The organism is Methylobacterium hispanicum (assembly GCF_022179285.1).
Taxonomy (GTDB): domain Bacteria; phylum Pseudomonadota; class Alphaproteobacteria; order Rhizobiales; family Beijerinckiaceae; genus Methylobacterium; species Methylobacterium hispanicum.
Window position 1 is genome coordinate 276,620 of sequence record NZ_BPQO01000003.1, and the last position, 44,523, is coordinate 321,142.

At 71.5% G+C, this 44,523-nt stretch carries 57 protein-coding genes (1 of these 57 running past the window's edge); 18 read left to right on the forward strand and 39 right to left on the reverse strand.

The features are described from left to right. Together MFF56_RS05330 and MFF56_RS05335 are read left to right on the forward strand one after the other, a co-directional pair. Nucleotides 1–996, forward strand: the 3' portion of a protein-coding gene (locus tag MFF56_RS05330; protein WP_238229612.1) for a DNA translocase FtsK. 2,778 nt of this gene lie to the left of the window's left edge; the window shows 996 of its 3,774 coding nt (coding positions 2,779–3,774); the start codon falls outside the window, past its left edge; the stop codon is at nucleotides 994–996. Nucleotides 997–1,134: 138 nt separating this feature from the next. Then, complete coding sequence (locus MFF56_RS05335; protein ID WP_238229613.1) at nucleotides 1,135–2,094, forward strand: outer-membrane lipoprotein carrier protein LolA; 960 nt, start codon at nucleotides 1,135–1,137, stop codon at nucleotides 2,092–2,094. Between the two features lie 216 nt (nucleotides 2,095–2,310). On the opposite strand, the gene MFF56_RS05340 is transcribed toward MFF56_RS05335, so the two are convergent. Continuing rightward, on the reverse strand, nucleotides 2,311–3,027 hold the full coding sequence (locus MFF56_RS05340; protein ID WP_066920790.1) for a lysophospholipid acyltransferase family protein: 717 nt from the start codon (nucleotides 3,025–3,027) through the stop codon (nucleotides 2,311–2,313). A 178-nt stretch (nucleotides 3,028–3,205) separates the two neighbouring features. On the opposite strand from MFF56_RS05340, the gene xth reads away from it, so the two are divergent. Then, the gene (gene xth, locus MFF56_RS05345) at nucleotides 3,206–4,015 is read left to right on the forward strand and encodes an exodeoxyribonuclease III (protein WP_066920793.1); all 810 of its coding nucleotides are present in this window, start codon (nucleotides 3,206–3,208) and stop codon (nucleotides 4,013–4,015) included. A 348-nt stretch (nucleotides 4,016–4,363) separates the two neighbouring features. On the opposite strand, the gene MFF56_RS05350 is transcribed toward xth, so the two are convergent. Further along, nucleotides 4,364–5,647 carry an MFS transporter gene (locus MFF56_RS05350; protein WP_066918998.1) on the reverse strand — a complete coding sequence of 428 codons (1,284 nt, stop codon included), beginning with the start codon at nucleotides 5,645–5,647 and terminating at the stop codon, nucleotides 4,364–4,366. Nucleotides 5,648–6,143: 496 nt separating this feature from the next. Here MFF56_RS05350 and MFF56_RS05355 point away from each other — a divergent pair, with 496 nt between their 5' ends. From MFF56_RS05355 to MFF56_RS05365, 3 genes are read left to right on the forward strand one after another with little or no spacing between them, the layout of a single operon-like run. Further along, nucleotides 6,144–7,433, forward strand: coding sequence for a CmpA/NrtA family ABC transporter substrate-binding protein (locus MFF56_RS05355; RefSeq protein ID WP_066918996.1), 1,290 nt, complete (start codon nucleotides 6,144–6,146; stop codon nucleotides 7,431–7,433). Beyond that, nucleotides 7,433–8,302, forward strand: coding sequence for a nitrate ABC transporter permease (gene ntrB, locus MFF56_RS05360; RefSeq protein ID WP_066918994.1), 870 nt, complete (start codon nucleotides 7,433–7,435; stop codon nucleotides 8,300–8,302). Before MFF56_RS05355 ends, ntrB begins: the two co-directional genes overlap by 1 nt. 14 nt (nucleotides 8,303–8,316) lie before the next feature. Continuing rightward, nucleotides 8,317–9,117, forward strand: coding sequence for an ABC transporter ATP-binding protein (locus MFF56_RS05365; RefSeq protein WP_066918992.1), 801 nt, complete (start codon nucleotides 8,317–8,319; stop codon nucleotides 9,115–9,117). Between the two features lie 45 nt (nucleotides 9,118–9,162). Here the strand turns inward: MFF56_RS05365 and MFF56_RS05370 are convergent, their stop codons facing one another. Then, complete coding sequence (locus MFF56_RS05370) at nucleotides 9,163–9,585, reverse strand: DUF3597 domain-containing protein (protein WP_066918990.1); 423 nt, start codon at nucleotides 9,583–9,585, stop codon at nucleotides 9,163–9,165. Between the two features lie 131 nt (nucleotides 9,586–9,716). After that, nucleotides 9,717–9,878 (reverse strand): hypothetical protein, encoded by a 162-nt coding sequence (locus MFF56_RS05375; RefSeq protein ID WP_197430438.1) that lies wholly within the window; start codon nucleotides 9,876–9,878, stop codon nucleotides 9,717–9,719. A gap of 210 nt (nucleotides 9,879–10,088) precedes the next feature. On the opposite strand from MFF56_RS05375, the gene MFF56_RS05380 reads away from it, so the two are divergent. The 3 genes from MFF56_RS05380 to MFF56_RS05390 are packed head-to-tail and all read left to right on the forward strand — an operon-like array spanning nucleotide 10,089 to nucleotide 12,614. Next, the gene (locus tag MFF56_RS05380) at nucleotides 10,089–11,105 is read left to right on the forward strand and encodes an ABC transporter substrate-binding protein (RefSeq protein ID WP_066918988.1); all 1,017 of its coding nucleotides are present in this window, start codon (nucleotides 10,089–10,091) and stop codon (nucleotides 11,103–11,105) included. Continuing rightward, nucleotides 11,102–11,854 carry an ABC transporter permease gene (locus MFF56_RS05385; RefSeq protein ID WP_066918986.1) on the forward strand — a complete coding sequence of 251 codons (753 nt, stop codon included), beginning with the start codon at nucleotides 11,102–11,104 and terminating at the stop codon, nucleotides 11,852–11,854. Before MFF56_RS05380 ends, MFF56_RS05385 begins: the two co-directional genes overlap by 4 nt. A 1-nt stretch (nucleotide 11,855) precedes the next feature. Next, nucleotides 11,856–12,614, forward strand: a complete 759-nt coding sequence (locus MFF56_RS05390) for an ABC transporter ATP-binding protein (protein WP_066918984.1) — start codon at nucleotides 11,856–11,858, stop codon at nucleotides 12,612–12,614. Between the two features lie 27 nt (nucleotides 12,615–12,641). Here the strand turns inward: MFF56_RS05390 and MFF56_RS05395 are convergent, their stop codons facing one another. The 4 genes from MFF56_RS05395 to MFF56_RS05410 all read right to left on the reverse strand — a co-directional run bounded on the left by MFF56_RS05395 (nucleotide 12,642) and on the right by MFF56_RS05410 (nucleotide 14,216). Next, nucleotides 12,642–12,941, reverse strand: a complete 300-nt coding sequence (locus tag MFF56_RS05395; RefSeq protein ID WP_066918982.1) for a hypothetical protein — start codon at nucleotides 12,939–12,941, stop codon at nucleotides 12,642–12,644. Nucleotides 12,942–12,943: 2 nt separating this feature from the next. Next, nucleotides 12,944–13,129: a hypothetical protein gene (locus MFF56_RS05400; protein WP_066918980.1), complete on the reverse strand. Its 186-nt coding sequence runs from the start codon at nucleotides 13,127–13,129 to the stop codon at nucleotides 12,944–12,946. A gap of 370 nt (nucleotides 13,130–13,499) precedes the next feature. Then, nucleotides 13,500–13,775, reverse strand: coding sequence for a hypothetical protein (locus tag MFF56_RS05405; RefSeq protein ID WP_066918978.1), 276 nt, complete (start codon nucleotides 13,773–13,775; stop codon nucleotides 13,500–13,502). Nucleotides 13,776–13,964: 189 nt separating this feature from the next. Further along, the gene (locus MFF56_RS05410) at nucleotides 13,965–14,216 is read right to left on the reverse strand and encodes a hypothetical protein (protein ID WP_066918977.1); all 252 of its coding nucleotides are present in this window, start codon (nucleotides 14,214–14,216) and stop codon (nucleotides 13,965–13,967) included. Nucleotides 14,217–14,401: 185 nt separating this feature from the next. Between MFF56_RS05410 and MFF56_RS05415 the strand changes: the two genes are divergently transcribed. From MFF56_RS05415 to MFF56_RS05450, 8 genes are read left to right on the forward strand one after another with little or no spacing between them, the layout of a single operon-like run. After that, entirely contained in the window at nucleotides 14,402–14,905 is a 504-nt protein-coding gene (locus MFF56_RS05415; protein WP_066918975.1) for a chemotaxis protein CheW, read from the forward strand. A 14-nt stretch (nucleotides 14,906–14,919) separates the two neighbouring features. After that, entirely contained in the window at nucleotides 14,920–16,443 is a 1,524-nt protein-coding gene (locus MFF56_RS05420) for a CheR family methyltransferase (protein ID WP_238229614.1), read from the forward strand. A gap of 50 nt (nucleotides 16,444–16,493) precedes the next feature. Beyond that, nucleotides 16,494–17,051, forward strand: a complete 558-nt coding sequence (locus MFF56_RS05425; RefSeq protein ID WP_238229615.1) for a chemotaxis protein CheW — start codon at nucleotides 16,494–16,496, stop codon at nucleotides 17,049–17,051. A gap of 43 nt (nucleotides 17,052–17,094) precedes the next feature. Beyond that, the gene (locus MFF56_RS05430) at nucleotides 17,095–18,765 is read left to right on the forward strand and encodes a methyl-accepting chemotaxis protein (protein ID WP_082772788.1); all 1,671 of its coding nucleotides are present in this window, start codon (nucleotides 17,095–17,097) and stop codon (nucleotides 18,763–18,765) included. Between the two features lie 15 nt (nucleotides 18,766–18,780). Then, entirely contained in the window at nucleotides 18,781–21,096 is a 2,316-nt protein-coding gene (locus MFF56_RS05435) for a hybrid sensor histidine kinase/response regulator (protein ID WP_066917981.1), read from the forward strand. Between the two features lie 41 nt (nucleotides 21,097–21,137). Further along, nucleotides 21,138–22,184, forward strand: coding sequence for a chemotaxis-specific protein-glutamate methyltransferase CheB (gene cheB, locus MFF56_RS05440; RefSeq protein ID WP_066917999.1), 1,047 nt, complete (start codon nucleotides 21,138–21,140; stop codon nucleotides 22,182–22,184). Further along, a complete protein-coding gene (locus MFF56_RS05445; RefSeq protein WP_238229616.1) occupies nucleotides 22,181–23,962 on the forward strand; it encodes a response regulator in 1,782 nt (593 codons plus the stop codon). The genes cheB and MFF56_RS05445 overlap by 4 nt, the downstream gene beginning before the upstream one ends. Next, nucleotides 23,959–25,857, forward strand: a complete 1,899-nt coding sequence (locus MFF56_RS05450; protein ID WP_066917984.1) for a response regulator — start codon at nucleotides 23,959–23,961, stop codon at nucleotides 25,855–25,857. Before MFF56_RS05445 ends, MFF56_RS05450 begins: the two co-directional genes overlap by 4 nt. A gap of 18 nt (nucleotides 25,858–25,875) precedes the next feature. Here the strand turns inward: MFF56_RS05450 and MFF56_RS05455 are convergent, their stop codons facing one another. The 19 genes from MFF56_RS05455 to rplN form a co-directional block, all read right to left on the reverse strand. Next, nucleotides 25,876–26,550: a nucleotidyl transferase AbiEii/AbiGii toxin family protein gene (locus MFF56_RS05455; RefSeq protein ID WP_066917985.1), complete on the reverse strand. Its 675-nt coding sequence runs from the start codon at nucleotides 26,548–26,550 to the stop codon at nucleotides 25,876–25,878. Continuing rightward, nucleotides 26,537–26,827, reverse strand: coding sequence for a hypothetical protein (locus MFF56_RS05460; protein ID WP_066917986.1), 291 nt, complete (start codon nucleotides 26,825–26,827; stop codon nucleotides 26,537–26,539). Before MFF56_RS05460 ends, MFF56_RS05455 begins: the two co-directional genes overlap by 14 nt. 112 nt (nucleotides 26,828–26,939) lie before the next feature. Next, a complete protein-coding gene (rplQ, locus tag MFF56_RS05465) occupies nucleotides 26,940–27,353 on the reverse strand; it encodes a 50S ribosomal protein L17 (protein ID WP_066917987.1) in 414 nt (137 codons plus the stop codon). 182 nt (nucleotides 27,354–27,535) lie between these two features. After that, nucleotides 27,536–28,555: a DNA-directed RNA polymerase subunit alpha gene (locus MFF56_RS05470; protein WP_066917989.1), complete on the reverse strand. Its 1,020-nt coding sequence runs from the start codon at nucleotides 28,553–28,555 to the stop codon at nucleotides 27,536–27,538. 102 nt (nucleotides 28,556–28,657) lie between these two features. Further along, nucleotides 28,658–29,533, reverse strand: a complete 876-nt coding sequence (locus tag MFF56_RS05475) for an MBL fold metallo-hydrolase (RefSeq protein ID WP_066918002.1) — start codon at nucleotides 29,531–29,533, stop codon at nucleotides 28,658–28,660. A gap of 96 nt (nucleotides 29,534–29,629) precedes the next feature. Further along, the gene (gene rpsK / locus MFF56_RS05480) at nucleotides 29,630–30,019 is read right to left on the reverse strand and encodes a 30S ribosomal protein S11 (RefSeq protein ID WP_066917992.1); all 390 of its coding nucleotides are present in this window, start codon (nucleotides 30,017–30,019) and stop codon (nucleotides 29,630–29,632) included. 171 nt (nucleotides 30,020–30,190) lie between these two features. After that, nucleotides 30,191–30,559: a 30S ribosomal protein S13 gene (gene rpsM / locus MFF56_RS05485; RefSeq protein ID WP_066917993.1), complete on the reverse strand. Its 369-nt coding sequence runs from the start codon at nucleotides 30,557–30,559 to the stop codon at nucleotides 30,191–30,193. Nucleotides 30,560–30,765: 206 nt separating this feature from the next. Beyond that, on the reverse strand, nucleotides 30,766–31,368 hold the full coding sequence (locus tag MFF56_RS05490; RefSeq protein ID WP_066917994.1) for an adenylate kinase: 603 nt from the start codon (nucleotides 31,366–31,368) through the stop codon (nucleotides 30,766–30,768). Between the two features lie 163 nt (nucleotides 31,369–31,531). Further along, nucleotides 31,532–32,881 (reverse strand): preprotein translocase subunit SecY, encoded by a 1,350-nt coding sequence (gene secY / locus MFF56_RS05495; protein ID WP_238229617.1) that lies wholly within the window; start codon nucleotides 32,879–32,881, stop codon nucleotides 31,532–31,534. A 155-nt stretch (nucleotides 32,882–33,036) separates the two neighbouring features. Beyond that, nucleotides 33,037–33,537: a 50S ribosomal protein L15 gene (gene rplO / locus MFF56_RS05500; protein WP_066927416.1), complete on the reverse strand. Its 501-nt coding sequence runs from the start codon at nucleotides 33,535–33,537 to the stop codon at nucleotides 33,037–33,039. A 13-nt stretch (nucleotides 33,538–33,550) separates the two neighbouring features. Further along, the gene (gene rpmD / locus MFF56_RS05505; RefSeq protein WP_066927414.1) at nucleotides 33,551–33,742 is read right to left on the reverse strand and encodes a 50S ribosomal protein L30; all 192 of its coding nucleotides are present in this window, start codon (nucleotides 33,740–33,742) and stop codon (nucleotides 33,551–33,553) included. 12 nt (nucleotides 33,743–33,754) lie between these two features. After that, nucleotides 33,755–34,342, reverse strand: coding sequence for a 30S ribosomal protein S5 (rpsE, locus tag MFF56_RS05510; RefSeq protein ID WP_066927412.1), 588 nt, complete (start codon nucleotides 34,340–34,342; stop codon nucleotides 33,755–33,757). A gap of 186 nt (nucleotides 34,343–34,528) precedes the next feature. Continuing rightward, the gene (rplR, locus tag MFF56_RS05515; protein ID WP_066927410.1) at nucleotides 34,529–34,891 is read right to left on the reverse strand and encodes a 50S ribosomal protein L18; all 363 of its coding nucleotides are present in this window, start codon (nucleotides 34,889–34,891) and stop codon (nucleotides 34,529–34,531) included. A 12-nt stretch (nucleotides 34,892–34,903) separates the two neighbouring features. After that, complete coding sequence (rplF, locus tag MFF56_RS05520; protein WP_066927408.1) at nucleotides 34,904–35,437, reverse strand: 50S ribosomal protein L6; 534 nt, start codon at nucleotides 35,435–35,437, stop codon at nucleotides 34,904–34,906. A gap of 22 nt (nucleotides 35,438–35,459) precedes the next feature. Then, nucleotides 35,460–35,855 carry a 30S ribosomal protein S8 gene (gene rpsH / locus MFF56_RS05525; protein WP_066927406.1) on the reverse strand — a complete coding sequence of 132 codons (396 nt, stop codon included), beginning with the start codon at nucleotides 35,853–35,855 and terminating at the stop codon, nucleotides 35,460–35,462. Nucleotides 35,856–35,867: 12 nt separating this feature from the next. Further along, nucleotides 35,868–36,173: a 30S ribosomal protein S14 gene (gene rpsN / locus MFF56_RS05530; protein ID WP_066927404.1), complete on the reverse strand. Its 306-nt coding sequence runs from the start codon at nucleotides 36,171–36,173 to the stop codon at nucleotides 35,868–35,870. A gap of 39 nt (nucleotides 36,174–36,212) precedes the next feature. Then, nucleotides 36,213–36,779: a 50S ribosomal protein L5 gene (gene rplE / locus MFF56_RS05535; protein WP_066927402.1), complete on the reverse strand. Its 567-nt coding sequence runs from the start codon at nucleotides 36,777–36,779 to the stop codon at nucleotides 36,213–36,215. Then, a complete protein-coding gene (gene rplX, locus MFF56_RS05540) occupies nucleotides 36,772–37,086 on the reverse strand; it encodes a 50S ribosomal protein L24 (RefSeq protein WP_066927400.1) in 315 nt (104 codons plus the stop codon). The genes rplE and rplX overlap by 8 nt, the downstream gene beginning before the upstream one ends. Next, the gene (gene rplN / locus MFF56_RS05545; RefSeq protein WP_010686182.1) at nucleotides 37,086–37,454 is read right to left on the reverse strand and encodes a 50S ribosomal protein L14; all 369 of its coding nucleotides are present in this window, start codon (nucleotides 37,452–37,454) and stop codon (nucleotides 37,086–37,088) included. Before rplN ends, rplX begins: the two co-directional genes overlap by 1 nt. Before the next feature lie 400 nt (nucleotides 37,455–37,854). Here rplN and MFF56_RS05550 point away from each other — a divergent pair, with 400 nt between their 5' ends. After that, on the forward strand, nucleotides 37,855–38,949 hold the full coding sequence (locus tag MFF56_RS05550; protein ID WP_066927398.1) for a patatin-like phospholipase family protein: 1,095 nt from the start codon (nucleotides 37,855–37,857) through the stop codon (nucleotides 38,947–38,949). A gap of 80 nt (nucleotides 38,950–39,029) precedes the next feature. On the opposite strand, the gene rpsQ is transcribed toward MFF56_RS05550, so the two are convergent. From rpsQ to MFF56_RS05610, 12 genes are all read right to left on the reverse strand, one after another. Further along, the gene (gene rpsQ / locus MFF56_RS05555; RefSeq protein WP_066927395.1) at nucleotides 39,030–39,290 is read right to left on the reverse strand and encodes a 30S ribosomal protein S17; all 261 of its coding nucleotides are present in this window, start codon (nucleotides 39,288–39,290) and stop codon (nucleotides 39,030–39,032) included. 10 nt (nucleotides 39,291–39,300) lie between these two features. Beyond that, the gene (gene rpmC / locus MFF56_RS05560) at nucleotides 39,301–39,516 is read right to left on the reverse strand and encodes a 50S ribosomal protein L29 (RefSeq protein WP_066927393.1); all 216 of its coding nucleotides are present in this window, start codon (nucleotides 39,514–39,516) and stop codon (nucleotides 39,301–39,303) included. Nucleotides 39,517–39,527: 11 nt separating this feature from the next. Then, the gene (gene rplP / locus MFF56_RS05565) at nucleotides 39,528–39,941 is read right to left on the reverse strand and encodes a 50S ribosomal protein L16 (protein WP_066927391.1); all 414 of its coding nucleotides are present in this window, start codon (nucleotides 39,939–39,941) and stop codon (nucleotides 39,528–39,530) included. A 27-nt stretch (nucleotides 39,942–39,968) separates the two neighbouring features. After that, on the reverse strand, nucleotides 39,969–40,733 hold the full coding sequence (gene rpsC, locus MFF56_RS05570; protein ID WP_066927389.1) for a 30S ribosomal protein S3: 765 nt from the start codon (nucleotides 40,731–40,733) through the stop codon (nucleotides 39,969–39,971). Between the two features lie 10 nt (nucleotides 40,734–40,743). Beyond that, on the reverse strand, nucleotides 40,744–41,127 hold the full coding sequence (gene rplV, locus MFF56_RS05575; RefSeq protein ID WP_066927388.1) for a 50S ribosomal protein L22: 384 nt from the start codon (nucleotides 41,125–41,127) through the stop codon (nucleotides 40,744–40,746). Between the two features lies 1 nt (nucleotide 41,128). After that, nucleotides 41,129–41,407 carry a 30S ribosomal protein S19 gene (gene rpsS / locus MFF56_RS05580; protein WP_066927386.1) on the reverse strand — a complete coding sequence of 93 codons (279 nt, stop codon included), beginning with the start codon at nucleotides 41,405–41,407 and terminating at the stop codon, nucleotides 41,129–41,131. Between the two features lie 5 nt (nucleotides 41,408–41,412). Beyond that, a complete protein-coding gene (gene rplB / locus MFF56_RS05585; protein ID WP_066927384.1) occupies nucleotides 41,413–42,249 on the reverse strand; it encodes a 50S ribosomal protein L2 in 837 nt (278 codons plus the stop codon). Nucleotides 42,250–42,271: 22 nt separating this feature from the next. Beyond that, nucleotides 42,272–42,568, reverse strand: a complete 297-nt coding sequence (locus MFF56_RS05590; protein WP_066927382.1) for a 50S ribosomal protein L23 — start codon at nucleotides 42,566–42,568, stop codon at nucleotides 42,272–42,274. After that, the gene (gene rplD / locus MFF56_RS05595; protein WP_066927380.1) at nucleotides 42,565–43,185 is read right to left on the reverse strand and encodes a 50S ribosomal protein L4; all 621 of its coding nucleotides are present in this window, start codon (nucleotides 43,183–43,185) and stop codon (nucleotides 42,565–42,567) included. The genes MFF56_RS05590 and rplD overlap by 4 nt, the downstream gene beginning before the upstream one ends. Continuing rightward, complete coding sequence (gene rplC / locus MFF56_RS05600; RefSeq protein ID WP_066927378.1) at nucleotides 43,185–43,910, reverse strand: 50S ribosomal protein L3; 726 nt, start codon at nucleotides 43,908–43,910, stop codon at nucleotides 43,185–43,187. The genes rplD and rplC overlap by 1 nt, the downstream gene beginning before the upstream one ends. A gap of 46 nt (nucleotides 43,911–43,956) precedes the next feature. Continuing rightward, nucleotides 43,957–44,265 carry a 30S ribosomal protein S10 gene (gene rpsJ, locus MFF56_RS05605; RefSeq protein WP_066927377.1) on the reverse strand — a complete coding sequence of 103 codons (309 nt, stop codon included), beginning with the start codon at nucleotides 44,263–44,265 and terminating at the stop codon, nucleotides 43,957–43,959. Between the two features lie 83 nt (nucleotides 44,266–44,348). Next, nucleotides 44,349–44,523, reverse strand: a 175-nt coding sequence (locus MFF56_RS05610; RefSeq protein ID WP_505744315.1) for an EF-Tu C-terminal domain-related protein, incomplete at its 5' end; no start/stop codon positions are given.

A 44,523-nucleotide genomic window follows, 5' to 3' on the forward strand; every position in this document is an offset into this window, starting at 1 on the left:
AAATGGGCCGTGCGCGAGATGGAGGAGCGCTACAAGAAGATGTCCAAGATCGCGGTCCGCAACATCGACGGCTACAACGCCCGGATGAAGGAGGCCCGCGAGCGCGGCGAGACCATCACCCGCACGGTGCAGACGGGCTTCGACCGCCACACCGGCGAGGCGGTGTTCGAGGAGGAGGCGATGGACCTCAGCCCCCTCCCCTACATCGTGATCGTGGTGGACGAGATGGCCGACCTGATGATGGTGGCCGGCAAGGACATCGAGGGGGCGATCCAGCGGCTGGCGCAGATGGCGCGGGCGGCGGGCATCCACCTGATCATGGCGACGCAGCGCCCGTCGGTGGACGTGATCACCGGCACCATCAAGGCGAACTTCCCGACCCGGATCTCCTTCCAGGTCACGAGCAAGATCGACTCGCGCACCATTCTCGGCGAGATGGGCGCCGAGCAGCTTCTGGGCCAGGGCGACATGCTGTTCATGGCCGGCGGCGGGCGCACCACGCGCGTGCACGGGCCGTTCTGCTCGGACGCCGAGGTCGAGAGCGTGGTCGCCCACCTCAAGCGCCAGGGCCGGCCGGCCTACCTCGACGCCGTCACGGCCGACGACGCGCCGGAAGAAGCGCCCGCCAAGGGCTCCCGCGCCTCGAAGGCGGCGGCCCAGCCCGCCGAGGAGCGCGAGGAGGAGGCCCCGGTCTTCGACGTCGGCGCCTTCACGGCGGCGGTCGGGGCTGAGTCGGGCGACCTCTACGAGCAGGCAATCCAGGTGGTGCTGCGGGACCAGAAGGCCTCGACCAGCTACATCCAGCGCCGCCTGCAGATCGGCTACAACCGCGCCGCCTCGCTGATGGAGCGGATGGAGATCGAGGGCATCGTCGGCCCGGCCAACCACGCGGGAAAACGCGAGATCCTGGTCGATGCCGGCCACTTCGCGGGCACGGGCCTCGGCAACGCGATGGCGCATCCGCTCGGCGCCGCCGCGATGGACGACGAGGACTGACCCGCCTCCTCCGCCCGGCCTCGGCCGCCGGGCGGATCCGCGATGCGCGTCGCATCTTCGCCACAGGGGCGGGCTCTAAGCGGGCCCGCCCGCCAAGCCCCGGATCCGGCGCCCGCGCCGCGAGGAGACAGCCCCACGATGATCGGCCGCCGCACCAGTCCTGCCGCCGTGTCGCTTCTCGTCCTCGCGGCCTGGCTCGGCGCCGCCGCGCCGGCCGAGGCGCAGGTCGGCAACTTCCTCGACAGCCTGTTCGGCCGCAAGGAGCAGCCGGCGCCCGCCCCGGAGCCGCAGCCCGAGGCCGCCCCGGCCGCGCCCGCCCCCGCCCCGAAGAAGGCGGCGCCCAAGCCCCAGGCCGGCAAGGAGAAGGACGGGGCGAAGGAGGCCAAGGCCGCCTCCGAGAAGCCCGCCAACGAGAAGACCGGCAGCATCAAGGGCAGGCCCGCCGAGGCCAAGGCGGCGGCTCAATCCGAGAAGGTCGCGGCGGTGGGAGCCCCCACGGCGATCCCGTCCGCCCTCGAGCAGGCGGATCCCGCCACCGTGCTCGCCCAGGCCAACGCCTATTTCAACGGGCTCAACACGCTCACCGGCAGCTTCATGCAGATCTCGGCGGACGGGCGCCGGATCGGCGGCAAGCTCAGCCTCGTGAAGCCCGGGCGGCTGCGCTTCGACTACGACCAGCCCTCGCCGCTGGAGGTGGTGGCCGACGGCCAGTCGGTGGCCGTGCGCGACCGCAAGCTCGGCACGCAGGACCTCTACTTCATCGCCCAGACGCCGCTGAAATTCCTGCTGCGCGAGAAGATCGACCTCGCCCGCGACCTCACGGTGACCGAGGTGGTCAACGAGCCCGGCGGCATCCGCATCGCCCTGGAGGATCGGGCCACGCTCGGCGGCACCTCGAAGATCCAGCTCTACTTCGACGCCGAGATGAAGACGCTGTCGCAGTGGCGGATCACCGACCCGCAGGGCTACCTCACCACGGTGCAGCTCTCGAACCTGCAGCGGGGCAAGGCGGTCGACGGGTCGCTGTTCTTCATCAATTACGGCCGCGCCGAGGACAAGGCGATGGCCGAGCGCATCAAGCAGTCGCAGAACCCCTGAGGGGGCGGGCAGCGGGACTTCGGATCGCGCCGCCCTTTTCCCGGACGCCCGGAGCGTCAGCGGAGGGTGATCCGGGATCCAGCACACGAAGGTCGCGAAGCGTCCGGATCTGCATCGGTCCATGAAGATCGAGCCGCTTCGCGGCACTTCTTTCGCTGGATCCCGGATCACCTACCACTTCGTTCCAGGCGTCCGGGAAAGGGGCAGCGTCGCGCCTCAGGCCGCCGCCGGGCGCCAGCGATCGAGCTCCCGGTCGATCGCCCGCTCCGTCCCCTCCATGAAGGCGGCCGCCGACAGGCCGGCGGCGAGCGGGGCGAGGTAGCTCACCACCACCGTGCCGGGCCGGCTGAGCGAGCCGCTCGGCCAGTACAGGCCGGAATTGACCGCCACCGGCAGCACCGGCAGGCCGAGCTTGCCGTAGAGCAGCTCCGCCCCGCGCTTGAACTGCACCGGCGCCCCGAAGGCGCTGCGCGTCCCCTCCGGGAAGATCAGCACCGAGCGGCCGGCGGCAACCGCCGCGCGGCTCTCCTCGATCATGGTGCGCAGCGCCTGGGTGCCGTTGGCGCGGTCGATGATGATCATCGGCGAGCGGCGCAGGAACCAGCCGACCACGGGAATCGCGACGAGTTCCCGCTTGGCGATGATCGCCACGTCCGGCACCAGGATCAGGAAGGCCAGGGTCTCCCAGGCCGACTGATGGTTGGCCACGATCAGGCAGGGCCCGTCCGGGATGCGCTCGCGCCCCTCCTCGACGTAGCCCAGCCCGACGATGCCCCGCAGCCCGAACAGGATGCCGCGCGCCCAGAGCCGGGTCGCCGCGCGGATCGGCCGGGCGGGCGCGCCGCTCACGGCGAAGGCCAGGAGGGGCACGAGGAACAGGGCGGTCCAGGCGGCCCAGTAGGCGTTGAAGCAGGCGGAGCGAAGCGAGGGCAAGGGCGTGTCGGGCTCGGGGACGGGCGGCCGTCCGGGGACGGCGGCGGAGCGCGCCCATACCGCCTTCCCCGGCCCGGTGCACGGCAATTCGCGCGGCTGCGACCCGGATGCACTGTCGGCCCGCGCCGGATCGGCTATCTGGGGCGGCCCCGTCCGACCGGCTCGGAAAGCCTCGCCCGTGCGCCTCACCGTCACCACCTGGAACATCAACTCGGTGCGCCTGCGCATCGATTCCGTGCTGCGCTTCCTGAAGGAGAACCGGCCCGACGTGCTCTGCCTGCAGGAGACGAAGTGCCCGAACGAGCTGTTCCCGCTGAAGGCCTTCGCGGGCAGCGGCTACGAGCACGTCGTGTTCTCGGGCCAGAAGGGCTACAACGGCGTCGCGATCCTCTCGCGCTTCCCCCTGCTCTCCCCCGAGATGATGGGTTTCTGCGAGCGCCCGGACGCGCGCCACATCTCGGCGGTGCTGGGGCGGGAGGCCGGGCCCGCCGCCGGGATCGTGCTGCACGATTTCTACGTGCCGGCGGGCGGCGACGTGCCGGACCGGGACGTGAACCCGAAATTCGCCCACAAGCTCGACTTCCTGGCGGAGCTGCGCGCCTGGGGCGGGCGGCGCGTCGCCGGCCCGGCGATCCTCGTCGGCGACCTCAACGTGGCACCGCTCGAGCACGACGTCTGGTCGCACAAGCAGCTCCTCGACGTGGTGAGCCACACCCCCGCCGAGACCGAGGCGCTGGAGACCCTGCGGGGCGAGGCCGGCTGGATCGACGCGGCCCGCCACCTCACCCCGGAGCCCGAGAAGATCTACACGTGGTGGAGCTACCGCTCGCCGAACTGGGAGCTCGCCAACAAGGGCCGGCGCCTCGACCACGCCTGGGTCTCGCCGGATCTGGCCGGCACGGTGCGGGCCGTCACCGTCTCGCGCGAGACCCGCGGCTGGGAGCGCCCCTCCGACCACGTGCCGGTGACGCTGGCACTCGAGCTCTGAGGGGAACAGAGGCGCCGCCTCGCGCATTGGCCGGCATCACGAACCCTTGATGAGGCCCTCATGCGCAAGCTCCTGCTCGCCTTCCTGCTCCCCCGCGTCGTCTCCTGGCTGCGCCGCCGCTACGGCACGCCGAACCACCGCACCCGTCCGTACTAAGTTCCTCGTGATCTCCCTCCCCCCTCTGCGGGGGAGGGTGGCCCGGCCGTCAGGCCGGGGCGGGTGAGGGGAGCGACGTCGCCGGACAGCGCTCGGCATCGACGCTGCGCCTGGACCTGAAGCGTTGTCCCCTCTCCCGCCTCACTCTGTTCGGCACCCTCCCCCGCAGAGGGGGGAGGGAGAATTTCCGCGCTACACCGCCTGCCGCGCGGTCTCGGGCATCAGCAGCACCGCGACGAAGCTCATCGCGGCCGCGAGCGCGAGATAGGCCCCCACCCAGGCGATGCCGCCCATCGCCACGAGGCTCTGCGCCAGGTAGGGCGCCGCCGAGGCGCCGATGATGCCCGCGAGGTTGTAGGTCACGGAGGCGCCCGTGTAGCGCACCCGGGTCGGGAACAGCTCCGGCAGCAGCGCGCCCATCGGCCCGAAGATCCAGCCCATCGCGAAGAGGCCGAGGCAGAGGAAGCCGAGCACCAGCGGCCACGACCCCGAGCCCAGCATCGGCCCGAGCAGCAGGCCGAGGAACATCGTGAAGAGCGTGCCCGACATCACCACGGGGCGCCGCCCGAACCGGTCCGCCGCGAGCCCCGAGAGCGGGATCCCGAGCGCCATGAAGCAGACGGCGATGCACTCGAAGAGCAGGAAGGTCGGCCGCGTGTAGCCGAGCGTGGCCGTGCCGTAGCCGAGCGCGAACACGGTCGAGAGGTAGAACACCGCGTAGCAGGCCACCATCGCGAAGGTGCCGAGCAGGGTCGCCCGCGTGTGCTGCGTGACGACGGTGGCGAGCGGCACCTTCTCGGGCTCGGCGCGCGCCAGCGCGGCCTTGAAGGCGGGCGTCTCGGTGAGCGCGAGGCGCACGTAGAGGCCGACGCCGACCAGCACCGCCGAGGCCAGGAACGGCAGGCGCCAGCCCCAGCTCTGGAAGGCCTCGGGGCTCAGCCCGAAGCTCAGCGCCAGGAAGCAGGTGTTGGCCAGGATGAAGCCGACCGGCGCGCCGAGCTGGGGGAAGATGCCGTACCACGCGCGACGCCCCGGCGGCGCGTTCTCGACGGCGAGCAGCGCCGCCCCGCCCCACTCGCCGCCGAAGCCGAGCCCCTGGCCGAAGCGCAGGATGCAGAGCGCGGCCGGCGCCAGCCAGCCCGCGCTGGCGTAGGTCGGCAGGCAGCCGATCAGCACCGTCGAGACGCCCATGATCATCAGCGAGGCCACCAGCGTCGCCTTGCGGCCGATGCGGTCGCCGAAATGCCCGAACAGCGCCGCCCCGATCGGCCGGGCCAGGAAGGCGATGGCGAAGGTGGCGAAGGCCGCCAGCAGCTGCACGCCGGGCTCGCCGGGCGGGAAGAAGACCGGCCCGATCACCAGCGCGGCGGCGGTGGCGTAGATGTAGAAATCGTAGAACTCGATCGCCGTGCCGACGAAGCTCGCCGTGAGGATGCGGCGCGCGGAGGGCTGCGCGGTGGGGCTGGTCTGGAGCATGGGCGCGTATCTTGAGCGGCTTCGCTTGGGTCTCGGCTGTGAGCCCGCCCTAGTCCAGCGGGCGGCGTTTGCCCAGCGCTCGGGCCCTCTTTCGCCGGCCGGGACCGCGCGGCACGTCGGGTGCGGCGGAGCGTAGCAGGGTGGGACCGGACCCGGCCGGGACCGGCGCGCGCCTGCCGGATCTGCCCAAGCGGGTGGCGCGTCGTGCCCGGAGCGGCGCGGGCGACGGCCGGGAATGCCGCTTTTTCGAGCGTGCCCAATCGGACCGCAGGTGCCCCGGAGAGCCGTCCGTGCGCGCGCGCGCGAGCCGAGGCTCAATCCAGGGTTGGCACGGAACCTGCTCACGCTCCCGTGTCCGTCAACGGCGACGGCACCGCCCTCCGCCAGCAACGCCGCTGTCGCGATCCCTCCCGTCCCGCGCCTCAGGGTTGCGGCCGGCGGTGTGCATCGCTGCGCGGGTCGGCGGCCGGCACTCTCTTCCATCGGGGCAGGTTTCATGAAGATCGGCGAGTCGAAGACCCGGCGCAGCGTCCTCAAGGGCGCGGCCGCAGCCCTGTCGCTCACTGCCGCCGCGCGGCTGGCGCTGCCCGGCGGCGCCCACGCGCAAGCGGCGGGGCCGGAGGTGAAGGGAGCCAAGCTCGGCTTCATCGCGCTCACCGACGCGGCGCCGCTCTTCGTCGCCAAGGAGAAGGGCCTCTTCGCCAAGTACGGCGTGCCCGAGACTGAGGTGCTGAAGCAGGCGTCCTGGGGCACCACCCGCGACAACCTCGTGCTCGGCTCTGAGGGCAACGGCATCGACGGCGCCCACATCCTCACGCCGATGCCCTACCTGATCTCGGCCGGCCGCGTGACGCAGAACAACGTGCCGGTGCCGATGTACATCATGGCCCGGCTCAACCTGAACGGGCAGTGCATCTCGGTCGCCAAGGAGCACCTCGACGTCAAGGTCGGGCTCGACACCAAGCCGTTCAAGGCGGCGCTGGAGAAGAAGAAGGCCTCGGGCAAGTCGGTGAAGGCCGCCATGACCTTCCCGGGCGGCACGCACGACCTCTGGATCCGCTACTGGCTCGCCGCCGGCGGCATCGACCCCGACAAGGACATCGAGACCATCGTGGTTCCGCCGCCCCAGATGGTGGCGAACATGAAGGTCGGCACGATGGACTGCTTCTGCGTCTGCGAGCCGTGGAACGAGCAGCTCATTCACCAGGGCATCGGCTACACGGCGATCACCACGGGCGAGCTCTGGAAGGACCATCCCGAGAAGGCCTTCGCGCTGCGCGCCAGCTTCGTGGACAAGTACCCGAACGCCGCCAAGGCCCTGCTGATGGCGGTGATGGAAGCCCAGCAATGGTGCGAGAAGCCGGAGAACCGCGACGAACTCGCGGCGATCGTGGCCAAGCGCCAGTGGATCAACGTACCGGTGGCCGACGTCGTCGATCGCATGAAGGGCAAGTTCGACTACGGCACCGGCCGCGTCGTCGAGAACAGCCCCTTCACCATGAAGTTCTGGGAGGACCACGCCTCCTACCCGTACAAGTCGCACGACCTCTGGTTCCTCACCGAGGACATCCGCTGGGGCAAGTTCGATCCGTCGACCGACACGAAGGCGCTGATCGACAAGGTGAACCGCGAGGACCTCTGGCGCGAGGCCGCCAAGGCGCTCGGCGTCGCCTCCATCCCCACCTCCACCTCCCGCGGCACCGAGACGCTGTTCGACGGCAAGGTCTTCGACCCGGCCGACCCCGCCGCCTACCTCGCCAGCCTCGGCATCAAGAGGATCGCCTGATGGCCGCCACCTCCGCCACCCTGGGCACGGCCGCGCGCGACGCCGCGTCCGTGAAGTCCCGCCGCCTGCCCCGCGTCACGGGCCGGGATCTCCGGGCGCTCGGCGCCCGGGTGATCCCGCCGCTCGTGGTGCTGGCAGCCTTCCTGCTCTTCTGGGAGGTCGCCTGCTCGCGCCCGACCGCCGGCCTGCCCCCGCCCTCGCGGGTGCTCTCGGAGGCCTGGCCGATCATCTCGGACCCGTTCTTCGACAACGGCGGCACCGACAAGGGCCTGTTCTGGCACATCCTCGCCAGCCTCCAGCGCGTCGCGCTCGGCTTCGCCCTCGCGGTCGTGGCCGGCGTGATGCTGGGCACGCTGGTGGGCCAGTCCGAGTGGGCGATGCGCGGGCTCGATCCCGTGTTCCAGGTGCTGCGCACGATCCCGCCGCTCGCCTGGCTGCCGCTCTCGCTCGCCGCCTTCCGGGACGGCCAGCCGTCCGCGATCTTCGTGATCTTCATCACCTCGATCTGGCCGATCATCATCAACACCGCGGTTGGCATCCGCAACATCCCGCAGGACTACCGCAACGTCGCGGCCGTCATCCGGCTGAACCCGCTGGAGTTCTTCTGGAAGATCATGCTGCCCTCGGCCGCGCCCTACATCTTCACGGGCCTGCGCATCGGCGTCGGCCTGTCCTGGCTCGCGATCGTGGCGGCCGAGATGCTGATCGGCGGCGTCGGCATCGGCTTCTTCATCTGGGACGCCTGGAACTCGTCGCACATCTCCGAGATCATCGTCGCGCTCGTCTATGTCGGCGTGATCGGCTTCATCCTCGACCGATTGGTGGCGGCGGCGGGCAGCCTCGTCACCCGCGGCACCAGCGCGGCCTGAGGGAGGCCCGACACATGGCACAAGCCCATCTCGACCTCTCGCAGGTCGGCATCAGCTTCACCCGCGGCGGCAAGACCACGGAGGTCCTGCGCGACGTGAACCTCAAGCTCGACCGGGGCGAGTTCGTCTCGATCATCGGCCATTCGGGCTGCGGCAAGTCCACGGTGCTCAACATCGTGGCGGGCCTGCTCAAGGCCTCGACCGGCTGCGTGCTGCTCGACGGCAAGGAGGTCTCGGCGCCCGGCCCCGAGCGGGCGGTGGTGTTCCAGAACCACTCGCTCCTGCCCTGGCTGACGGTGCGCGAGAACGTGGCGCTCGCCGTCGACAAGGTGCTGGCCGGGAAGAAGTCGCGGGCCGAGCGCGCGGCCTGGGTCGAGCACAACCTCGCGCTGGTCAACATGGTGCACGCGGCCGAGAAGCGCCCGAACGAGATCTCGGGCGGCATGAAGCAGCGCGTCGGCATCGCCCGCGCGCTCGCCATGGAGCCGACCGTGCTGCTGATGGACGAGCCCTTCGGGGCGCTCGACGCCCTGACCCGAGCGCATCTCCAGGATCAGCTCATGGAGATCCAGCTGCGCCTCAGGAACACCGTGATCATGATCACCCACGACGTGGACGAGGCGGTGCTGCTCTCGGACCGCATCGTGATGATGACGAACGGGCCCTCCGCCACGATCGGCGAGATCCTGCCCGTGCCGCTCGCCCGGCCCCGTCGCCGGCTCGAGCTCGTCGAGGACCAGACCTACGTGCATTGCCGGGCGGAGGTGCTGGAATTCCTCTACGCCCGCCACGCGCGGCCGGCGCTGGCGGCGTGACCGCCCAAACCCTCCCCCCCGCAGAGGGGGGAGGGAGAATTACGCTCAATCCTTGAGGTCGGCCGGCACCTTGCCGCCGTTCTCCTCGAGCTTCTTGATGACCTGCTTGTGCAGCCAGACGTTCATCGTGGCCGAGTCGTCCTTGTCGCCGGTGTAGTGCAGCTCATCGGCGAGCTGCTTGCGGGCGGTGAGGCTCGAATCGAGGTCGAGCAGCTTCATCAGATCGACGATCGAGGTGCGCCAGTTCAGCTGCTGAGGGTTCTTGGCGGCCATGCCGTTGAGCACCTGCTCGACATCGACCGTCCCGCCGGCCGGGGCGCCGCCCGCCGGGGCCGAGGCGCCGCCGGAGCCGGTGCTGCCCGTGGTCGCCGTTGAGGTCGGGTTGCTCGACTCCGAGGGGGCGGCCTCCGCGCTGCCGCCGCCGAACGGGTGCAGGATCTTGCTGACGATCTTTCCGAGAAGGCTCATGGCGGAAACTCCTGTCGCGTCGGGATCGGATCTGTCGCGGGACGCCTCGTCCCGCAGCCGCCTGACAACGGGTCGCACCCCCGCGCGTTCCCACACGGCGGCGCCGTTCCGGCGCCGATTCCGTCGTAGGTTCAGCGCCCGCCCTGCAGCGCGAAGCCGAGCAGGCCGAGGCCGGCCAGCAGGCAGATGCCGCTCCAGCGCTCCAAGCTGGCCGCATGGTCTGGGCGGCGCAGGGACAGCGTGGCGAGACCGACGCCGCCGACGAGGCAGGCGAGACTGATCATGGTGAGCATACCGGGAAGACAATTCTGAATTGGCCTGACCGCGTAGAAGAAAGCCCTTCGCATCGATAGTGATGCCCGGGGGCGGAGACGAATTTTGTTGTGAAATCTCGATTTGTTGATCGTGCCGGTTGATCGCGGCCGCGTTTTCGGGCCTCAGCGGTTTGCAGCCGTCCCCGCCTGTGGCATGGGGCGCGCACCCGTCACGATCGGACCTCGCCCATGCGCTCGGCGCTCACCGCCCTGGCCACGCTCGCCGCGGCCGCCCTCTTCTCCGCTCAGGCCCTCGCGCAGAGTGCCGTCCCGGTGCGCATCGGCGTGATCCCGGTGATCGGGGCCGCGCCGGTCTTCGTGGCAGACCGCGAGGGCGGGCTGAAGCAGGCCGGGCTCACCCCCGCCTTCACCACCTTCGAGTCCGGGCCGAACATGATCCAGGCGCTGGCGTCGGGCACCATCGACGTCTACGTCGCGGGCATCGCGCCGCTGGCGGTCGCCCGCTCGAAGGGCATCGATGTGCGGGTGGTGGCCGCCACGGCCGTCGAGGAGATGGTGTTCGTGGCCGGTCCCAAGCTCGCGCCCTTCTTCGCCGCCGACAAGGCCGAGGCTCTGCGCCAGTTCAAGGCCAAGGAGGGGCGCCCCGCCCGCCTCGCCACGCAGCCGCCGGGCTCGGTGCCCAACACCACGCTCCAGCACTGGCTCTGGCAGGTCGCCAAGGCCGACAAGGCCGACGTGCAGGTCGTCGCCATGGGCATCGACGCGACCCAGCAGGCGCTGCTCGCCGGCGCGGTCGACGGCGCCTCGATCCGCGAGCCGGCGCTGACCATCGTCCAGGCCCGCAACCCGGCGATCAAGCTGATCGCCACGGGCGCCGAGATGTTCCCCGACCAGCCGGGCACCGTGGTGGCCGTCTCGGGCGCCTTCGCCGACAAGAACCCGGCCGCGGTGCAGGGGCTGGTGGACGCGCTCGTGAAGGCGACCGCGACCCTCAAGACCGATCCCGACCGCGCGGCGCCCGCCGTCGAGCAGGCGCTCGGCAAGGGCATCACGGACGTCGCCACCATCCGCCGGGCCATCACCTCCCCGGCCGCCAAGTTCACCGCCGACCCGCGCGTGATCGTGGAGGCCACCAAGGCGATGCAGGACTATCAGGTCAGCATCGGCACCCTCGACAAGGCCGTGCCGATCGACGGGCTGTTCGTGCCCTCCTACTACGAGAAGGCGGCGCAGCCGGCCCGATGAACCGCTTCCGCGCGACGCTGCTCGCCGCGGCGGGGCTGGCGGTCTTCCTCGGCATCTGGGAGGCCGCGCCCCGGCTCGGCCTGATCAACGCGGCCTTCCTGCCGCCGCCGAGCACCATTCCGGCCGCCTTCGGCCGGGAGATCGCGCTCGGGGTCTGGACGGAGGCCGTGCTGTCGAGCCTCAGCCACTACGTGGCGGGGCTGGTCTGCGGCGCGGGCGCCGGGATCGGCCTCGGGCTGGTGGCCGGCATGTCGCGCGGCTTCGAGGCGGCGACCGCCTGGGTGGTGCGTCTGCTGCGCCCGATCCCCGGCCTCGCCTGGGTGCCCTTCGCCATCATCTGGTTCGGCGTCGAGCCCTCGGCCGCGGTGTTCATCATCGCGGTCGGCGTGTTCTGGATCGTGTTCTTCGCCACCCAAGGCGCGGTGCGGGGCGTGGACCGTGACCTCGTCGAGGTGGCCCAGGCCTTCGGCTTCCGCGGGCCGTTCCAGCGCCTCGTCAAGATCCTGCTGCCGGCCGCCACCCCCGGCATCCTCGTCGGCCTGCGCACGGCGCTGGGCCAGGCCTGGATGGCGGTGGTGGCCGCCGAGATCTTCGGCGTGCCGGGCGTGGGCCAGCGCATGATGCAGGCCTCCTCGCTCCTCTCCACCGACATCGTCGTGGTCTACATGCTGACCATGGCGGCGCTCTACGGGCTGTTCGACACGGCCTTCGTCGCCCTCCAGGGCTGGCTCCTGCGCTGGCGGGCCTGAGATGCTGGACACCATCATCGACATCCGGGGCCTCAGCCTCGTCTACGGCACGGGCGAGCGCCGCAACGTCGTCCTCGACGCCCTCGACCTCGACGTGGTGCGCGGCGAGGTTCTGGTCATCGTGGGCGAGTCCGGCGTCGGCAAGTCGACCCTCCTGCGGGTGCTGATGGATCTGAGCCGCCCGAGCGGCGGCACGGTGGAGATCCACGCCCGGCCCGATTGCCGCACGCCGATGGCGATGGTGTTCCAGGACGCGCGCCTGCTGCCCTGGCGCCGGGTGATCGACAACGTCGCCTTCGGCCTCGAAGGCTCGGGCCTGTCGCGGGCGCAGCGCCGGGCGCGGGCGCACGCGATGCTGGGGCTGGTCGGCCTCGCCGATTTCGGGGATCGCTGGCCGCACCAGCTCTCCGGCGGCCAGCGCCAGCGCGTCGCGATCGCGCGGGCGCTCGCGGTCGAGCCCGACGTGCTGCTGATGGACGAGCCCTTCTCGGCGCTCGACAGCTTCACCCGCGAGGGGCTGCAGGACGAGTTGCAGCGCATCACCCAGGAGACGGGCAAGACGGTGCTGTTCGTCACCCACGACATCGACGAGGCCGTGACCATCGCCGACCGGGTCGTGGTGATCGCCGGTCCCCCGGGCCGCATCGCCGCGGAGGTCCGGATCGACCTCCCCCGCCCCCGCATCCGCCGCGACGCCGCGCTCCAGGAGATCGCCCGGCAATTGCGGGCGGAGCTGTCCCGGCGCTCGGCCGATCTGTAGGGGAAGGATCTGGAGAGCGGCGCGGCCTCAGAACGTGAAGCCCCGCATCCCCCATGTCACCACCCCGCCCACCAGCACGGCAGCTCCCAGGAAGCGCCGCCACGGGTTGACCCCGCGCACCACCTCGTCGAGCGCCCACCACGCGAGGCTGAGCGCGGCGCCCACCCGGACCAATCGGCCGGGCGTGCCCGCCGGATCGAGGGCGAACCCGACGGCGGTCAGGCCGATGAACAGCCAGAGCGGCAGGTTCGGCCATTGCCCGACCGTGATCCGGCCGTCGGTCCGGCTGCGGAAGGTCCAGTCCAGCGCCTGCCGGAGCGCGCCCATGCTCAGAGGCGCGCCCCGCCGTCGGCCCGACGGATCGGCGCGCAGAGCTCGGGGCTGATCTTGTCGAGGTGCTGGCAGGCGTTGTCGCGGTACCACGTCCGCAAGGCGGGCTGGTTCGGGGCGACGTACATGCCGACGAGCACGAAGCCCGCGCCGACGAGGATGACGAGAAGCAGCAGGTTGCGCATCGGGCGGTCTCCTGGGAAGCCGCGGGCGGGCGGCGCTCACCCAACGCGGCCGGCCCCGAACGGCTCCCGGAGGCCGCCGGGCCGTGCGGCCGCGCACGGTTAATGTTGCGTCCGACGGATCATAACGCATTCACGTTTCGTTAACGGCGAACTGTGGAAACCGTGCCGCAGATCTTAACAGGTCGTGAAACGACTCGCGCAAATGCACGGCCATGCGCGATCGTTAAGCATCGCCGAGAGAGCGCGGCCCAATTCGAGACACCAGAGCCAGTCATGAGCAGATTCGAAGACCTGACATTCCTCGTGACGATGACCCTCGTCGTGCTCTGCGGCAGCGGCCTCGACGCGCTGCTGCGCTGACGCGGGCCGGTCAGGCGCCGCGCAGGAAGGCGCGCGCCAGGGCGTGGGCCGCCGCGCTGGTTCCCGTCCGCGTGTCCCCGCGGCCCGTCAGGTGCGGGACCATCCGGGTCCGGTCCCGCCGGGGGCGTGCGCTCGGCACGAGGCGCGGGTCGGAGCCCGTGCGCAGCACCTTCCTCAGGGCGCGGACGCGGGCCGCCTCCTCGACGCGCAGGCGCCAGAGACCCAGCGCGAGGCCGGCAAGGCCCAGCCCCTCGAGACAGAGCGCGATCTCGTAACCCGGTGCCATCAGCGCGGTGCCATGCCCGTACCCGTTCCGGGGCCGGGTGTGTCGCCGCCATGGTTAGCGGGTCCTTAACGGCGCGTGCACTGCGGCGGGCGCCGGCGGTTCGCGGCTTACAGCCTCTCACGAAACGCCCTCTGCGCCGTCGTGCGCAGAGGGCGGGCTCCCGGTGACCGGGCGTTTCGTGAGGTGCTCTTACCGGGCGCGGTGGCTGCGGCGCTTCTTCATCGTGCGCTTGCGGGGCGCGGGCGCCGGGGCCATCGCCGGATCGGCGGCGCCCGGGGCCATGGCGGGTGCGCCGCCGGGGGCGCCCGAGCGGCGTTCCATGCCGCCGAGCGGGCCGCCGGCCTGCGAGCCGGAGGAATTGTAGGGCGAGCCGCCCTGCGCCAGGGCGGAGCCCGCCAGCAGGGTCAGCGAGGCGGCGAGCAGCAGCGTCGTCTTGGTCATCGGCTCAGACTCCGGGTACGGGACGTGCAGGATCGGGGAACGGGCTTCGCGCCCGGTCCCCCGGAGGAACCCTGTCCTCTCCGGCAAGTTCCGTTCGCGGCCCGCGCGGGCGAAATTGCGCCGCCCGGCGCCGCGGCCTATCTCGACCTGACCCCTCTGCCGACCTCTCGCGCGCCGGAGCCCCGTTGTCCCTCCCCTCGCCCGCCGCCGACGGCACCTACCTCCTCCTGGACGTGGCGGGCACGCCCTGCGCGCTGCCCCGCGCGGCCGCGGGCGAGATCCTGCCCCTGCCCGACCTGTTCCGGCCGCCGGCCTGCGGGGCGTGGCTCGCGGGCTTCCTCAATCTCGGCGGCGAGGCGGTGCCGGTGGTGGATCTCGCCCAGCTCCTCGGCCTGCGCGGCGAGACCCCGGAGCCCGCCCTGCACGCGCACGTCGTGCTCGGGTGCGGGCGGGACGTCGCCTACCTCGTCGACCGCGTCACCGACCTCGTCGCCGTGGCGGCGGACGCGTTCCGGCCGGTCGATCCGGCCCGGAGCCTGAACGGCTGCGTCGCCGCCGCGATCGCGCGGGGCGAGCGCCTCGTCCACGTCCTCGACCCGGCCCGGCTGCTCAGCGCCGAGGAGCGTATGCGGGTCGCGGCCGCCGCCCGCGCGGCGGCCGCGCGCCTCGCCGCCCTACCGGCGGCCTGAGGCCGCGGGACGGCATGCGGCGGCCCGCCGCCATCGATCCCCGGATCAGCCTCGCGGCCGATCCCGCCTATGCCGGCCTCAAGGCGCGCATCATCGCGCGCACGGGCCACCACTACTACGCCGACAAGGACGATCTGCTCTCCGACCGCCTGCGCCGCCGCTTCCGGGCGCTGGGCGTCGCCGATGCCGCCGCCTACGCGGCCCTCTTGGAGCGGTCGCCGGAGGAGTGGACGGCGCTGGAAGCCGAGATCACCATCGGAGAGACCTTCTTCTTCCGCTACGCCGAGCAGTTCGCCGCGCTCCGCGAGACAATCCTGCCGGACCTCCTCGCCGCCCGCGCGGCCGAGCGCTCCCTGCGGATCTGGAGCGCGGGCTGCTCGACCGGGGCCGAGCCCTACTCGCTGGCGATCCTGGTGCACGAGCTGCTGGGGCGGGCGCTGCCCGACTGGCAGGTCACGATCCTCGGCACCGACATCAGCGCGGCCGCACTCGCCACCGCGCGCGCCGCCGCGTACGGGCGCTGGGCCCTGCGCACCTCGCCGCCCGAGGAGCGGATGCGCTACTTCCGCGCCGTGCCGCCCCAGCCCGGCGCGGCGCGCGAGGGCGGCTACGCCCTGCGCGAGACCTACCGCCGGATGGTGCGCTTCGAGCGGCGCAACCTGCTCGAACTCGTCGGGGGCGGGGCACCCCCGCATCTCGACGGCTTCGACCTGATCCTCTGCCGCAACGTGCTGATCTACTTCGAGGCCGAGACCGTGGCGGCGCTGATGCGCGCCTTCGGGGCGCGCCTGCGCGACCGCGGCTGGCTGCTGATCGGCCATGCCGAGCCGAACCCCGCCTTCGCGGGCTGGCTCGACGCGGTGAGCCTGCCCGGCACCGTCGCCTATCGCCGGCCGGGCGAGGCGCCGCCCGCGGAGGCGCGGCCGCCCCGGGCAGCCCCTCCCGGACCCTGGCAGCCCCCGACCCTGCCGGAGCTGCCGCCGGCGCGGCGGGAGCCGATCCCCGAGCCGGTCTCCGGGCCGATCTCCGAACTGGGTTCCGAGCCGACCGCCCCGCCGGACGAGCCCGCCCCGCCGCCTGGACCCGCCGAGGCGCTCCCGCCCGAGGGCAAGGAGTCCGGGCCGGATCCCGCTCCGGACCCCGAGGCGGCGCTGGCCGAGATCCGGGCGCGCGCCGACGCGGGCGAGAGCGGCGCGGCCTGGCGCGCGCTGCGGGCGGCGCTCGCCGCGCGCCCGACCGACCCGACCTTGCGCTTCTACGAGGGGCTGATCGCGGCGAGCCTCGGCCGCGAGGCCGAGGCCGAGCGCGCCTTCCGGGCGGCGCTCTATCTCGATCCGGGCTTCGTCATGGCCCACCACCATCTCGGCCTGCTGCTCGCGGGCCTGGGGCGGACCGAGGCGGCGCGCCGGGCCCTCGACAACGCGCTGCGGCTGAGCCAAGCCCTGCCGCCGGAGACGGTGCTCCGCGAGGGTGACGGCGCGACCGCCGCCGAGATCGCGGCCGGCGCGCGCGCGGCGCGGGACGGCATCGGGCGATGAACGAGGGGGACCCGCGTGGCCCCGGGGCGGTGAGGGAGAGCGCCGGCACGATGCCGATCAGAACGGCGAACGAGACCGCGGAGCGGGCCCGTGCCCTGCGCGCCGCCCGCACCGAGGCCCTGGCCCGGCGGGGGCTCGGCCGGGCCGAGGCCGGCGCCCGCCGCGCCTACCTCGTCTGCGCCTGCGGCGCGGAGCGCTACGGCCTGCCGCTCGCGGAGGCGGCCGGCGTCCTGCCGATGCGCCCCTGCACGCCGGTGCCCGGCGCGGTGCCGGCGCTCCTCGGCCTCGCGGCGGTCTCGGGCCGCATCGTCAGCGTGCTCGACCTCGCCCGCGCGCTGGGCCGTCCCGGTCCGGGCGCCGCCCCCGGCGGCCACCTCGTCGCCCTGCGCACCGGGACGGTGCCCGTCGCCCTCGCGGTCGATCGCGTGATCGGCGTCGTCGAGATCGACGCGGAACCGGCCTCCGCCGGCCCCGAGGCCGACCCGTCGCATCCGCCCTCGGGCGGGATGGGCGCCGCCGCCGTTTCGGGCTATGCCCCCGCCGGGTCCGAGGGCGGCGACTTCGTCGTCCTCGACCTGCCGCGCCTCCTGCGGCGCGCCCTTCCCTGACGCCAGAGGCCGCCCGGCCCCGGAGCAAGCCGCCTTGACCTCGCTGTCGCTCTCGATCGGAAAACGGATCCTGCTCGGCTTCGTCGCCATCACGGTGGTGATCGTCGCCATGGGCCTCTACGCCATCGGCCAGATCGGCGCGGTGCGCGAGGCGACCGACGCGATCGTCGCCCGCGACCTCATGGTGGCGCGCCAGCTCGACGAACTGGCCAACAGGGCGCGCGACATGGGCCTCCAGCGCCGCAACGCGGTGATTGCCGTGCTCTCGCGCGAGACCGACGCGCAGGTGATCAACCGGGCGCTCGACGGCTGGCGCACCGCGGCGGGCGAGGCCGACGCGCTGCTGGCCGCCCTGATCCGCTCCTCGAACAGCTACGCGGAATCGGCCTTCACGCCCGCCCGGGCCGCGATCTGGAAGCGCCTCGCGCTCGGCGCCGCCGACACCGCCAGCCTGTTCCGCCAGCTGCGCACCGCCAGCGAGGCGCAGGTCGCCGCGATCACCGCCCGCGACGCCGCCGCGATCGAGGCGCGCAACCCCGACATCAACGGCATCCAGGAGAGCGTGCTGCGCGGCGTCGAGCAGAACCGCAACGTCCTCGACGAGGGCATCGCCGCGGGCCAGCGCACCGTGCAGGGCATCTACGAGGCGAGCCGCCTGTCGATCCTGGGCACGCTCGCCGCCTGCGCCCTGCTCAGCATCCTCGTGACCATCCTGATCAGCCGGGCCGTGGTCCGGCCGCTGGAGCGGGTGATGGGCTTCGTCGAGCGCGTCGGCTCGGGCGACCTCTCGGGCGAGCTGCCGGCCCAGGGCGGCGACGAGATCGCCCGCCTCAGCCGGACGCTCAACCAGATGGTGGGGGGGCTGGCCGAGCTCGCCCGCACCAACCGGGCCGCGACCGCCGACCTGAACGCGGCGGCCGCCGAGATCCGCGCCTCCGCGCAGGAGCAGGCGGCCTCCGTCGAGGAGCAGTTCGCCGCCGTGCAGGAGACCGCCGCGACGGTCGACGAGATCACCCATTCGGGCGCCCAGATCTCGAAGCGGGCCGGCGAGGTCATCGCCACCGCCCAGGCCACCGCCCAGACCTCCCGCCAAGGCCTGCGGGCGGTGGCCGACACCGCCAAGGCGATGGACGCGATCCGCGAGCAGGCGGAGGCGGTGGCCGGCAACATCGTCGCCCTGTCCGAGAAGACCCAGGTGATCGGCGACATCATCGAGACGGTCAACGACATCTCGGAGCGCACGCACCTGCTGGCGCTCAACGCCGCCATCGAGGCGGCGGCGGCGGGCGAAGGGGGGCGCAGCTTCGCGGTGGTGGCCGCCGAGATGAAGCAGCTCGCCGACCAGGCCAAGGCCGCCACCGTGCAGGTGCGCGGCATCCTCGGCGAGATCCAGCGGGGCATCAACACCTCGGTCATGCTCACCGAGGAGGCGGTCAAGCGCGCCGCCACCGGCAAGGCGCGCTCGGACACGACGCACCGCACGATCGAGGAGATCTCGGCGCGCGTCGAGGAGAACGTCCAGACCTTCCAGCAGATCGTGGCCTCCACCAACCAGCAGCAGCTCGGCATCGAGCAGGTGATGGGCGCGCTCCAGAACATCCGGCAGGCGAGCCAGCAGACGGCGGCCGGCACCCGCGAGGTCGAGGCGGCGTCTGCCAACCTCACGGAGCTGGCCCAGGCCCTGATGGCGCTCGCCGAGCGCTACCGGCACTAGGCCCGGGCTCCCGCCTTGGCCGACATCCGCCAACTCCTGCTCGCCGCCTTCGAGGTCGAGCACCGCGAGCACATCGAGGCGATCCGCGCCGCGCTCGGCGCCGTCGCCTCCGACCGGGCGCCGGACTGGAACGACATCTTCCGCCGGGCCCACAGCCTGAAGGGCGCCTCGCGCGCCGTCGACCTGCCGGCCGTCGAGGCGCTGGCGCACCGTCTGGAGACCCTGTTCGAGCGGGTCAGCACCGGCGCGCCCCTCGGGCGCGAGGCGGCCAACGCGACGCATCTCGCCCTCGACCGGATCGAGGCCTACGTCGCCGCCATCAAGGAGGCGCCGGACGCGGCCATGCCGGGCGACGCGCTGGTCGCGCTCGACCGGTGCCTCGACCCGACCCGGCCGGAGGCGCCCGCGGCGGCCGCCGAGACGCGAGCCGCACCCGCCGCGGCGCCGACCGAGACTCCCGCCCCGGTATCCCGGTCCTCCGCCGGGTCGTCCGCGGAATCCCCGGCCGAGCCCGCGCCGAAGCCCGCGGCTCCGGCCGAGCCGGCGCCGGAGACGGCCCAGACGATCCTGCGCGTGCCGGCCGAGACCGTGGCGGCCCTGTCCCGGGCGAGCCACGACCTCACCGGCGCGCTCGGCGGCGCCCCGGTGGCCGAGGGCCTCGCCCGCATCGCCCGCGCCTGCACCGACCTGCGCCGCCGGGTCGGAGGCTTGGCGGGGGTGGCACAGGCCGCCGACGAGGCCTCCGTCGAGACCGCCAGGGCGGAGCTGCGCGGCCTCGACACGGCGCTCGCGGCGCTGGCCCGCGAGGCCGGCGACCTCGCCCGCCGCCACGCCGCCGCCGCCGCGACCCTCGACGGGGCCGCCGCCCGGGTGCGCGCGGAGGCCGAGCGGCTCGCCCTCGTCCCGGCCGAGACCGTGCTCGGCCTCCTTGCCCGGACCCTGCGCGAGACCGCGCGCGAGCAGGGCCGCGACGTCGCGGTCACCTCCCGCGGCCTCGACGTGCCGGTCGATCGCGCCGTGCTGCAGAGCCTCAAGGACCCGGTCCTGCACGCCCTGCGCAATGCCCTGAGCCACGGTTGGGAGCCGCCGGAGGTCCGCGCCGCCGCGGGCAAGCCCGAGGCGCTGCAGATCGGCCTGGAGGTGGCGCTCCGGGGCGGCCGGCTCCTCGTGACGGTCTGGGACGACGGGCGGGGCCCGGACCTCGCGGCGATCGCCGCCCAGGGCCGCCGTCGCGGCCTCCTCGCTGACGGCGAGGCGCCGGAGCCCGACGCGCTCCTCGCCCTGGTCTTCGAGCCGGGCTTCTCGACGGCGGCCAGCGTCGACACCCTGGCGGGGCGCGGCTTCGGCCTCTCGGTCGTGGCGGATGCCGCCCGTGCCCTCCAGGGCGGCGTGCGCCTCGCGCCCCGCGCCCCGCACGGCAGCCAGCTCGTGCTGAGCCTGCCGCTCGCCGCCTCCCGGCGCAGCCTGCTCCTCGTCGAGGCGGCGGGCGCCACCTACGCCCTGCCGGGCGCGGGCGTGGCGCGCCTGCTGCGGGTCGAGCGCGCCGGCCTGCCCCACGCCATGGGGCGCCCCGTGCTGCGCGTGGCGGACGCGGAGGGCGAGGCGGAGGCGAGCCTGCCGGTGGCGGTGCTCTCCGACCTGCTCGGCCTGCCGGCGGCCGCGCCCGCCCAGACCCTCACCGCGGTGCTGCTGCGGGCGGGCGGCGCCCGCCTCGCCCTCGCGGTCGAGCGGCTGCACGACGTGCGCACGCTCCTCGTCCTGCCGGTGCCGCCGGTGGGCGCCGACCCCGACCTCGTCGCCGGCACCGCGATCCTGCCCGGCGACGTGCCGGTGCTGGTGCTGGACCCGGAGGGGCTGGCCGCCCGCGCGGACGGCGCCCCCGCCGGGCGGGATGGCGGATCCGCGACCGAAGGGGACAGCGCGGCCGTCGGAACCGGGCCGGAATCGCGACGTTCGATGGTGCGCGCGACGATTCTCGTCGTCGATGATTCCATCACCACCCGCACCCTGGAGAAAGGCATCTTGGAAGCGGCCGGCTACCGCGTGGTCGTCTGCGTGGACGGACAGGACGCCCTCGACCGGCTGCGCGCCGAGATCGAGCCGGTCGATCTCGTCCTCGCCGACGTGGAGATGCCCCGCCTCGACGGGTTCGGCCTGCTGCGGGCGCTCAGGGCGGACGAGCGCTTCCGCCGCCTGCCGGCCGTGCTGATGACCTCGCGCGGCGACCCCGAGGACGTCGCCCGCGGCCTCGAACTCGGCGCCGACGCCTACCTGACCAAGCAGGCGTTCGACCAGCGCGGGCTCCTCGACACGATCGGGCGCCTGCTGTGAGCGGGGCCGCCGGGGCGCCGCAGGGCGGGCGCGTGCGGGTGATGCTGGTCGAGGACAGCCTCGTGGTGCGCGAGCTCCTGCGCCACATCGTCTCCCGCGACCCGCGCCTGGAGATCGTCGCCGCCGTCTCCTCCGGCGAGGAGGCGCTGACGATGATCGACGTCGTGCGCCCCGACGTGATCTCGATGGACATCCGGCTCCCCGGCATCGACGGGCTGGAGACCACCCGGCGCATCATGACCGAGCACCCGACGCCGATCGTCGTGGTGGCCGACGCGGTCGAGGATTCCTCGCTGCGCATCTCGATGAACGCGCTGCGCGCCGGTGCCCTCTCGGTCGTCGAGAAGCCGGTGGCGACCACGAACGCGGGCTACGAGGGCGTCGCGGGCGAGATCTGCACGCAGCTCCGGATCATGGCTCAGGTTCCGGTGATCCGGCGCCGGCCGATCGGGACCGAGTGGGCCGGGCGCGGGCCGGCCGCGCGCCCAAGCGCCGCGACGGCCGGCCTGCAGGCGCCGACGGTGCTCGGTATCGCGGCCTCGACCGGCGGGCCCCCGGCGCTCGCCCGGGTGCTCGGTGCGCTCCCCGCCGACTTCCCCCTCCCCGTCCTCCTCGTCCAGCACATGGGCGCGGCCTTCATGGAGGGCTTCGCGAGCTGGCTCGACGGCGTCGTGCCGATGGCGGTCGGCATCGCCCGCGACGGCGAGCAGGCCAGGGCGGGCCGGGTCTACGTGGCGCCCGGCGACCGCCACCTCGAACTCGGCCCCAACCGGAGCCTTCGCATCCTCGATACCGCCCCGGTCTCGGGCCAGCGCCCGGCCGCGACCGTGCTGTTTCGCGCGATGGCCCGGCAATGCGGCGCCTCCGGCATCGGCGTGCTGCTCACCGGCATGGGCGAGGACGGGGCGCTCGGCCTCCTCGACATGCAGGCGGCCGGCGCCCAGACCATCGCCGAGCACGAGAGCACCGCGGTCGTCTACGGCATGCCGGCGGCCGCGGTGCGGCTCGGCGCGGCCCGCAGCGTGCTGCCCCTCGACCGGGTCGCGGGCCAGATCCTGCGCCTCGTCGATCCCGAGGCCGCCCCGTGAGCGTCCCCGTGAGTGCTTCGCCCGAGGCGGCCCCCGAGCCAGGGCCCGCTCCCCACATCCTCCTGGTGGAGGATTCGGAGACGCAGGCGCTGGAGCTGCGCCTCCTTCTCGAACAGAACGGCTTCGCGGTCGCGCGGGCGGCGACGGCGGAGGCGGCCCTCGACCATCTCAATCGCGAGCTGCCCGACCTCGTGGTGGCCGACTACCACCTGCCGGGCATGAACGGCGACGAGCTGACCCGGCAGATGCGCCTGTCGCTGCGCACCCGGGCCCTGCCGCTGCTGATGCTGACCGGCGCCCGCGAGGGCGAGCGCCAGGGCCTGGAGAGCGGCGCCGACGCCTACGTCGCCAAGTCCGACGACCGCGACCTCCTGGTGCTGCGCATCCGCGCGCTGCTGCGCGAGCGCGGCAAGTCCGCGAGCGCCAAGTCCGTGACCGGCAAGTCCGCGACCGGGGAGGCCGTGGCCGGCGAGGCCCCGGGCGCCGCCGGGTTCCGCCGCGGGCGCGTCCTCGTCATCGACGGGAGCGCGACCTACCGCACCTTCCTCGCCGGCCTGCTCGGCCAGGAGGGCCACGCCGTGACCACGGCGGACGGGCCGGCGGACGCGCTCGCCGCCCTCGACCAGGAGGGCGAGCCCTTCGACTGCGTCACCCTCGACCTGCTGAGCCCGTCCTATGACGGGCTGGAGCTGTGCCGGGCGGTCGATGCGCGCCGCACCACCCGGGCGGACGGGGCGGGCTTCCACCTCGTCGGCATCTCGGGCTCGACCCCGGCCAAGGATTTTCTCGTCCGCGCCTACGCGGCCGGCGCCGACGACGTGGTGGCGAAATCCGACGCGGAGGTGCTGGCGCTCCGGGTGCGCGGCCTCGTGCGCCGCCGCCTGCTGGAGGAGGACGACCGCCGCATCGCCGGCGCCTTCGGGGCCCGCGAGCGCGCCGTGGAGCGCGCCCGCGCCGAGGCCGAGGCGGCGGAAGCCCGCGCCAGCCTCGCCGACGCGCTGGAACAGGCCAACACCGACCTCGCCACGGCCAACCGCCGGCTGACCGAGGCGCAGGCCAAGCTCGTCCAGGCCGCCAAGATGGCCTCGCTCGGCGAGCTGGTCGCGGGCATCGCCCACGAGATCAACAACCCGCTGGCCTTCATCCTGGCCCACCAGGGCACGGTCGAGCGCCTGCTCGGCGAGCTGCCCGCGCCCGCCGACGAGCGCGGCGCGCGGGGCCTCGCCAAGGCTCGCGACCGGGTCGGCGCCATGCGGATGGGCCTGACCCGGATCCAGGATCTCGTCCTCAACCTGCGCAAGTTCTCGCGCCTCGACGAGGGCGAGCGGGCGCTCGTCAACGTGCCGGAGGCGATCGAGACCGTGCTGGCGCTGATCCAGCACAAGCTCGGGACCGGCATCGGCGTGGAGCGCGACTTCGCCGGGCGGGCCGAGATCCGCTGCACCCCGGCGCTGCTCAACCAAGTGGTGATGAACATCCTCTCCAACGCCGCCGACGCGATGCCGGAGGGCGGCACCATCCGGATCGCCACCCAGTCGAGCGAGGAGACCGACGAGATCCGCATCAGCGACACCGGCCCCGGCATCCCGGAGGGCTTGCGCGAGAAGATCTTCGAGCCCTTCTTCACCACGAAGCCCGTCGGGTCCGGCACCGGACTCGGCCTCGCGATTGCCTACAGCGTCGTTCAGGCGCATAGCGGCGTCCTCAGCGTGGAGACGGCCCCCGGGGGTGGTGCCTGCTTCGTGATCGGGATCCCGCGGCAGGCTGTGGACGCATGACGCACGGTATCCAGGACGGTTTGCGAGAGAACGGGGTGGGTTTGGCGGCGAGCCGCGGCACGATCCTGGCCGTCGATGACGAGCCGGACATCCTGATCGCCCTCGAGGACCTCTTCGAGGACGATTACCGGGTCCTCACCAGCCCCAAGCCTGCCGAGGCGCTGGAGATCCTGCGGGCCGAGCCGGACATCGCCGTCGTGATCTCGGACCAGCGCATGCCGGGCATGACCGGCGACGCGCTGCTGGCCGAGGCCCGCACCTTCCACGACGCCCAGGCGATCCTCCTCACCGGGTACGCCGACATCACGGCCGTGATCGCCGCGCTCAACCGCGGCGGCATCATCGGCTACGTCACCAAGCCCTGGGACGCGGGGCTCCTGCGCGGCACGGTCCGCACCGCCTTCGAGCGCCACAGCCTCGGGCGGGAGCTCGCCACCGAGCGCGCCCTGCTGCGCGGCCTCCTCGACCACGCCGAGGAGGCGATCTCCTTCAAGGACGCAGGCGGCCGCTTCGTGCGCCTCAACGCCCGCAAGGCGGCGCTGCTCGGACGCTCCGTCGCCGACAGCCTGGGACAGCGCGAGGCGGACCTCGCGCCCGTCGCGCCCGAGAGCGCGGCCGCGGACGCGGCCGCGATCCGCTCCGGCGAGGTCGGCAACGCCCTCGTCTCGGAGGGGCCGCCCGGGGTCGAGCGCTGGACGCAGGTGGTGCGCGTGCCGATCCGCGACGCGGCGGGCGCGGTCGCCCACCTCGCCACGATCGAGCGCGACGTCACCGAGCAGAAGAGCCTGGAGGCGCGCCTGCGCCAGTCCGACAAGATGCAGGCGCTCGGCACGCTCGCCGGCGGCATCGCGCACGATTTCAACAACCTGCTGACCGCCATCCTCGGCAGCCTGGAACTCGCCGTGCCGAAGGTGGAGGGCCAGCCCCGCGTCCAGCGCCTGATCGAGAACGCCCGGGGCGCGGCCGAGCGCGGCGCCTCGCTGACCAAGCGCCTCCTCAGCTTCAGCCGCACCCACGACCTGCACGCCCGCGCCACCGACGTGAACGCGCTGATCGCCGGCATGAGCGACCTGTTCGGGCGCAGCCTCGGCGGGCTGGTCAGCGTGCGGACCGACCTCGCCCCGGACCTGCCGCCCGCGCAGGTCGATCCCGACCAGCTCGAACTCGCGGTGCTCAACCTCTGCATCAACGCCCGTGACGCGATGCCCGACGGCGGCGCCATCGTGATCGCCACGGACCGCCTGCACATCGCCGACGACCCCGATCTCGCCCCCGGCCCCTACGTGCGGGTGAGCGTGACGGACGAGGGCAGCGGCATTCCCCCCGAGATCCTGAAGCGGGTCTGCGAGCCCTTCTTCACCACCAAGGCGGTCGGCCAGGGCACGGGGCTCGGCCTCGCCATGGTGTTCGGCCTCGCCCAGCAATCGAAGGGCCGCTTCAGCATCGAGAGCACGGTCGGGCGCGGCACGCGCGTGGAACTCGCCCTGCCCTGCGCCGAGGCCGCGCCCCGGGCCGCGACGGTGGAGGAAGCCGACGTGCCGGTGGCGAGCCGCCCCGCACGCGTCCTCGTGGTCGACGACGACCCGGAGGTACGCCACGTCACCGCCTCCTTCATCCGCCGCTTCGGCTACCGCGAGGTCGAGGCCGAGAGCGGCGCGGCGGCGGTCGGGATCCTGGAGCGCGAGACCTTCGACCTCGTGGTGGCCGATCTCGCCATGCCGGGCATGAGCGGCGTCGATCTGGCGAACCTCGTGCGTACGCGCTGGCCGGACCTGCCGCTCCTGATCCTCACCGGCCACGCCGAGGCCGTCGAGATCCCCGAGGACCTGCCGGTCCTGGCCAAGCCCTTCCAGTCGGCGGAGCTGGCGCGGCGGGTGTCGGCGCTGCTGGATTGAGGCTCGGGCGGGCGCTGCTCAGCCGCGCTCCGCCAGATCGATCGCGTCCCTCAGCACGCGGCGACCGACCGGGAAGGCCTCGGCGATCAGATCGGCGGCGTGCGCGGTCGGGATGATGCTGTGGGCGAGCGTGTCGCTGTTCCGGCGGGCCTGGTGCTCCAGCGATTCGAGCGTGCGCTCCAGCGCGTCGGGAACCTCGCGCGCCATCACCTCCGCGAGAGCGGGCCGCGCCCGCGCCGCGGCGGCCAGATCGAACACGTCGCGGGCCGTGAAGCGGGCCGAGCGGAAGCGGATCTTCTTCACCAGGATCTCTTCGGGCGTCTCCACCGGAATGCGGCCCGCCCCGTGATCCATCCAGGCGTAGCCCGGCTCCGTCTGGAGGACGACCGACAGGAAGTCGATCTCGCCCTCTGGCCGCTCGTACTTCAGGTAATGGCCTGGCCACTGGTAGGTGCCGGAGATGCGCGCCGCGGCCGGGTTCTGCTGCGGCGTGAAGCGCTTCAGGGGCACGCCCGGCACGAACAGGTCCACGTCGTAGCTGATCCGGTGGTCGATCCAGAGTGCGAGCGCCGTACCGCGGCCGAGGGTCCAGGGCGCGGGCCGCGTCTCGTCGGTCCCGGGGCCGAAGACGTGGTCGAGCGCCGGCAGCGCGAGATCGAGCAGCCGGCGCCACTGCGGGTCAGGCGCGCTCATCGAGCCAGAGCCGCGTGGGGTGATCCGGCGGGAGGCAGCGACGGGCCCCCCTCGCGAGGGCCCCGTAGGTGACAGCGCCGCTGCGGGCGAGGTCGCTGATCGTCTCGACCTCCACCTCGTCGAAGAAGGCGTAGAGATGCTCCGCGCCCGCCTTGTCGGGAGCGCCCAGCGCCGACAGCAGGGTCTCGGTATCGATCGGATCCGGGACCGAGGCATTGATGTGCCGCACAGCCAGAGCCAGCGGCCGTTCCGCGTCGCGCGGCAGAGCTGTCGGCATGGGCGCCTCCCGGGACGTGGTCCCCGACCATCCTGCACCGGCCCGCGCCCGAAATGAAGAAGGCGGCCCCGAGGGACCGCCTTCCGCGAGAGACCGTTGATGCCGGACCGGCTCAGGCCGCGTCGGCAACCTGCTGGCTCGGGCCCGAATCCTTGCCGCGGGCATCGACGTCGCGATCGACGAACTCGATCACGGCCATCGGGGCGTTGTCGCCGTGGCGGAAGCCCGCCTTCATGATGCGGCAGTAGCCGCCCGGGCGACCCTGGTAGCGCGGGCCCAGCACCGTGAAGAGCTTCTTGACCATGTCGGCGTCGCGCAGCTGCGCCATCGCCAGGCGGCGGGTGTGGACGCTGTCGGTGCGGCCGAGCGAGATCAGCTTCTCGACGACCGGGCGCAGGTCCTTCGCCTTCGGCAGGGTGGTGATGATCTGCTCGTGCTTGATCAGCGCGGCGGACATGTTGGCGAACATCGCCTTGCGATGCTCGGCCGTGCGGTTGAAGCGGCGACCGCGGTAACCGTGACGCATGGTGCTGGCCTTTCCGTATGCTGCCGGCCGCCGTGCCAAGGAACGGCCGGTGCCTCCTCAGGAGGCGTCTTCGTTCTCCGCTTGACCCCGCGGCGGGAATTTTTGGGTGGGGCGTCCCGGCTTCGCTGGGACGCCGCCGTCGCGGTGCTGCCGCCCGGCTCAAGCCAGGGCGGCCGCGCGCCCTAGTAATGCTCCTCGAAGCGCTTGGCGAGGTCCTCGATGTTCTCCGGCGGCCAGCCGGGGATGTCCATGCCGAGGTGCAGGCCCATGCCGGCGAGCACTTCCTTGATCTCGTTGAGCGACTTGCGGCCGAAGTTCGGCGTGCGCAGCATCTCGCCCTCGGACTTCTGGATGAGGTCGCCGATATAGACGATGTTGTCGTTCTTCAGGCAGTTCGCCGAGCGGACCGAGAGCTCCAGCTCGTCCACCTTCTTGAGCAGGGCCGGGTTGAAGGGCAGCTGCGGCGCGAGCGGGGCGGCCTCTTCCTTGCGCGGATCCTCGAAGTTCACGAAGACCTGCAGCTGGTCCTGGATGATGCGCGCGGCGTAGGCCAGCGCGTCCTCCGGCGAGACCGCGCCGTTGGTCTCGACCGTCATGGTCAGCTTGTCCTTGTCGAGATCCTGGCCCTCGCGGGTGTTCTCGACGCGGTAGGAGACCTTGGTGACGGGGGAGAACAGCGAGTCGACCGGGATCAGGCCGATCGGCGCGTCCTCGGGGCGGTTGCGCTCGGCCGGGACGTAGCCCTTGCCGGTGGCGACCGTGAACTCCATGCGGATCTCGGCGCCGTCGTCCAGCGTGCAGATCACGAGGTCGGGGTTCAGCACCTGCACGTCGCCGGTGACCGCGATGTCGCCGGCCGTGACGAGGCCGGGGCCCGTCTTGCGCAGGGTCATGCGCTTCGGGGTGTCCGACTGCGAGCGGATCGCGATCGTCTTGATGTTCAGGACGATGTCGGTGACGTCCTCGCGCACGCCCGGGATCGAGGAGAACTCGTGCAGCACGCCGTCGATCTGCACGGCGGTGACGGCCGCGCCCTGCAGCGAGGAGAGCAGCACGCGGCGGAGCGAGTTGCCGAGGGTGGTGCCGAAGCCGCGCTCCAGCGGCTCGGCCACGACGGTGGCGACGCGCTTCGGGTCGTCGCCGGTCGTCACCTGCAGCTTGTTCGGCTTGATCAGCTCTTGCCAGTTCTTCTGAATGACCACGGTCCTACCTCTCGCCTCTCACGCGTGCCGCCCGGAGGCGTCTCGCGTTTCGGCCGGCCCGCCTGGCTGCCCCCGCCCGCGGAACCGGTCCCTGAATGAAACCTATTGTGCGGCGACCCAGAGCTCCGGCACGAAGCTGTAGGCCGCCCCGTCCCGCGCCACGTAGCCGAGCGCCGGGAATTCGAGGTGGTTGCCGGCGATGAAGCTCCGGTCGTTCGCCACCATGTCGAGCACGCGCTTGCGGGTCTCGCGCGCCTGCTCGACATCGACGTCGAAGACCATGCCGGCCTCCGGCTGCTTGAACTGGATCGCGGGCAGATGCACCACGTCGGTCCAGCTGAACAGGCTCTTGTCCCCGGAAACGATCCGGAAGCCCGTGTGCCCCGGCGTGTGGCCGGGCAGGTGCACGGCCTCGATGCCGGGCAGAACCTCGCCGCCCCGGTGGTAGCGCAGGCGGCCGCCGTAGGGCGCCACCGCGTTCCGGGCGTTCTCGAAATAGGACTTGGCACCCTCCGGCGCGCGGGCCAGCGCGTCCTCGCCGAGCCAGTGCGCCGCCTCGTCGGTGTGCAGCACGATCTCGGCGTTCGGGTAGCGCCCCTGCCCCCGCTCGTCGATCAGCCCGCCGACATGGTCGGGATGCAGGTGCGAGACCAGCACCGTACCGATCTCCTCCGGCCGGACCCCCGCGAATGCCAAAGCTGCGGGCACATGGCCGAGCGTGGGACCGCCGAGGCTGCCCATGCCAGCGTCGATCAGGACGGGCTTGCGGCCCGGGCCCGTGATCAGGAAGGCGTTGAGCGTGATGCGCGGGTCCTGGGCGCGAAAGCCGGCGGCCTGGAGGCTGCCGGCCTCTTCCTTGGAGATGCCCGCGACCAGATCGAGGGAGCCCTGCAGGTACCCGTCGTTGAGGACCGTGACCGTGAGGTCGCCGACCGGCCAACGCAGGGCGCCTGGAAGTGCCTTCGAGCTGTCCGTCACGCAGATCTCCCCGTTCGCATGCACTCGTGGGCGGCGCCGTCGAGACGACCCCGCCCTGTGGCACGGCCCCGCGACGGGGCCGTGTCGGTCGCACGATCAGACGCGACGGCGCTTGCGCGGACGGCAGCCGTTATGCGGGATCGAGGTCACGTCGCGGATCGAGGTGACGGTGAAGCCCGCGGCCTGAAGGGCGCGCAGCGCCGACTCGCGGCCCGAACCGGGGCCCGAGACCTCGACTTCGAGGGTGCGCATGCCGTGCTCGGCGGCCTTGCGGGCGGCGTCCTCGGCGGCGACCTGCGCGGCGTACGGCGTCGACTTGCGCGAGCCCTTGAAGCCCATCGCGCCCGACGAGGACCACGAGATCGTGTTGCCCTGCGCGTCGGTGATGGTCACCATCGTGTTGTTGAACGAGGCGTTCACGTGCGCGACGCCCGAGACGATGTTCTTGCGCTCGCGGCGGCGGACGCGTTGCGGTTCCTTGGCCATAATCTGCTCGTCTGTCCTTCAGGCACGCCCGTAATGCCAGGCGCTCGGGATTCTTTTGGGATGTCGGCGGCGCGCCTCTTGAGAACCGCGGCGCCTGTCCGGGGCCGCAGAGGGACACCCGTACGACGGAGAGGAGGCCGAGCGCAGCACGGCCTCCCAAGTCCGAAAACCTTACTTCTTCTTGCCGGCGATCGGCTTCGCCTTGCCCTTGCGGGTGCGGGCGTTGGTGTGGGTGCGCTGGCCGCGGACGGGCAGCTGCTTGCGGTGACGGAGGCCGCGGTAGCAGGCCAGGTCCATCAGGCGCTTGATGTTCATCGAGACTTCGCGGCGCAGGTCGCCCTCGACGATGTAGTCGCGGTCGATCGTCTCGCGGATCTGGAGCACCTCGGCGTCGGTGAGCTGGTTCACGCGGCGCTCCGCCGGGATGCCGACCTTGCCGGTGATCTCCTCGGCCTTCTTGGGGCCGATGCCGTGGATGTACTGCAGCGCGATGACGACGCGCTTGCCGGTCGGGATGTTGACGCCTGCGATACGGGCCAAGATACACTCCATCGCCGAACCGTGCGGTCCGGTCTTTCTGATTGCCGCGCGTCCGGTGGAGTCCGGCCCCTGCGCGCCCGTCGAACGACGACACGGCCCGCGGCCGCCCGATCAGGGCACCTCGAGCCACGTTTCGAATGGACGAAGACCGGCCTGCTAGCGCGGGCCGGTCCTCCTGTCAACAGCAGTTGTGGACGGAAACGCGATCAGGCCCCCGCCGTCTCGGCGTGGGGCTCGAGGATCGTCATCAGCGCGGCCGTGACCGTGTCGATCGGCTGCATGCCGTCGATCGTCTCCAGCTTGCCGGCCTGGGCGTAGTAGTCGGAGAGCGGCGCCGTCTGGGCCCGGTAGGCTTCCAGGCGGGACTTGAACACCTCGGGCGTGTCGTCCTTGCGCACCGGCAGGCCCTTGGCGGCGGTCTCGGCAGCCCGCGTGGCGATGCGGCCGACCAGCGCGTCCTCGTCCACCTTCAGCTCGACCACGGTCGAGAGCGCGATGCCCTTCTGCTCCAGCATGGCGTCGAGGGCCTTGGCCTGCTCGACGGTGCGCGGGAAGCCGTCGAGGATGAAGCCGCGCCGCGCGTCCGCCTCCTCGATCCGGTCGGCCACGATGCCGACGACGATCTGATCGGAGACGAGGCCGCCCGATTCCATCACGGCCTTCGCCTCGAGGCCCACCGGCGTGCCGGCGGCCACCGCGGCGCGCAGCATGTCGCCGGTCGAGAGCTGGGGGATGCCGAAACGTGCCACGATCCGCTCGGACTGGGTGCCCTTCCCCGCGCCGGGCGGTCCGAGCAGAATGATGCGCATGGCCGTGTGTCCTCGTCCTTGTCCGCTCTGGCAGCGGCTTCCGGGGCGATGGCGAAGCCTCCCCGGCATCGCCTTGGGTGGTGGGTTTGTAGCCGGGTTCTACCGCGGAGGGCAGCCGGACCAAAGACGGGGAGCGTGCATTCTCCCCGTCCTGTTCCGCGTCTCAGCGCCGGCGCTGCGTGGTCGAGGCGCCGCGCAGCTTGGCCTTCTTCACCAGCCCCTCGTACTGGTGCGCCATCAGGTGCCCGTGGATCTGGGCCACCGTGTCCATCGTCACCGAGACCACGATGAGGAGCGAGGTGCCGCCGAAGGCGAGGCTCTGCGAGGAGAGCGCCATCGCCAGGATCTCGGGCGCGAGGCAGACGAAGGTCAGGTAGAGCGCGCCGATCACCGTGATGCGGGTGAGCACCTTGTCGATGAAGGCCGCGGTGCGCTCGCCCGGACGGATGCCCGGGATGAAGCCGCCATGCTTCTTCAGGTTGTCGGCCGTCTCCTGCGGGTTGAAGACCACCGCCGTGTAGAAGAACGTGAAGAAGATGATCAGCGCCGCGTAGAGCAGCATGTAGACCGGCTGGCCGTGGCCGAGCAGCGTGGTCAGCGTGCCGAGGAAGCCGGACGAGCCCTGGTTCGCCGAGAAGCTCGCCACGGTCGCCGGCAGCAGCAGCAGCGAGGAGGCGAAGATCGGCGGGATCACGCCCGAGGTGTTGAGCTTGAGCGGCAGGAACGAGGTCTGGCCCTCGTACATGCGGTTGCCGACCTGACGCTTCGGGTAGTTGATCAGGACGCGGCGCTGGGCGCGCTCCATGAACACGATGAAGTAGATCAGCGCGACGGCGCCGACCGCCGAGCCGAGCAGCGTGGCGGGCGACATGGCGCCGGTGCGGCTGAGTTCGAGCGCGCCCGCGATCGCCACCGGCAGGTGGGCCACGATACCGGCGAAGATGATGAGCGACGAGCCGTTGCCGATGCCGCGCGAGGTGATCTGCTCGCCGATCCACATCAGGAACAGCGTGCCGCCGGTCAGCGTGATCACGGTCGAGGCCAGGAAGAACGGCCCGGGATCGATCGCCGCGGAGGAGGATTGCAGGCCGACCGCGATGCCCCAGGACTGGACCAGCGCCAGCACCACCGTGAGGTAGCGGGTGTACTGGTTGATGACCTTGCGGCCCGACTCGCCCTCCTTCTTCAGCGTCTCCAGGCTCGGGATCACCGAGGTGAGGAGCTGGATGATGATGGAGGCCGAGATGTACGGCATGATGTTGAGCGCGAAGATCGCCATGCGCTCGACGGCGCCGCCCGAGAACATGTTGAACAGGCCGAGCACGCCGCCGGCCTGCTGCTGGAAGTTCCTGGCGAACTGTTCCGGGTCGATGCCGGGGATCGGGATGTAGGTGCCCAGCCGGAACACCACGAGGGCGCCGAGCGTGAACCAGATGCGCTTCTTCAGCTCATCGGCCTTCGCGATCGCCCCGAAATTGAGGTTGGCGGCAAGCTGCTCGGCGGCTGAGGCCATGACGGTCTATCCTGGGACCTGTCGCCGGACGGGTGGTCCGGGTGAAACGAAGAACGGCGGCCGGTGCGAGGTCGCACGGGCCGCCGCTCGGTGGCTTGGACTTAAGCGCTTCCCGGGCCCGGCGCAACGCGTCGCGCCGGATCCGCGGGAGGGCTTCAGGCCTCGGCGGAGGCCGTGCCGCGGTGGGCGACGCCCGCCGCGTAGGCGACGGTGACGCTGCCGCCGGCCTTCTCGACCGCCTCGACCGCCGACTTCGACGCGCGGGTGACCTCGAAGCTGAGCTTCGCGGTCAGCTCGCCGACGCCGAGCAGCTTCACGCCGTCGCGGGGACGGGAGAGGATGCCGGCGGCGATTAGCGCCTCGACGGTGACGGGCGCCGAGGCGTCCAGACGGCCCGCATCCACCGCCTCCTGCACCCGGCCGAGGTTCACCTCGTTCAGGTCGTGGGCGTGGATGTTGTTGAAGCCGCGCTTCGGCAGGCGACGATGCAGCGGCATCTGGCCGCCCTCGAAGCCCTTGATGGACACGCCGGTGCGGGCCTTCTGGCCCTTCACGCCGCGTCCCGCGGTCTTGCCCTTGCCGGAGCCGATGCCCCGGCCGACGCGCATCCGGTTCTTGGTCGCGCCTTCGTTGTCGCGGATCTCGTTGAGCTTCATGATGGCGCCCTCCTCACGCAGCGCCGTCGAGGACGCGCACGAGGTGCGCGACCTTGCGGATCATGCCGCGCACGGCCGGAGTGTCCTCCAGCTCGGCGACCCGATGCATCTTGTTGAGCTTCAGGCCGACCAGCGTCGCGCGCTGGGAGGCCTCGCGGCGGATCGGCGAGCCGATCTGCTCGACGCGGATGGTCTTGTCAGCCATGCCAACCTCCCCTTACGCCACAGCCGCTTCGGACTGATCGTTCGGATCGGCGTCGCGGCGGCGGCTCTGGAGGGCCGACACCTTGAGACCGCGGCGGGCCGCGACGGAGCGCGGGCTGTCCTCGTTCTTGAGCGCCTCGAAGGTGGCGCGCACGAGGTTGTAGGGGTTCGAGGAGCCGAGGCTCTTGGCCACCACGTCCTGCATGCCGAGCGTCTCGAAGACGGCGCGCATCGGGCCGCCCGCGATGATGCCGGTGCCCTGCGGGGCCGCGCGGAGGATCACCTTGCCGGCGCCGTGACGGCCGTTGACGTCGTGGTGCAGGGTCCGGCCCTCGCGCAAGCTGACCCGGATCAGGCCGCGCTTGGCGGCTTCCGTCGCCTTGCGGATGGCCTCGGGCACCTCGCGCGCCTTGCCGTGGCCGAAGCCGACCCGGCCCTTCTGGTCGCCGACGACGACGAGGGCCGCGAAGCCGAAGCGACGGCCGCCCTTCACCACCTTGGCGACGCGGTTAATGTGGACGAGCTTGTCCACGAACTCGCTGTCGCGCTCCTCGCGATCCTCGCGGCGGCCGCGGCCACCGCCCTCACGTTCACGTGCCATTCTGATACCCGTCTATCGCACTGGCGCGGGCGGCGGGCCCGCTCGCTTGAAGATGATGTTCGAGGAGCAGCCGAACCGCTCCCCTCCGCCGAATCTCATTCTTGGTGTTCCATCCGTGATGGAACGTCCGCCGCGCTTGCGAGCCCCCGGACGTTGGTCCGGGGGCTCGTGAGGCGCGGAGCGCCCTCAGAACTCCAGGCCGCCCTCGCGGGCGGCATCCGCCAGGGCCTTGACGCGGCCGTGGTAGATGTAGCCCGAGCGGTCGAAGATCACCTTGGTGACGCCGGCCGCCTTGGCGCGCTCGGCGACGAGCTTGCCCACGGCGGTGGCGGCGGCGACGTCGGCGCCGGTCTTCAGGTCCGCCCGGATCGCCTTGTCGATCGACGAGGCGGCGGCGAGCGTCTTGCCCTGGGCATCGTCGATGACCTGGACGTAGATCTGCTTCGACGAGCGGAACACCGAGAGCCGCGGACGGCCGTTGGCGGCGGCCCGCAGGGCCTTCCGGACGCGGATCTTGCGCCGCTGGAGGGCGATAAGCTTGTTCGACATCTTAAGCCCTCCTTACTTCTTCTTGCCTTCCTTGCGGAAGATGAACTCGCCCGCGTACTTGACGCCCTTGCCCTTGTAGGGTTCGGGGCCGCGGTAGTCACGGATCTCGGCGGCCACCTGGCCGACGCGCTGCCGGTCGATGCCCGAGATCACGATCTCCGTGGGCTTGGGCGTCACGATGGTGATGCCGGCCGGGATCTCGTACTCGATGTCGTGGCTGTAGCCGAGCGACAGCTTGAGCGCCTTGCCGGCCATCGCGGCGCGGTAGCCCACGCCCGTGATCTCCAGCTTCTTCTCGAAGCCCTTCGAGACGCCCTCGACGAGGTTCGCCACCTGGGCGCGCGAGGTGCCCCAGAGCGAGCGGGCCTCCTTGGACTGGTTCTTGGGCTGCACGGAGACCGCGCCGTCCTCGAAGGCCACGTCCACCAGGGCCGGGACGACGAACTGCAGCTCGCCCTTCTGACCCTTCATCTTCACGGTCTGACCGTCGACCGTCGCCGTCACGCCCGACGGGACGGGGACGGGCTTCTTGCCTACACGAGACATCTGCCTCTCCTCTCTCGCCGGATCAGAACACCTGGCAGAGCACTTCGCCGCCGACGTTGCGCTCGCGCGCAACGTGGTCGGCCATGACGCCCTGCGGGGTGGACACGATGGTGACGCCGAGGCCGTCGGCCACGCGCGGCAGCTCGCCGACCGACGAGTAGACCCGGCGGCCCGGCTTCGACACGCGCTGGATTGAGCGGATGACGGGCTTGCCGTCGTAGTACTTCAGCTCGATCGCGAACTCGGTGCGGCCGTTGCCGAGGTCCGACACCGCGTAGTCGCGGATGTAGCCCTCGGCCTTCAGGACGTCGAGCACCGAGGCGCGCAGGCGCGAGCCGGGGGTCTGCACGACGTTGCGACGGCGCTGCTGGCCGTTGCGGATGCGGGTGAGCATATCGCCCACGGGATCGTTGACCATGGGTATGCCTCCTTACCAGCTCGACTTGACGAGGCCCGGGATCAGGCCCCGGTTGCCGAGCTCGCGCAGCGCCACGCGCGAGATGCCCATCTTGCGGTAGACGGCGCGCGGGCGGCCGGTCATCTCGCAGCGGTTGCGGATGCGAACGGCCGACGAGTTGCGCGGCAGCTCCGCGAGCTTGAGGCGCGCCTCGAAGCGCTCCTCCATCTCGAGGCTCTCGTTGTTGGCGATGGCAAGGAGGCCTTTGCGCTTCTCGGCGAAGCGCGCGACCAGGGCCTTGCGGCGGTTGTTCTTCTCGACTGAGCTCTTCTTAGCCATGTCTGTTCTCTCCGGTGTCCGCGTCTGAAGCCCGGGGCTTCACTGCCGGAACGGGAACTTGAAGGCGGCGAGCAGGGCCTTGGCCTCTTCATCGGTCTTGGCGGAGGTCGCCACGACGATGTCCATGCCCCACATCTGCTCCGCCTTGTCGTAGGAGATCTCCGGGAACACGAGGTGCTCCTTGAGACCCAGGGCGTAGTTGCCGCGCCCGTCGAACGAGCGCGGGTTCAGGCCGCGGAAGTCACGCACGCGCGGCAGCGCGATGGTGATCAGGCGGTCCATGAACTCGTACATGCGCTGCTTGCGCAGGGTCACCTTGCAGCCGATCGGCATGCCCTCGCGGACCTTGAAGGTCGCGATGGCCTTGCGGGCCCGGGTGATCACCGGCTTCTGGCCGGCGATGAGGGCGAGGTCGCCCGCCGCGACCGTGGCCTTCTTGGAGTCGGCGGTCGACTCGCCGACGCCCATGTTGATGACGATCTTCTCGATGACCGGCACCTGCATGGGGTTCTTGTAGCCGAACTGCTCGATGAGCTTCTGGCGGACCACCTCGTCGTAGTGCTTGCGCAGACGGGGGGTGTAAGCGTTCTTGTCGGCCTCAGCCATCGATCTGATCCCCCGTGCTCTTGGCGAACCGGACCTTGCGGCCGTCCTCGAGGATGCGGAAACCCACGCGGGTCGGCTTGCCGTTGGCGTCGGCGACCGCGAGGTTGGAGAGCTGGATGGCGGCCTCCTTGGAGATGATCCCGCCTTCCTGGTTCTGCGTCTGCTTCTGGTGCTTCTTCACCAGGTTGATGCCGCGCACGAAGGCCTTGTCGTCCTTCGGCAGCACCTGGATCACCTCGCCGGAGCGACCCTTGTCGCGGCCGGTGAGGACGACGACCGTGTCGCCCTTCTTGATCTTGGCGGCCATCACAGCACCTCAGGAGCGAGCGAGATGATCTTCATGTGGTTGCGCGCGCGGAGTTCCCGCGGCACGGGCCCGAAGATGCGGGTGCCGATCGGCTCCTTCTGATTGTTGATCAGAACGGCGGCGTTCTTGTCGAAGCGGATGACCGAACCGTCGGCGCGCTTCACGTCCTTGGCCGTGCGCACGACGACCGCCTTCATGACGTCGCCCTTTTTGACGCGACCGCGCGGGATCGCCTCCTTGACGGAGACGACGATCACGTCGCCGACGCCCGCGTACTTGCGCTTCGACCCGCCGAGCACCTTGATGCACATCACGCGGCGTGCACCCGAGTTGTCGGCGACGTCCAGATTCGTCTGCATCTGGATCACGGGAGTGACCTTTCCTGGTTTCAGGCGGGTTTCCGCACGCGGGCGGTATTGCCCGGCGGACGACGCCTGATGGGGACCTGACGTCCCCGGCTCATAAGAGAGACCGCGCTATCGGCCCGGGGGCCGGCGCGGTCACCGCGTACGAGGGGTGCTGGCACCCCGTAAACTGTCGCGAAGGCCGGTCCGATACACCGGTTCTCCCAAGAGTTCAAGCGTGAAGGTGGGCTGGTAGGGCTTCGTGGAACTCGGCGCGGATCTTGCCGGCCGGCTCGCGGGTCTGCGGAGCGCGCTGGCCCGGAACGCCCCTGGGGCGCGGCTGTTGACGCCCGGGCCGGCGGCCGGATGCGTGGTGGGCCGGCGTTTGGCGGGCGGATATGTGGCGGACAGAGACGGGGATCGCATGAAGCCGCGGATCGCACTCGGCCTCCAGGGCGGGGGTGCCTACGGCGCCTACGGCTGGGGCGTCATCGACCGGCTCCTGGAGGAGCATATCTGGATCTCGGCGGTGAGCGGGGCGAGCGCGGGCGCCCTCAACGGGGCCGCCCTGGTCTCCGGCCTCGCCAGCGGCAGCGACGACGGCGCGCGAACGGCGCTGGAACGCCTCTGGCGCGCGACCGCCGACCGCTCGCCCCTGCGGGCCTGGGACTGGACCGGAAGCCTTCCGCCCGGTGCCGCGTCCTGGATGGGCCCCTGGCTCGAACCGTGGGTGGACGCCTGGGTCGAGCCCTGGGTGGACCAGGCGCTCGCCTTCACCCGGCTCTACGGCGGCCAGATCGCCCCCTACTTCCCGGCCTTCCGGGAGATGCGCGCGTGGCGGGAGGCGGTGGCGGCGAGCGTGGATTTCGAGGCGCTGACGGCGCCGCGCGCGATCCCGCTCTACGTCTCCGCCACGGACGTGCTCACGGGAGCGGCGCGCCTCTTCACGGGCGAGGCGATCGACGAGGACGCGCTGATGGCCTCCTGCTGCCTGCCGGAGCTGTTCTCGGCCGTCGAGATCGACGGGCGGCGCTACTGGGACGGGGGCTACGTCGCCAACCCGGCCCTCGACCCGCTGGTCTTCGGCGGCCACGGCGCGACCGACCTCATCGTGGTCCAGCTCACGCCCTTCGTGGCCGACGCGGTCGGCGAGCGGCCCGAGGAGGTGGTGAAGCGGGCGAGCGACATCAGCTTCAACGCCGGCCTGATGCGCGAGCTGAAGACGCTGACCGACCTGCAATCCGCCGTGCGGCTGGCGGCCTCCCCCTCCCCGCGCCTGCGGCCCATCCTCGACATCAACATCCACCTGCTGCGGGCGCCGGCCGAGCTCGCCTCGGGCTCCGTCGACAAGTACGACACGCGCTGGTCGACGCTCTGCGCGCTGCGCGATCTCGGCCGGGCGACCGCCGAGGCCTGGCTCGCCGAGCAGGGCCACGCGATCGGCGCGGCCTCCAGCCTGACGACCCTGGACGAGGTGTTCACCGGGCACCGGCCGCGCCGCGCGGCGATGTCCGCCTGACGGCGCACCCCGAAAGGCGCGAGAGGCGGGCACCCGGGGGTGTCCGCCTCTCGCAAGGTCCGAAAGAGTCCGAGACGAACTCAGGCTTCGGCGGTGGCGACCGCTTCGGCCTGGTCCTCGACCAGCTTCCAGGTTTTGGTCTTCGAGTAGGGGCGGCACTCCTCGATGAACACCGTCTGCCCGACATGGGCGGCGTTCGCCTCGTCGTGGGCGTGGTAGTTCTTCGAGCGGCGGACGGTCTTCTTCATCACCGGGTGGGTGAAGCGGCGCTCCACCTTCACGACGATGGTCTTCTCGCCCTTGTCGCTGACGACGACGCCCTGCAATACGCGCTTCGGCATAAGTCCCTCCTCAGCCCTGGGCCGCGGCCAGCGTCTTCTGACGCTGGAGCGTGCGCACGCGGGCGATATCGCGGCGGACCTCACGGACGCGGGCGACGTTCTCGAGCTGGCCCGTGGCACCCTGGAAGCGCAGGTTGAACTGCTCCTTCTTCAGGTTGAGCAGCTCGTCATTCAGCTGATCCGCCGACAGGGCCTTCAGATCAGACAGCCGGTTGGACGACTTCACGGATCCCTCCCTCAGTCGGCGATGCGGGTGACGATGCGGGTGCGCACCGACAGCTTGGCGGCCCCGAGGCGGAGCGCCTCGCGGGCGATGTCCTCGGCGACGCCGTCGACCTCGAACATGATGCGGCCCGGGTGGACGCGCGCGGCCCAGTAATCCGGGGCGCCCTTACCGGAGCCCATGCGGACCTCGGTCGGCTTCGAGGTGACGGGCAGGTCCGGGAACACCCGGATCCACACGCGGCCCTGGCGCTTCATCTCGCGGGTGATCGCGCGGCGGGCCGCCTCGATCTGCCGGGCGGTGACGCGCTCGGGCTCCACGGCCTTCAGGCCGAAGGTGCCGAAGTTCAGCTCGAAGCCGCCCTTGGCCGCACCGTGGATGCGGCCCTTGAACTGCTTGCGGAACTTCGTCTTCTTGGGTTGCAGCATGGCAGCCTCTCTATTCGCTCAAGCGGCTCACGCGTGGGACGGCTCGCGACGACCGCGGTCGCCACGGTCACCCCGATCGCCGCGGCCCTCGCCGTCGCGCTCGCGACGGCCGCCCGAACGGCCACCCTCTTCCTGAGCCTTCTTGTCCTGGGCCATCGGGTCGTGCTCGAGGATCTCGCCCTTGAACACCCAGACCTTGATGCCGCAGGTCCCGTAGGTGGTGAACGCCGTGGCGGTGCCGTAGTCCACGTCTGCCCGCAGGGTGTGCAGCGGGACGCGGCCCTCGCGGTACCATTCCTGGCGCGCGATCTCGGCGCCGCCGAGACGGCCCGAGCAGTTGATGCGGATGCCCTCGGCGCCGAGACGCATCGCCGACTGCACGGCGCGCTTCATGGCGCGACGGAAGGCGACGCGGCGCTCGAGCTGCTGGGCGATCGAGTCGGCCACCAGCGTGGCGTCGATCTCGGGCTTGCGCACCTCGACGATGTTGATGGTCACGTCGGCCTTCGTCATCGTGCCGACGAGCTTGCGCAGCTTCTCGATGTCCGCGCCCTTCTTGCCGATCACCACGCCCGGACGACCCGAGTGGATGGTGACGCGGCACTTCCGGTGCGGGCGCTCGATCACGATCTTGGAGACCGCGGCCTGCTTGAGCTGCTTCATGAGGGCGGCGCGGATCGCGACGTCCTCGTGCATGAGCTTGGCGTACTCGCCCTTGCCGGCGAACCAGCGGGAGTCCCAGGTCCGGTTGATGCCGAGCCGGAGACCGATCGGGTTGACTTTCTGACCCATCAGATCCTCCTCAGGCCGCTTCGGCCCGGACTTCCCGAACCACGATGGTGAGGTTCGAGAAGGGCTTCAGGATGCGTGCGCCGCGGCCGCGGGCACGGGCGTGGAAGCGCTTGAGAACCAGCGCCTTGCCCACATAGGCCTCCGAGACGACGAGGTCGTCCACGTCGAGGTTGTGGTTGTTCTCGGCGTTGGCGATGGCGCTCTCGAGGCACTTCTTGACGTCGGTCGCGATGCGCTTGCGCGAGAACTGGAGGTCGGCCAGCGCCGACTCCACCTTCTTGCCGCGGATCAGCTGCGCCACGAGGTTGAGCTTCTGGGGGGAGACGCGGATCATCCGCGCAACCGCCTTCGCCTCGTTCTCGGGGAGCGCGCGGGGGGTGGCCTGCTTGCCCATCTCAGCGCCTCTTCGCCTTCTTGTCGGCCGCGTGGCCCGGGAAGGTGCGGGTCGGCGAGAACTCGCCGAACTTGTGCCCGACCATCTCCTCGGTGACGTAGACCGGGATGTGCTTCTGCCCGTTGTGCACACCGAAGGTGAGCCCGACGAACTGCGGGAGGATCGTGGAGCGGCGGCTCCAGATCTTGATGACCTCGTTGCGGCTCGCACCACGAGCCGCCTCGGCCTTCTTGAAGAGGTAGCCGTCGACGAACGGCCCCTTCCAGATCGAACGTGCCATGGCGGTTACTTCTTGCGGTTGTGGCGGCTGGACAGGATGAAGACGTCGGTCCGCTTGTTGGAGCGGGTCTTCTTCCCCTTGGTCGGCACGCCCCAGGGCGTCACCGGGTTACGGCCGCCCGAGGTGCGACCCTCGCCGCCGCCGTGCGGGTGGTCGACCGGGTTCATCGCCACGCCGCGGTTGTGCGGACGCTTGCCGAGCCACCGGTTGCGCCCGGCCTTGCCGAGCGAGATGTTCATGTGGTCCGGGTTCGAGACCGCGCCGACGCTGGCGAAGCACTGGCCGTGGACCAGGCGCTGCTCGCCGGAGTTGAGACGCAGGGTCACGTAGCCCTGGTCGCGCCCGACGATCTGCGCGTAGTTGCCGGCGGACCGCGCGATCGCGCCGCCCTTGCCGATCTTCAGCTCGACGTTGTGCACGATCGTGCCCACCGGCATGTTGCCGATCGGGCCCGCGTTGCCGGGCTTGATGTCGACGTTCTCGCCGGCCACCACCTTGTCGCCCGCCGAGAGGCGCTGCGGAGCCAGGATGTAGCTCTGCTTGCCGTCCGGGAAGCTGATCAGCGCGATGAAGGCGGTGCGGTTCGGATCGTACTCGATCCGCTCGACCGTCGCCGTCACGTTGAGCTGCTCGCGACGCTTGAAATCGACCAGGCGGAGCGACCGCTTGTGACCGCCGCCGCGGAAGCGGACGGTCACGCGGCCGAGGTTGTTGCGGCCGCCGGTCGAGATCTTGCCGACGGTCAGCGCCTTCACCGGCTTGCCCTTGTAGAGCTCACGGCGGTCGACGAGGACGAGCTGGCGCAGGCTCGGCGTGACCGGTTTGAATGTCTTCAAGGCCATCGGTTTGGTCCTTAACCCGTCCTCAGAGCCCGGTCGTGACGTCGATCGAGTCACCCTCGGCGAGGGTGACGATCGCCTTCTTCACGTCCGAACGCTGTCCGCGCTGCCCGCGGAAAATCTTCTGCTTGCCCTTGGTCACGAGGGTGTTCACCGCCGTGACCTTGACGTCGAACAGCTTCTCCACCGCTTCCTTGATCTGCGGCTTGGTAGCCTTCGGGGCGACCCGGAAGACGACCTTGTTCTGCTCGGTGAGGTTCGTCGCCTTCTCGGTGATGACCGGGGAGACGATCACGTCGTAGTGGCGCGGATCGAGACTCATTTGAAGCGCTCCTCGAGGGCGTCGATCGCCGCCTTCGTGAGAACGAGGGTGTCGCGGCGCAGGATGTCGTAGACGTTGATGCCCTGGATCGGCAGCACGTCGATCTGCGGGATGGCGCGGGCGGCCCGGCCGAAGTTCACGTCGACCTCGGACCCGCCGATGATCAGCGCGTTCGAGAGGCCGAGCTTGCCGAAGCGCTCGACGAGGCCCTTGGTCTTGTGGTCGTCGATCTTGATGTCGTCGACGACGATCAGGGTCGAGGCCTTGGCCTTGGCCGAGAGGGCGTGGCGGAGCGCAAGCGCCCGGACCTTCTTGGGAAGGTCGTGGGCGTGGTCGCGCACCACCGGGCCGAAGGCCCGGCCGCCGCCGCGGAACTGCGGGGCCGAGGCCGCGCCGTGACGGGCGTTGCCGGTGCCCTTCTGCTTGTAGGCCTTCTTGCGGGTCCGGTTCACGTCCGAGCGGTTCTGCACGGCATGCGTCCCGGCCCGGCGCTTGGCGAGCTGGTAGCGCACCATGCGCTGCAGCAGGTCGGCGCGGGGCTCAAGGCCGAAGATGTCGTCGTTGAGCTCGACCGAGCCGGCCCCGGCACCGTCGAGCGTGGTGATATCGAGCTTCATCACGCGTTCTCCTCGGCGGGAGCGGCTTCGGGGGCCGAGGCAGTCGCGCCGTTCTCACGGAACTTGCCCGGCAGCGGCAGGTCGGCGGGCGCCTTGCGCTTCACCGCGTCGCGGATCTGGATCCAGCCGCCGGCGACGCCCGGGACGGCGCCCTCGACCAGGATCAGGCCACGCTCGGGATCCGTGCGCACAACGCGCAGGTTCTGCGTGGTGACCCGCTCGACGCCGAGGTGACCCGGCATCTTCTTGTTCTTGAAGGTCTTGCCCGGGTCCTGACGGCCGCCGGTCGAACCGATCGAGCGGTGCGACACCGACACGCCGTGCGTGGCGCGCAGGCCGCCGAAGTTCCAGCGCTTCATGCCGCCCGCGAAGCCCTTACCGGTCGAGGTGCCGGTGACATCCACGAACTGGCCGGGGATGAAGTGGTCCGCGGTGATCTCGGCACCGACCGGGATCAGCGCGTCCTCGCTGACGCGGAACTCGGCGAGCTTCTTCTTCGGCTCCACCTTGGCGACCGCGAAGCGGCCGCGCTCGGCGGCGGAGACGTTCTTCACCTTGGCCTTGCCGACGCCGACCTGCAGCGCGACGTAGCCGTCCTTCTCGGTGGTGCGGTGCGCGACCACCTGGCATTGATCGATCTTGAGCACGGTAACCGGCACATGCTCGCCGGCCTCCGTGAAGACCCGGGTCATGCCGACCTTCTGTGCGATGACGCCTGAGCGCATAGGTCTCTCCCTCGCGCGTTGACAGTGAAGCCCTAAGCCCGGGGGCTCAGAGCTTGATCTCCACGTCCACGCCAGCGGCGAGGTCGAGCTTCATCAGCGCGTCCACGGTCTGGGGGGTCGGATCGACGATATCGAGCACGCGCTTGTGGGTGCGCATCTCGAACTGCTCGCGCGACTTCTTGTCGATGTGGGGCGAGCGATTGACGGTGAACCGCTCGATGTGGGTCGGCAGCGGGATCGGGCCGCGGATCTGGGCGCCGGTGCGCTTCGCGGTGGACACGATCTCGCGGGTCGACGCATCCAGGATGCGGTGATCGAACGCCTTGAGGCGGATACGGATGTTCTGACCGTTCATGACCTGAAGCCTTCAGTGGGAGACGGGGAAGGGCGGGCCGAGGGCCCGCCCCGCCACGTTCCCCTTGAGGATTGCTCTCTCGCTTACTCGGTGATGGCGGCGACGACGCCGGCGCCGACGGTGCGGCCGCCCTCGCGGATGGCGAAGCGCAGCTTCTCCTCCATGGCGACCGGCACGATCAGCGCGACGTCCATGGTCACGTTGTCGCCCGGCATCACCATCTCGGTGCCCTCGGGCAGCGTGCACACGCCGGTCACG

Coding starts and splice junctions, on each gene's coding strand:
- rplX (WP_066927400.1), bottom strand. CDS start 37,086: ATGGCCGCCAAGATCAAGAAGGGCGACACGGTCGTCGTCCTCACCGGC.
- MFF56_RS05425 (WP_238229615.1), top strand. CDS start 16,494: ATGCCGATCAGAACGGCGAACGAGACCGCGGAGCGGGCCCGTGCCCTG.
- rplP (WP_066927391.1), bottom strand. CDS start 39,941: ATGCTGCAACCCAAGAAGACGAAGTTCCGCAAGCAGTTCAAGGGCCGC.
- rpsH (WP_066927406.1), bottom strand. CDS start 35,855: ATGGTCAACGATCCCGTGGGCGATATGCTCACCCGCATCCGCAACGGC.
- MFF56_RS05490 (WP_066917994.1), bottom strand. CDS start 31,368: ATGCGCATCATTCTGCTCGGACCGCCCGGCGCGGGGAAGGGCACCCAG.
- rpsE (WP_066927412.1), bottom strand. CDS start 34,342: ATGGCACGTGAACGTGAGGGCGGTGGCCGCGGCCGCCGCGAGGATCGC.
- MFF56_RS05410 (WP_066918977.1), bottom strand. CDS start 14,216: ATGACCAAGACGACGCTGCTGCTCGCCGCCTCGCTGACCCTGCTGGCG.
- rplQ (WP_066917987.1), bottom strand. CDS start 27,353: ATGCGTCACGGTTACCGCGGTCGCCGCTTCAACCGCACGGCCGAGCAT.
- rpsK (WP_066917992.1), bottom strand. CDS start 30,019: ATGGCCAAGGAACCGCAACGCGTCCGCCGCCGCGAGCGCAAGAACATC.
- MFF56_RS05365 (WP_066918992.1), top strand. CDS start 8,317: ATGGCACAAGCCCATCTCGACCTCTCGCAGGTCGGCATCAGCTTCACC.
- rpmD (WP_066927414.1), bottom strand. CDS start 33,742: ATGGCTGACAAGACCATCCGCGTCGAGCAGATCGGCTCGCCGATCCGC.
- rplF (WP_066927408.1), bottom strand. CDS start 35,437: ATGTCTCGTGTAGGCAAGAAGCCCGTCCCCGTCCCGTCGGGCGTGACG.
- MFF56_RS05375 (WP_197430438.1), bottom strand. CDS start 9,878: ATGCTCACCATGATCAGTCTCGCCTGCCTCGTCGGCGGCGTCGGTCTC.
- rplR (WP_066927410.1), bottom strand. CDS start 34,891: ATGTCGAACAAGCTTATCGCCCTCCAGCGGCGCAAGATCCGCGTCCGG.
- MFF56_RS05450 (WP_066917984.1), top strand. CDS start 23,959: ATGACGCACGGTATCCAGGACGGTTTGCGAGAGAACGGGGTGGGTTTG.
- MFF56_RS05370 (WP_066918990.1), bottom strand. CDS start 9,585: ATGAGCCTTCTCGGAAAGATCGTCAGCAAGATCCTGCACCCGTTCGGC.
- rpsS (WP_066927386.1), bottom strand. CDS start 41,407: ATGGCACGTTCGATCTGGAAGGGGCCGTTCGTCGACGGCTACCTCTTC.
- MFF56_RS05455 (WP_066917985.1), bottom strand. CDS start 26,550: ATGAGCGCGCCTGACCCGCAGTGGCGCCGGCTGCTCGATCTCGCGCTG.
- rplC (WP_066927378.1), bottom strand. CDS start 43,910: ATGCGCTCAGGCGTCATCGCACAGAAGGTCGGCATGACCCGGGTCTTC.
- rplE (WP_066927402.1), bottom strand. CDS start 36,779: ATGGCTGAGGCCGACAAGAACGCTTACACCCCCCGTCTGCGCAAGCAC.
- rplD (WP_066927380.1), bottom strand. CDS start 43,185: ATGAAGCTCGATATCACCACGCTCGACGGTGCCGGGGCCGGCTCGGTC.
- rplB (WP_066927384.1), bottom strand. CDS start 42,249: ATGGCCTTGAAGACATTCAAACCGGTCACGCCGAGCCTGCGCCAGCTC.
- MFF56_RS05385 (WP_066918986.1), top strand. CDS start 11,102: ATGAACCGCTTCCGCGCGACGCTGCTCGCCGCGGCGGGGCTGGCGGTC.
- rpsN (WP_066927404.1), bottom strand. CDS start 36,173: ATGGCTAAGAAGAGCTCAGTCGAGAAGAACAACCGCCGCAAGGCCCTG.
- MFF56_RS05335 (WP_238229613.1), top strand. CDS start 1,135: ATGATCGGCCGCCGCACCAGTCCTGCCGCCGTGTCGCTTCTCGTCCTC.
- MFF56_RS05405 (WP_066918978.1), bottom strand. CDS start 13,775: ATGGCACCGGGTTACGAGATCGCGCTCTGTCTCGAGGGGCTGGGCCTT.
- rplO (WP_066927416.1), bottom strand. CDS start 33,537: ATGAAGCTCAACGAGATCCGCGACAACGAAGGCGCGACCAAGAACCGG.
- MFF56_RS05395 (WP_066918982.1), bottom strand. CDS start 12,941: ATGGGCGCGCTCCGGCAGGCGCTGGACTGGACCTTCCGCAGCCGGACC.
- MFF56_RS05550 (WP_066927398.1), top strand. CDS start 37,855: ATGAAGCCGCGGATCGCACTCGGCCTCCAGGGCGGGGGTGCCTACGGC.
- rpsQ (WP_066927395.1), bottom strand. CDS start 39,290: ATGCCGAAGCGCGTATTGCAGGGCGTCGTCGTCAGCGACAAGGGCGAG.
- cheB (WP_066917999.1), top strand. CDS start 21,138: ATGCTGGTCGAGGACAGCCTCGTGGTGCGCGAGCTCCTGCGCCACATC.
- ntrB (WP_066918994.1), top strand. CDS start 7,433: ATGGCCGCCACCTCCGCCACCCTGGGCACGGCCGCGCGCGACGCCGCG.
- MFF56_RS05355 (WP_066918996.1), top strand. CDS start 6,144: ATGAAGATCGGCGAGTCGAAGACCCGGCGCAGCGTCCTCAAGGGCGCG.
- rplV (WP_066927388.1), bottom strand. CDS start 41,127: ATGGGCAAGCAGGCCACCCCCCGCGCGCTCCCCGAGAACGAGGCGAAG.
- rpsC (WP_066927389.1), bottom strand. CDS start 40,733: ATGGGTCAGAAAGTCAACCCGATCGGTCTCCGGCTCGGCATCAACCGG.
- MFF56_RS05390 (WP_066918984.1), top strand. CDS start 11,856: ATGCTGGACACCATCATCGACATCCGGGGCCTCAGCCTCGTCTACGGC.
- MFF56_RS05350 (WP_066918998.1), bottom strand. CDS start 5,647: ATGCTCCAGACCAGCCCCACCGCGCAGCCCTCCGCGCGCCGCATCCTC.
- MFF56_RS05460 (WP_066917986.1), bottom strand. CDS start 26,827: ATGCCGACAGCTCTGCCGCGCGACGCGGAACGGCCGCTGGCTCTGGCT.
- secY (WP_238229617.1), bottom strand. CDS start 32,881: ATGGCCTCAGCCGCCGAGCAGCTTGCCGCCAACCTCAATTTCGGGGCG.
- MFF56_RS05420 (WP_238229614.1), top strand. CDS start 14,920: ATGCGGCGGCCCGCCGCCATCGATCCCCGGATCAGCCTCGCGGCCGAT.
- MFF56_RS05380 (WP_066918988.1), top strand. CDS start 10,089: ATGCGCTCGGCGCTCACCGCCCTGGCCACGCTCGCCGCGGCCGCCCTC.
- rpsJ (WP_066927377.1), bottom strand. CDS start 44,265: ATGAACGGTCAGAACATCCGTATCCGCCTCAAGGCGTTCGATCACCGC.
- MFF56_RS05590 (WP_066927382.1), bottom strand. CDS start 42,568: ATGAGTCTCGATCCGCGCCACTACGACGTGATCGTCTCCCCGGTCATC.
- MFF56_RS05400 (WP_066918980.1), bottom strand. CDS start 13,129: ATGCGCAACCTGCTGCTTCTCGTCATCCTCGTCGGCGCGGGCTTCGTG.